Here is a 54,097-nt window from a genome sequence, read left to right on the forward strand (position 1 = left end):
TGAGGGAGGGCGGCTACCCTCTCTCAGCGTTCCTTTCTGACCCATTCGGCAGCGAAAGTCATAAGACAAGCAATTCCAGGAAAAGTGTGAAACGGTTTTCCGTACGGAATTGCGCAAAAACAAAGAGATAGAGCGGTTCGGCGTTTCCGTGAAACGACAAACCACTCTAGCCATTGTTGTAGGGGAAGAGCTTGAAATACGGCTGCGCTTCCTCGATCACACGGGCAACCGAGGGGCGTTGCAGCAACCGGTCGTGATAGCGCCTGACCGCAGGATATTCGTCTCCGAACGGCTCGACCTTGTTGGCGTAGAACAGCGCGGGGGCGGCAGCGCAGTCGGCCATGGTGAAGCTCGCACCCACCGTCCATGTCCTCGACCGCATGTCCTGTTCAATGATGGCGTAGGAGCTGCGCAGCTGGGCGCGGGCCTGCTCGACGCCGAACGGATCGGTCTTGCCCTCCGGCCGCAGCCGGTCGCCAACGATCTTCTGCATCGGTTCCTGGACGTAGAAGTCATAGAAGCGGTCGGCGAGCCGGGTCTGGCGAGCGAGATCGAGATCGGCGGGGATCAGTTCGACCGGCCCAGGATAATACGCGTTGAGATATTCGATGACGATCGTCGATTCCGGCACGGTCCGGTCAAGCGCTTCATCGCGCAGCACCGGCATCTTGCCGAGCGGCCACAATTTCAGAAACGCCGCGCGCGATTGTTCATTGCCGAGATCGACAACGACGGATGTGAATGGCGTGCCGTTCTCATAGAGCGCGATCAGCGGCTTCCAGCAGAAGGAGGCCAGTGGATGAAGGTGCATAATCAGGGACATTTTTGCTCCTATCTTTGGTGCTTCGTCTCGCGGGCATCCGGTGTCAAGGTTCGGCCCGCTGCTACGTGGCCCGGCTGTGGGCGACGATGGCATCGATGATCGCGGCCCAGTCGTCGGGATGCAGCTCGTGGCCGCCGCCCTCGATCCGGAGCAGCCTTGCACCGGCGACCGCGTCGGCAAGAGCGGCGCCATGCTCGACTGGAAAGATGGGATCGTCGGTGCCGTGGATAACGAGGAGCGGGATTTTCATGTTGCGCAGCCGACCCGTCCAGTGCTCGCCGCTCCCATCTTCGCCACTCTTGAGCATGAAATGATTGGTCGCACTTAGAAAACCGCCGGACCGGTCATAATCCTGTTCGACGAAAGCCCGTGTTCGCTGCTCGTCGAAAGAGTTCGCCGCACCGGTGAGCGCATGCGCGTCCTTGACGATGAAATCGACCACTTGGCCCCGGTCCGCCCAATCGACCTTGGCGCCTTCGGCCGAGTGGTTCCTATAGGCCTGGGTGGTTCCGGGCAGATGCGAAGTATCGATGCCCAGGGGCGAGCTGCTGATCACCGTCAGCGAAGTGACACGCGCCGGGTATTTCAACGCAACAAGCTGCGCGATCATGCCGCCCATCGACATGCCGACCACGTGCGCCTTTCGGATTCCATGGTCGTCAAGGACGCGGATAGCATCGTCCGCCATGTCGTCAAATGTATAAGGCGGCTCGCCCGGCGCGTACTTGGTCGAACGGCCGGTATCGCGATTGTCATAGCGGATCACGAAGCGACCCTCGCCGGCCAGCTTCCGGCAAAACGCTTCGGGCCACCAAAGCATGGAAGCCATCGCGCCCATGATCAACAACACCGCAGGATGGGCCGGATCGCCGAACGTCTGGGATGCGATTTCGGGGTGTTCGGCGTTTTTCATGGCTTTCCTCCCTGGGCTTCCAATCTGATTGCATTTTGCAATCAGTTGCACGATATTAAAACCGATACGATAATGCAACCGGTTTTGGAGATTCGCATGAACATCGATCGTCGGTCCGGATGCCCCATCAACCTGTCGCTCGAAGTGTTCGGTGACCGGTGGAGCCTGATCATCCTTCGCGACATCATCTTCGGCGGCAGACGCCACTTTCGCGAACTGCTCAACGGCTCGGTGGAGGGCATCGCCTCCAACATCCTCGCCGACCGGCTGAAGAGGCTGAAGGAGCTCGGCATGCTGACCAAGGCGGACGATCCCTCCCATAAGCAAAAAGCGATCTACAGCCTGACCGAAATGGCGATTACGCTGGTGCCGATCCTGGCGCATCTCGGCGCCTGGGGTCGCGTCTGGCTGCCGGTCAGCGAAGAGCTCTCTATCCGTGCCGAGCTTCTGGAAAAAGGCGGCCCGCCGATGTGGGACAAGTTCATGAACGAGTTGCGCCACGAGCATCTGGGTGCGTCTCCCGCCCCATCTGGACCCACCGTCCGCGCGACTTTGCAGGCCGGATACGATGCGGTCGTCGCCCGCAAGGCGGAGCGAGTCGGCTGCGACCCGGCGCCATGACCAACTTATTTTCCCAATTGCGGGCTGGCTCTGCTATCAAGGGACTGAAGATAATTTACGGATTGGATAACGCTCTTGGTCGAGAACTCTAAGGACACTGCCCGTGCGCGGGCCGATTTGCGTTTCAAGAAACAGGAAGAGGCAGCCACGGTTCGCCAGAAGGCGATGGCGGAATATGTCGCCGAGAGCGACGCTCGCCAAGCCAAGACCAACAAGCTGCGGGCGCTGCGCCTCGCCAAGGAAGCGGAAGACCTGGCCAATGCGCCTCCGGCCCCGGTGAAGAAGCCTCGGGCCAAGAAGAAATAGGCCGGCGCTCCCAGAATCCATGCTTCCTTCCGCACGCGAAACAGTTCACTCGGAGTCTGTTCTGACGGCTGATAACTGGCGCGTTCAGGAGACGGCCATGACCGCACTGACGCTCGACAAAGCCCTTGAAATCATCGCCGCCGCCTTTGCCAAGGGTGCCGAGCTCAAGCTCAGGCCGCTTGGCGTCTCGGTGCTCGACGCCGGCGCCCATCTGGTCGCGTTCCAGCGTCAGGACGGCGCCTCGTTCCTGCGTCCGCAAATGTCGGCCGGCAAGGCCTATGGCGCGCTCGCTATCGGAATGGGCTCGCGCCGGGTGGAAGCTTTCGCCAAGGAGCGCCCGCATCTGATCGCCGGCGTCTCCGACGTGTCGGGCGGGCGCGTCCTGCCGGTCGTCGGCGGCGTGCTGATCCGTGACAACGCCGGCACGATCATCGGCGCCATCGGTATTTCCGGCGACACGTCCGACAATGATGAAACGGCGGCCATCGCCGGTGTCGAGGCGGCTGGCTTCTCCGCTGACCCGGGCTGAGTCGGGATCCTTAACTCATATTGATGTCGCGGGTGGCCGACCGCATCGACACCGAAAAGCCGGCCAGCACGTCGATCAGCGCTATGACCATCAGTGTGAAGAAAACGGAATGGGCGGCGCCCTTCACCAGCAGGAACTCGACCAGATAGGCCACAAAGACGAAGGTCGACAAAAGATGGTCCATGATCGAGGCATTTGTCGTGCGCGTCGACTTCACCACTTCGACGAACAAGAAGATCAGTGCGATCAGCACGATGAGGTCGCCGAGGGTCATCGAGAACACGCCACCCGACATCATCCGGACCGAAAACATTTCGGTGGCCCACGGATCGTCGCCGCTGCCGAATATTCCCAGAAGCCCGAGATTGTAGAGGATGAAAGGCACGATCAGCAGCGGGATGGCACCGAACATGTGGCGGCTCCGGTTGGACTGATCTTTGTAGAGTGCGCCCGGCGTTCGCCGTCAAGAATTTTCGTGCGGCCGATAAACACGGACAAAGACGGCGTGAAACAACAATGTCAGGCCCGGCTGATACGATCAGTTGTCGCAAACGCAAAAAGACCGGCCAATGGCCGGTCGCTTCGCAACCCAATAAACCGTCGAAAGCTCTATCAGCTTTCCTTCGGCTCCAGAACCTGGCGACCGCGATACATGCCGGTCTTCAGGTCGATATGGTGCGGACGGCGCATCTCGCCGGAGTTCTTGTCCTCGACATAGGTCGGGGCCTTCAGTGCGTCGGCAGAACGGCGCATGCCGCGCTTCGACGGAGAGGTTTTTCGTTTCGGAACGGCCATGGATATGCTCCACTACATGGTCAAAACGCCCCGGCGGCCCTCGTGAAAGGGCCACATCAGGGGCCGGAATCTGAGAAAGTCGGGTGCCTATACACGCCCGACGGCGTTTTGGCCAGCGTCGCCGTGTTTTTTTTTGACACTATCGCAGGCAACCGACATAGGCGCCGGCGCGGCCGGCGCGCCGTTCGATCAACGCGGCAAGCCGCCTCAGTCCCGGCCCGGGCTTCGCCGGATTGCGCACGATCGGATTCGGCAAGGTGACGGCAAGCAGCGCTGCCTGCCGGCGCGACAGCTGTTTAGCCGAGACGCCGAAATGATGCTGGGCGGCGGCCTCGATGCCGTAGATGCCCGGTCCCCATTCGGCGATGTTGAGGTAGATCTCCATGATCCGCCGTTTCGACAGCACCGCATCGAAATAGACGGCCAGCGGCAGTTCGACGACCTTACGGACCGAGCCCAACGGCCGCGACCATAGATAAAGATTCTTTACCGTCTGCATGGTGATGGTCGAGGCGCCACGTGTCATCTCGCCGGCGAGCGCATCGTCGACGACGCCGCGCAACTCGCCCAGATCGACGCCGCGATGGAAACAGAACTGCCCGTCCTCCGACATGATTATCGAATATGCCAGCACCGGCGCGACATCGTCGATGGAAACCCAGCGCCGATCGTAGCCGGAAAACGTCGCCAGGTCCTTCAGCATCAATGTCGACACCGGATGCACGAATGACGGCAGATACAGGAAGGTCAGCACCACCGGCACCAACGCCAGCACGACGGCGACGGCAATGCCGCGCCGGACCCAGCGTTGAAGACCGATGCGGCTGCCGCGTCTCGGTCTCGCCATGTCCAACCCTTCGGTTTCGTGATCGACGATCGGTTCCGCCAAGCCACCCAGTCCGCGCTACTCCCTGCCCCCGGCATAATGGCGCTTGGCTTCTTGCGCAATGTCTGAGTGTCGGCTACCGCTCCCGACCATGACGAAAGACGACCAAATGGCGTTCGAAGCTGCACTTATTGCCCGGGCAGTTCCGCTCGAGGCGCTGCTGAGGCGGTTGCTCGACGGACGGACGCTTTCGGGCGAGGTCGCGCGGCCCGAACGCCTGATGGCGGCAATGCGACATGGCGTGCTGAACGGCGGCAAACGACTGCGTCCCTTCCTGGTCATGGAAAGTGCTGCACTGTTTTCAGCCGACGGCGAGGCGGCGCTGCGCGTCGCGGCGGCGCTCGAATGCGTGCACTGCTATTCGCTCATCCATGACGATCTGCCGGCCATGGACGACGACGATTTGCGCCGCGGCCAGCCGACCGTGCACAGGGCTTTCGATGAGGCGACCGCCATTCTTGCGGGCGACGCCTTGCTGACACTTGCCTTCGACATCCTTGCCGACGAGGCGACAATGCTGCCGGCCGAGCGCAGGGCAACGCTGGTGCTGGCACTGGCCCGCGCCGCCGGGGCGGGAAGCATGGTCGGCGGCCAGATGCTCGATCTCGAAGCCGAACAAAGCCGGCCGGACGAGGCCGGCATCATCCGGCTTCAGGCGATGAAAACCGGTGCGCTGATCCGCTTTGCCTGCGAAGCGGGCGCTATCCTTGCCGGCGCGCCGTCGGGCGACCGCGAAAGGCTGGCCGAGTTCGGCTCGGCGATCGGGCTTGCCTTTCAGCTTGCCGACGATCTGCTCGACCTGACCGCCGACGCGCATCAGATGGGCAAGGCGACCGGCAAGGATGCCGCGGCCGGCAAGGCGACGCTGGTCGCGCTGCACGGACCGGACTGGGCGCGGGGCCAGCTCCATGGCCTCGTTGACCAGGCTCATGCGTTGCTCGAACCTTTTGGCGAGCAAGCTGCGCTTCTGAAACAAGCGGCGCAGTTCGTAGCGGCCCGCAACAATTAAGCGCGCCCCTATGGCGCGCCGGAGAATTGGCGACTGATCGGCCGAACGTCCTCGCAACCGGCCGATCGGGATCATTTCCGGCGATGTCGGACCACATGGACCCGCCACACCAGTTGCCGAGCCATTCTTCAGCCTCGCGGCAGGGTTCCGCGGCTCGGGTGGACAGCGGTCAGCCTTCGCCAGTTGTCTTTTCCACCACGGGCTGCGGAACCGGTTCCATCTCGGCCGCCGCCTCGACCGCCCGCGCCTCGGCCGGCTTGCGCCGGTTGCGGATGAAGGCGGCGATGCGGTCGCGGATTTCGCCGGCGCTGAGAAACACCGGAACGCGCGCCACCGGCGCGGTCGGCTCAAAGGACAGGCCAAGGCCGGTGATCCTGCCCTTGTCGTCGACGTCGCGGACGATCAGCTCGATCGGACCGAGCAGCACGCGGTCGGCGTATTCGGCGTGGCCGCCGAGCCGGGTAGTGACCAGGTCGCCAATGCTGAGCTTGCGTTCCGCTTCGGTCAGGCCCGGCGCGTAGGCGGTCTCCAGTTCCTCGGCGGGGCGTGACGGATCGACGGCGAAGGCGCCGAAGAAATCCGCGTCCTCGGGATCGACCACGGCACGGCTGGCGAACAGCTTGTCGAGCAGGCGCGGATAGCGGTCCGGCACGAAGATGTAGACATGGTCGCCGGTCGCGAGCCGGCCCATATCCTGGAAGCGCATCGAGCGTCCGTCGCGCAGCACCAGCGACGGCCGCGCCCAGCGCGGAATGCGTTCGCCGCGCGCCACCGGGCTGCCAGGTGCCACGCGGTAGGCGAGAAGCTCATGATGGGCGGAGCCCGGCAGTTCCAATTCGACCTTGTCGAGCGGTCCCAGGCGGGCCGGCACGATAAGGCCGAGACGGCGCGCCAGCGGCCCGACGGTCCATCCCTGGATGATCAGCGAGACCAGCACGATGATGAAGGCAGTGTTGAAGATGAGGCGGCCGTTCTCAAGACCGCCGAGCAGCGGCGTGATGGCAAGCAGGATCGACACGGCACCGCGCAGGCCAACCCACGAGACGAAGGCGACTTCCGGGCGTGGCAGACGGAACGGCACCAGGCAGAGCCAGACGGCGATTGGCCGTGCCACAAATACCAGGAACAGGCCGAGCAGCACTGCCGGCACCAGGATCGCCGGAAATTGTGAAGGCGTCGCGAACAGGCCGAGGATCAGGAACATGATGATCTGCGCCAGCCACGACATGCCGTCCTGGAAGCGCTTGAGGATGGTCACGGCCCGGATATCGGAATTGCCGGCAATCAGGCCTGCGAGATAGACCGCCAGGAAGCCGGAGCCGCCGACGGCACCGGCGGCAGCGAACACCATAAGCGACAGCGTCAGCACGAAGATCGGCAGCAGGCCGTGATCGAGATTGAGGCGATCGACAAGGCGCACGATGGCCATGCCGCCGAGAATGCCGATGACCGCGCCGAGCCCCATGTTGACAAGGAAGCCGACGGCAAGATCGGTGACCAGCACCTTGGCCTCGGGGTGGGTATTGGCGGCGATGACCTCGACCAGCGTGATGGTCAGGAAGATGGCGATCGGGTCATTTGTGCCGGATTCCACCTCGAGCGTGGACCGCACGCGCTCGCGCAAATTGATCTCGCCGGCGCGCAGCAGGAAGAACACCGCCGCGGCGTCGGTCGAGGCGACGGCGGCACCGAGCAGGAAGGATTCCAGCCAGGTCAGGTCGAGCAGATAATAGGCGGCGGCGCCGAAGAGCCCGGTGGTCAAAAGGACGCCGAATGTGGCCAGCGACAGCGCCGGCCCGGCCGCCTGCCGCAAGGCGTTGAGCGGTGTGCCGAAGCCGGAATCGAAAAGGATGACCGCCAGCGCCAATGAGCCGGCAAAATAAGCAACTCGGGCATTGTCGAAATGGATGCCGAGACCGTCGGTTCCGGTGGCGAGGCCGATGCAGAGAAACAGCAGCAGGAGAGGGGCGCCGAAACGGAAGGCGATCAGGCTTGAAAACGCGGCGGCAACGACAAGTGCTGCGCCAACGAGCGTCACAAGATAGATACCATGCTCCATTCGTTGGTCGCCCCTAGTCGATATGCTCCGGCATCACGGGAGAGTGGGGCGAAGACATGGCCGCTGCAAGGCAGCAGCGTGGCTTTTTGCCCCACGCTGCCGATCGTCGAAAGTTTTGGCACCCCCGAGCAGCGGAGCGTGCCTTGGCGGTTCGTGCTGCAATGAAAAACGCCCGGACTGAGCCGGGCGTCTCCAGGTCGAGAAGCTGGCTCTGCGATCAGGCGATGGTCTTGCCGAAGGCGACGGCGGTATCGCCCATGCGGTTGGAAAAGCCCCACTCATTGTCGTACCACGACAGCACCGAAACGAAGTTGCCGTCCATGACCTTGGTCTGGTCGAGCGCCACGATCGAGGAATGCGGATCATGGTTGAAGTCGATCGAAACATTGGGGTGACGGGTAACGGCGAGGATGCCCTTCAGCTTGCCGTTCGAGGCGGCGATCACCGCGTCATTGATCTCCTGGACGGTGGTCGGCCGTTTGGCGATAAACTTGAAATCGACGAGCGAGACGTTCGGGGTCGGCACGCGGATGGAGATGCCGTCGAGCTTGCCCTTGAGTTCGGGCAGTACCAGGCCAATGGCCTTGGCAGCACCGGTCGAGGTCGGAATCTGCGACAGCGCGGCGGCGCGGGCGCGGTAGAGGTCCTTGTGCATGGTGTCCAGCGTCGGCTGGTCGCCGGTGTAGGAATGGATCGTCGTCATCATGCCCTTCTCGATGCCGACCGCCTCATCCAGCACGGCCGCCAGCGGCGCCAGGCAGTTGGTGGTGCAGGAGGCGTTCGAGATGACGATGTGGTCCTTGGTCAGCTTGTCGTGATTGATGCCATAGACGACGGTGAGATCGGCGCCCTCTGCCGGAGCGGAGACGAGAACGCGCTTGGCACCGGCGGTCAGATGGGCGACGGCCTTGTCGCGGGCGGTGAAGATGCCGGTGCATTCGAGCGCGATGTCGATGCCAAGCTCCTTCCAGGGCAGTTGCGTCGGATCCTTGATCGCGGTGACCTTGAATTTTTCCTTGCCGACGATGATCTGGTCGCCGTCAACCGTCACCTCATGCGGAAAGCGGCCATGCACGCTGTCGAAGCGCAGCAGATGCGCGTTGGTCTCGACCGGGCCGAGATCGTTGACCGCGACGACGTCGATATCCTTGCGGCCGGATTCATGGATGGCGCGCAGGATGTTGCGGCCGATGCGGCCGAATCCGTTGATGGCAACTCTGACGGTCATTGTTCTCTCCCTGGGAGTTGGAGGCCGAAGATCAAGTCCGCAGCTTCATAACGGCGGACGGGCAAAGAATCCAGCCGCCGAGGCGTGGATTTAAATCGATTAGTGCTCCACCGCCCGGCAAAACCGCTATGCCAGCCTTTGCCGGGCGAGGCTCACTTTCATTTGCCATGCAGACGGGCTTCCGCCGCCTTCACCGTTGCCTCGGCTGTGATGCCGAAATGCGGGTAGAGCTGTTCGATGGTGCCGGAGGCGCCGAAGCCGGTCATGCCGACAAAGATGCCGTCGGTGCCGATGAAGTGATCCCAGCCCTGACGGATGCCGGCTTCGATGGCAATCTTGAGCGGCGCATTGCCGATCGTCCTGCTGCGATAGTCGGCGCTCTGCTTGTCGAACAATTCGAAACACGGCACCGAGACGACGCGGGTCGCGTGGCCGTGCTTTTCCAAGGCCTCGCGGGCGGCCAGCGCGATCTCGACCTCGGAGCCCGACGCGAAGATCGTCACCGCCGCCTCGCCACTGGCGGCGGCAAGTTCATAGGCGCCGCGGCTGGAGAGGTTTTCCGCAACGAAGTCGTTGCGTACCGTCGGCAGGTTCTGCCGGGTCAGCGCCAATGTCGAAGGCGTCTTTTCCGACTCAATGGCCAACTGCCAGCATTCCGCGGTTTCCACCGCATCGGCGGGGCGGAAGACATTGTGGTTCGGAATGGCGCGAAGTGCTGCCAGATGCTCGACCGGCTGATGGGTCGGGCCGTCTTCGCCAAGGCCGATGGAATCATGGGTCATGACGAAGATCGAGCGGATGCCCATCAGCGAAGCAAGCCGCATCGCCGGACGGGCATAGTCGGAAAAGCACATGAAAGTGCCGCCATAGGCGATAATGCCGCCATGCAATGTCAGCCCGTTGAGCGCGGCCGCCATGCCGTGCTCGCGAACGCCGTAATGAACGTAGCGCTGGCCGTAATCGTCGGCGGTGATGTTCTTGGTCTGGCTGGTCTTGGTGTTGTTGGAGCCGGTCAAATCGGCCGAGCCGCCGATGGTTTCGGGCACGGCGCCGTTGATGACCTCCAGCGCCATTTCCGATGACTTACGGGTGGCGACCTTCGGCTTGTCGGCGGCGAGCTTCTTCTTGTAATCGCCAATGACGGCGTCGAAGTTGGCCGGCAGCGTGCCACTGATGCGGCGTTCGAACTCGCTGCGCAATTTGGCATCAGCCTTGGCAAGGCGGCTTTCCCAGTCGGTGCGCGCCTTGACGCCTGTCCGCCCGGCGGTACGCCATGCGTCGAGGATATCGGCCGGAACCTCGAAGGGCGGATAATCCCAGTCGAAGAATTTTCTGGCGCCAGCGATTTCCTCGGCGCCGAGCGGCGAGCCATGCGCCTTGTTGGTGCCGGCCTTGGTCGGCGCGCCGAAGCCGATGGTCGTCTTGCAGGCGATCATCGTCGGCTTGTCGGAGTGGCGGGCCGCTTCGATGGCATAGGCGATCGCTTCCGGGTCCTGGCCGTCGATATGGCTGGCATTCCAGCCGGACGCCTGGAAGCGGGCGACCTGATCGGTGTTATCGGCGAGCGACACCGGGCCATCGATCGAGATGTTGTTGTTGTCCCAGAAGACGATCAGCTTGTTCAGTTTCAGATGCCCGGCAAGCGCGATGGCTTCCTGGGATACGCCTTCCATCAGGCAGCCGTCGCCGGCCAGCACATAGGTGTAGTGGTCGACGAGATCTTTGCCGAAAGCGGCATTCATGATGCGCTCGCCGAGCGCGAAGCCGACCGAATTGGCAAGGCCCTGGCCGAGTGGGCCGGTCGTCGTCTCAATGCCCGCGGCATGGCCGTATTCCGGGTGGCCCGCCGTCCTCGACCCCAATTGGCGGAACTGCTTGATCTGGTCGATGGTGATGTCTTCGTAGCCGGTCAGATAGAGCAGCGAGTAAAGCAGCATCGATCCGTGGCCGGCCGACAGGATAAAGCGGTCGCGGTCCGGCCAATGCGGGTTTTTCGGATCGTATTTGAGAAAGCGGGTGAACAGCACCGTGGCGATGTCGGCGCAGCCCATGGGCAGTCCGGGGTGGCCGGAATTTGCCTTCTCGACGGCGTCCATGGCGAGAAAACGGATCGCATTGGCCATCCGGTCATGTTGTTCGCGCGAGGTCATGCTTCCTCCAAAATGGGGGTTTGGGCCTTGGGAAAGCCCTTGAAAAGGGTGCGCGACACATAGCAGGCGCGGCCTTTTAGTCAACAAATCGGTGTGCTTTTGCCGGTCTTGTGATGGCCGTGCGCGACTTACATTAGCGTTAGCAGGGGACAGTCGCGACAGCTTTATTGACGTGCGGTTCACACGACGCGTAATGTTTCAGGGATAACGCGTTCTGAACGTGGATGATTCGGTGATGGGCAGGGCGCAGGACGAAAGCCATGACCGGGGAAACGACCCTCAAGGAAGTCATTGCCAGGCTGGGTAAGGCCATCGAAGGGCTGGAAAACGCCGTCGCGGCCAAGCTTGAGCATGAGCGGGACTATTCGGAAGCCGAGGCCGAAGTGCAGCGGATGAACGCCGACCGCTCGCGGCTGGCGCAGGAGCTCGACAATTCCGAGGCCCGCGCCGAACGGCTGGAAGATGCCAACAAGGAAGTGTCGCGAAGGCTGGTGACAGCTATGGAAACCATCCGCGCGGTACTGGACAGGTAGGCCAATGGCACAAGTCACGGTTTCCATCGACGGCAAGCAGTATCGGATGGCCTGCGACGAGGGCCAGGAAGAGCATCTGATCGATCTTGCCGAGCGCTTCGACCGCTATGTCTCGCATCTGAAGGATTCTTTTGGCGAGATCGGCGACCAGCGGCTGACCGTGATGGCCGGCATCATGGTCATGGACGAGCTTTCGGAACTGCAGAAGCGGGTCAAGGGCATGGAAAGCGAAGTGCTGACGCTGCGCAAGACGCGCGACGACGCACTGACCAAGGCCGACAAGAACGATTCCGTGCTGACCGGGGCGCTCGGCGCACTGGCCCAGCGCATGGAAGACCTGGCGACGACGCTGGCAGTGAACAAGGCCTGAACCAGCGCAGCGAAAATTCCTGCTGCATTTGCCGAGAAGCAATGAAAATATTTCGCCGCCGGCCTTGATGCCGGCGCAACAGGCGTTTGAAGGATGACGCCGGAGTGATAGAAAGGCAAAAGCAGCGCCGGGCAACGCCGGCTGCGATCTGCACGCACAGGGTAAGGGACACGTCATGAGCCTTCGCATCAACGATATCGCACCGGACTTCACCGCTGAGACCACGCAAGGACCGATCAGCTTCCATGAATGGATCGGCGACGGCTGGGCGGTATTGTTCAGCCATCCGAAGAACTTTACGCCGGTTTGCACGACCGAACTCGGCACAATGGCCGGGCTCGAAGGCGAGTTCAGGAAGCGCAACGTCAAGATCATCGGCATCTCGGTCGATCCCGTCCAAAGCCATGAAAAGTGGCAGAACGACATCAAGACCGCGACCGGTCATTCGGTGAACTACCCGCTGATCGGCGACAAGGATCTCAAGGTCGCCAAGCTTTACGAGATGCTGCCGGCGGGTGCCGGCGAGAGCTCGGAAGGCCGCACGCCCGCCGACAATGCCACGGTGCGTTCGGTTTACGTCATCGGGCCCGACAAGAAGATCAAGCTGGTTCTCACCTACCCGATGACGACGGGCCGCAACTTCGACGAAATCCTGCGCGCCATCGATTCCATGCAGCTGACCGCCAAGCACCAGGTGGCGACGCCGGCGAACTGGAAGCAGGGCGAGGACGTCATCATCACCGCTGCCGTCTCGAATGAGGATGCCATCAAGCGCTTCGGCGCCTATGAGACGATCCTGCCATATCTCAGGAAAACCAAGCAGCCTTCCGCCTGAGCAGGCAGAGGCGGCACAGAGAGTTTTCGGTTTTCCTGGCCGTGTGAGCATGGGGTGCTTGACGATGCCTGGTTGACGGACAACCATGCCTTTAATTTGCCGTGGCAGAGAAAATCCTTCCTGCCGTGGTGAGGGGCGAAGGAGGCTGGATTGGACGCATTATCGGCCAGGTCGCAGGTCACCGGCTTCTATGACAAGCCGAGCGGGTCCGTCCAGTATGTGGTCGCCGACATGGCGACCCGCAAATGCGCCATCATCGATCCGGTGCTCGACTTCGACGAAAGGTCCGGTGCAACGGCAACGAAAAACGCCGACGCCCTGCTCGACTTCGTCAGGGAAAGCGGGCTGGAGGTCGAGTGGATCCTCGACACGCATCCGCATGCGGATCATTTCTCCGCCGCCCATTATCTGAGGGGGAGAACCGGAGCGCCGACGGCAATCGGCGAGAAGGTCATCGACGTCCAGAAATTGTGGAAGGTGATCTACAACTGGCCGGAATTCCCCGCCGACGGTTCGCAATGGGACAGGCTGTTCGCCAACGGCGCAACTTTTTCGGTCGGCGGCATTGCGGCAAGAGTGCTGTTCTCGCCGGGCCACACACTGGCCTCGATCACTTACGTCATTGGCGACGCCGCCTTCATCCACGACACGCTGTTCATGCCGGACAGCGGCACCGCAAGGACAGACTTTCCGGGCGGCAGTGCCGAGCGGCTCTGGCGTTCGATCGAGGACATCCTGGCGCTGCCGGACGAGACACGTCTGTTCGTCGGTCACGACTACCAGCCGGGCGGTCGCGAAGCGCGGTGGGAAAGCACGGTCGCGGAGCAGAAAGCCGGCAACATCCATGTTGCCGGCTGCAAGACGGAAGCCGACTTCGTCGCGCTCCGCCAAGCCCGCGACAGGACGTTGCCGATGCCGCGGCTGATCCTGCACGCGCTGCAGGTCAATATGAATGGCGGACGCCTGCCGGAACCGGAATCCAACGGGCAGCGCTATCTGAAGTTTCCGCTCGATTGCCTGTGAGAGGATGGGTCGCTGGCACTACAATGCCATTCAGACTCGGCGCCGCCCTCATCGTTCTGCGATGGTCATCCAAGCTATTGATCCTGATTCGATTTTTGCGATGTTTGAATCCGATAGGTCTATGCGGGACGACGGTGGCGGCAGCCGGATGAGGAGCAGCGCAGACGCCAGCCAGTCGAGCGTCAGGGTTTTGTTCGGCGGGCTAAATGTTCATACGTGATTTGCCAAGGATCGCTCTCGGAAGATCTTTCCTCGCCGATCCAATGGAAGCTGGTGGCAGTGATCTCGGTGAAACGCCATCGAGTTTGCAGACCGCGCGAGTCATTGCCGAGCTGGACAATGTCCTTACCCTCGGCCCGCCCGATCTGGCGCGAGTGATCCCGGTTGAGCGGGTCGTTCCATATGATATGCCAGCCATCGATCCCAGGGTCGAAGATGCGCAAGGTTGTGCCATACATCGCGGACGGAGCAGGGCGCTTGGGCCTGATCCAAACGTCCTGAATCGCGCGGCCTTCGAGCACCCAGCCAAAATGGCATTCGCCATCCCATTTCTGGATTGTGCCGTCGTCGAGGTAGTGGACCGAGTCCATCTCCCAGCTTCCAATTAGCCATCCATACAGGGCCATGTCTTTCGCTCGATCGGCTGGCGGACCGTCGGATCCGAGGGCGGCCAGAAACGGAGAAATCGTCATCACGACACTGCCTTTCGTTTCCAATAGACGAACTCAACTGCCCGGCGCAGCCCGGCGGACCGTTGTCGCGCCCGCCTGCCGCAAGCGCCGGGTTGTGGAATGCCGCGGTCGGCGCCGCAACATTGCCGCCACAGCTTGCAGCCTTGCGGTTTTCAGGGCTTGGGGAAAATTGCGACAATGCCGCTATCAATGAGATCGTCTGGGGACGCCTGGCAAGGCTACTGAGCAGTTAGGGCGACGGATCGGACATCCGCGAAGGCGCCGCGGAACCGGCAACCCGCTAATGCATGTCGCGCAAAAGTGTGCAGCGGTTTGGCGATAACGACATGCATAAAAACAAGAATCTAAAGCGCGTCGCACAAGGCCGGCCCGAACGCGACGCGCTTTAGAAAAAAAACGGCGGCGCCAGTTACCTGACGCCGCCGTTATTTGTTTCTACCGGAGGGCCTTACGCCGCCGGCTGCGCCTCGATGGTGCGCAGCGCCTGCGTCTGGCGCTTGGCTGCGGCCTTGACCGCGTCCTGCACCTTCTCGAAGGCGCGCACCTCGATCTGGCGCACGCGCTCGCGGCTGATATCGAACTCGGCCGACAACTCTTCAAGCGTCAACGGCTCATCGGCGAGGCGGCGCGCCTCGAAGATGCGGCGTTCGCGGTCGTTGAGCACGGCAAGAGCGCCCGACAGCATGCCGCGCCGGTTTTCCAGCTCGTCCTGCTCGATCAGCATCTCTTCCTGGCTTTCGTGGTCGTCGACCAGCCAGTCCTGCCATTCGCCGGACTCGCCTTCACTGGCCCGGATGGGCGCATTGAGCGAGGCGTCGCCCGACAGGCGGCGGTTCATCGACACGACTTCCGCTTCCGAGACGTTCAGCCGGGTGGCAATCTCGGTGATCTGATCGGGCTTCAAATCGCCTTCGTCGAGCGCCTGGATCTTGCCCTTCACCTTGCGCAGGTTGAAGAACAGGCGCTTCTGGTTGGCGGTGGTGCCCATCTTGACCAGGCTCCACGAGCGCAGGATGTATTCCTGGATCGAGGCCTTGATCCACCACATCGCATAGGTGGCGAGACGGAAGCCGCGCTCCGGTTCGAATTTCTTGACGGCCTGCATCAGGCCGACATTGCCTTCCGAGATCACCTCGCCGATCGGCAGGCCATAGCCGCGATAGCCCATGGCGATCTTGGCGACGAGCCGAAGGTGGCTGGTGACGAGCTTGTGCGCAGCTGTGGTGTCCTCATGCTCGGCATAGCGCTTGGCGAGCATGTACTCTTCCTGCGGCTGAAGCATCGGAAAGCGGCGGATTTCTTCCAGGTAGCGGCTGAGACCGCCTTCGCCGGAAACGATACTGGGTAATGACTGGGCCATGATAGCGCCCCCTCTCTATTGGAGTGATGCCCCCGAAACGCGGCGGGCATGTGGCGCGAATGCCAAAGGCACATTCGCGCCAACCGACATATATAGGAACAAAACCAGAAAGACAGGCATTTGTTCAACACGAAACAGTGTGTCACGTTGAAGTGAACAACGCCGGTCAGGTTTTCAGGTGGTTGGTTCAGAGCTTGCGGAAGCCGTCGACGAGTTCCTCCATGTCCCACGGTATCGGTGCTTCGAACCTCATCGTTAGATGGGTATCGGGATGGCGAAATGCAAGGAGGCGGGCGTGCAAAGCTTGTCGCGGAAACGCCTTTACCTCGCTTCTTAGCGGCTCGGGCAACCGATTGGCCTTGGTGCGGAAAGCCTGGCCGTATTCGGGGTCGCCAATCACCGGATGGCCGATATGGGCCATGTGGACGCGTATCTGGTGAGTGCGACCGGTTTCCAGTCGGCATTCGACCAGGCTCGCCGTGGCGAATTCCTGCTGCTGCTCGCCAAAGCGCTCAACGACGGTGAAATGCGTGACGGCGTGGCGGGCATCGTCGCGGCCTTGCGGCACCACAGCGCGGCGTACCCGGTCGGCGGCGCGGCCGAGCGGCGCGTCGACCGTCCCGGTCGGCCTTGCCGGTATGCCCCAGACCAACGCCAGATAGGCGCGCTCGAGATCGCCGGTCAGGCCGTGGTCGGCAAAGGCCTCCGACAACGCCTTGTGGGCGCGATCGGTCTTGGCGACGACCATGACGCCGCTGGTCTCCTTATCGAGGCGATGGACGATGCCCGGCCGTCTCACCCCGCCGATGCCAGACAGGCTGTCGCCGCAATGATGGATCAGCGCGTTGACCAGCGTGCCGGTCCAGTTGCCGGCGCCGGGATGCACGACCAGCCCGGCCGGCTTGTTGATGACGATCAGCTCGCTGTCCTCGTAGAGGACGTCCAGCGCAATATCTTCGCCTTGCGGCGCCGCTGGTTCCGGCTCCGGCATATCAACCGACACGCTGTCACCTTGCGCCATCTTGCGCTTCGTTTCGCTGGCTGGCTTGCCGCCGATCCTGACGGCGCCCTGCTTTATCAGCATCTGTACCCGGCTGCGCGACATGTCGGGGCCGAGCCTGGCCGCCAGCCATTGGTCGAGCCGCTGGCCGGCCGCATCAGCGCCCGCCTCCAGGACGATCGGTCCGGCCCCTATTAATTGTCTGACCACTTCGTTATGAGCGCTCATCGAAAACAGTTCCGGAATCTGCTGCCATGGCCCGGCCGCTTGCCGACGAAGACGAGGAAAAGCCGCTCGACCCCGAGGTCGAAAAGGTGCGGAGGAAGCTCGTCCGCTTCGTCGCCATCAATCTCGGCCTGCTGTTCCTCGCCCTTATGGTGGTGATCGCGGCACTTGTCTACAAAGCGCGCAACGCGCCGCCTGCCGCCCCTCCGCTAAGCAGCGACATCCAGGTGCCGATCGGCGAGACGGTCAACGGCGACATCGTGCTGCCGGTCGGCGCCAGGGTGATCAGCCAATCGCTGTCCGGCAATCACCTGTCGATCGACGCAGAGCTGCCCGACGGCAGCCGCGCCATCTTCGTCTATGACATCACCGAGCGCCGCATCGTTGGCCATTTTTCGATCAGGAACAAATGACCGGTTTTGCCGAACACCGCAGCATTGCCACGGTCGCGCTTGTCGTCGCAAATTATGACGAGGCGATCTCGTGGTATGTCGACCAGCTGGGTTTTGTCCTCACCGAAGATGTCGATCTCGGCGGCGGCAAACGCTGGGTCACGATCACGCCGCGCAACGGGCAGGGTGCGCGCCTGCTTCTCGCCGAGGCATCCGGCGATGCGCAAAGGCACGCCATCGGCGGCCAGACCGGCGGCCGGGTCTTTTTGTTCCTCGAAACCGACGATTTTGCCCGCGACTATGCGCTGATGCTCGAAAAGGGCGTTGAGTTCCGTGAGGCGCCCCGGCACGAGACCTATGGCACTGTGGCGGTTTTCGCAGATCTCTATGGAAATCTCTGGGACCTGATCGAGCCAAAAAGCTAGGCTTGCAGCGGATACTTCACCGGCGCGATCGGCAGCCTTAAGCCTAGTTGCTTTTTGCCAGCCGTCAGCCTATATCGCCGGTTCTTGAACGCGCCCATCGTCTAGCGGTCAGGACACCGCCCTCTCACGGCGGGAACAGGGGTTCGATTCCCCTTGGGCGTACCAAGTCTCTCCCAGCTCTCGGCAAACCATCAATCCGATCCATCGCCTTGGGTCGCGGCGGGTTTGGCTCATTGCCGCTTCTGGCGCAGCGGAGCCGATTGCATTAGCATTGCATCGTGGGTCTTGAGGCACAGCGTTAGCGGCGCGCAGAACGTCGCGCTGAACAGGGCAGTCGATGCCACGCGGGGAGGAGCCAGATACAGAAACTACAATCGCAAGGCGTCCATCACGCTGGTCGGCACTGCCTGGAGCCGACCTGAGCTACAGCTGCCGGCGGCGGGTCGTTTTGGCGAGCTCGGCGAAGGCGCCTCTCCCTCGAAGGGTGGATGCCGGGAAGGCCCTTAGCACCGGCCAGCGAAAGCTGCGCGCGACGCGCATGGCTGGGCTCTAAACGCGCCATACTCCAGTTGCAGTATCGTAGCTTCTTTGCCGTTCGAATTTCTCTCAGTCATGGCTTCGCACGATACCAAGATATGCTGCGAACGACACATCCACGGCGGGCTCAACCATTCGATCTATTCCGGCAAGCCGAAAAGTGTTTGCGCGCCTGCTATTCCTCCGAGCGGATGACTGCCCATGGCGATCATCCGCTCGGTAGTTTCTGCCTCGAACACTGTCGACGCGAGCACCGTCCGTCCCAACGGCTTGCACAGCCCCTCGATGCGGCTGACAAGATTTACAGCCTTGCCGATCGCGGTGAAGTCCAACCTGCCGGCAGTGCCGATATTCCCCCAGAGTATCTCGCCGACATGCAGGCCAATGCCATATCCGAGCTCAGGGCCGCCATTGCGGCGCCGAGTTTGGTTGAGATGATCTATCCCGGCGCGCGTGGCCTTCACGGCGCGTACCGCCGCGTCACATGCGGCATTTGCATCGCGCTCGCCAATCGGGAAAATCGCGAGGACGCCATCACCTATAAACTTGAGAACCTCACCACCAAATGCGTGCACCGCGCCGGCGACGCAATCGAACCAGGCATCAAGTACCAATACGATCTCGTCTGCATCATGAACCTCGGATAGATCGGTGAAACCTCGAAGGTCCGCGCACAGAAGCGCAGCCCGTATCGTCTCTCCCTTTACTCGACGAGAATGACCGTTGAGCACATGTGCTGCACTGCGCTTTCCCAAATATGCCTCGAGCAATGCGCGTTTCGCGGACCGTTCTGCGAGTGCGGTCATCGGAGCCGCAGCAAACCGGGAGATTTGCCGCAGCAGCTCTGACTGCGCCTCATCCGGAGTATGATCGAACGCCCACACCAAAGTCGGTGCGACACCGCCCGCTCGCTCGTCGAACACGATCGCCCGCGTCGTGCCAAGCCACTCCCGCAGCACGAGCCGGGGATCGGCATTCTGGCGGTCGGCGCCTATCCCCAAAGCCTCGACCACTTCACCCCCAGGCGCTCGCCAGAGCCAGATGCGGCGTGAGATAATCGGGTCGGGAGCATCCTGCGCCAGCGCGCCGGCGATGATCGGCAAGCCGTCTTCAATCAAATGCGTTGAGAGCTGCAATAGAAGTCGCCCACCGTCGCCAATATGCGCGGCGTCGTCCAGAAGGAATGAAAGCGACTTTGCGAGAAGCATGGGTAGAAGGTCACTCGGCACCGGCTTATGCTTACGCCTCGAACATCTTCTTGCAACTCCCCACATTCGCTTCAATCATGCAGGTATTCGATGCGGATGTGACCTGGAGTGAGCGATGGCGCAATCGGTTTACACAGAGATTGAGGTCGCCGCGCCACAAGCGACCGTGTTCGCGCTTTTGACGGATCCGGACCAGATCGTGCGATGGATCGGGACCGAAGCGAATTTGGATGCAACGCCGGGCGGTCTGTTCCTCGTCAATGTCGGTGGTCGCCATATGGCGCGCGGTGAGTTCACCGAAGTGATCCCGGTCCACCGTCTTGCCTACAGTTTTGGCTGGGAAGACAACGAGACCGTGCCGCCCGGCTCCAGTCATGTCGAGATCGACCTGATCGCGAGGGATGCGGGGACACTGATCCGCTTCACGCACAGCGGACTGCCGAACGCAAAGGAGCGTGACAGCCACCGAAGGGGATGGGAGCACTACCTCTCAAGGCTGAAGATCACTGCCGATGGGGGACATGTCGATCCCGACGTGCCGATGAAGAATATGTGATTTTCATCTAAGGGCCGCGGATGCCCGTAATCCGAACCAGGCGCGGCATGCGTCAACGAGGGCCCCTTTGACCTGCCGTCGCCAAACCGGCGCTCGGGAAACCCAGCGACCTGCGGGCCGCCGCACCACTACAGCTGCCGGCGACGGGTCGTTTCAGCGAGCTCGGCGAAGGCGTCCGCGATCCCGGTGCCGCTCTTGGCGCCTGCGTGGAGTTCTTGAAACTCAGCGCTTCTGGCGCAACGCCTCGGATTGAATTAGCATCCGTTCATCAAAGCTCCGGCCGCACTCCTGCAGGATGCGGAATGCGGAGCGCAGGCGAGCGAGGCCGGGCGCGGTCACATGCCGGGCGCCGATCCAAGCGCGGCTGGGCATCCGAACTTCCGTTCGGCGGCAAGACGGCGTGGCCGGGAGGAGTCAGATGCAAAAGCTGCAATCGCAAGGCGTCCATCACATCACGCTGGTCGGGGCCGGTCGCCAGACTTCCATCGATTTCTGGGAGGGCGTGCTTGGCATGCCTTTCATCTTCGAGCAGCCCAATCTCGATAAGGCAAGCGAAAGCCATCTCTATTTCGATCCGGGCGACGGCCGGCTGATCACCGTCTTCACCGACGAAAGCCGCACGCCGGTCAAGCGGCGCACGCCGACCGACACCGGCTGCGTCCATCATATCGCTTTTGCGGTGTCGCGCGTCACCTTTCTGCAGGCGGTTGCCCGGCTCGACGAGCGCGCCATCAAGCACAGCGGCGTCAAGGATCGCGGCTTCATGGACTCGATCTATTTCGAGGATCCGCTCGGCCTGCTGATCGAACTCGCCTCCTACCGTTTCGAACCACCGGCGGGCTTCACCCATGCCGACGTGCTGATGCAGGCGCACAAGATCCGCGTCGCGCGCGGCGACTACAACATCGCCGAAGTGCACCTTGCCGATGCGATCCAGGCGCTTGTCGAGCGCTCGCGCACGACCTTGTCGGAGGATCGCGCACCGAAAAATCCATACTGACGACACGCCAAACAAAGGGAGGACATAATGGCAAAGACAGCAACGAAGAGTGCGAAAAAGCCCGCCGCCAAGGCAGCCAGGCCAGGAGCGAAGCCGGCGGCCAAAGCCGCCGCCAAGTCAGCGGCGAAAGTGGCAAAGCCGGCGGCCAAGGTCTCCGCCAAGAAGCTGGCGCCGATGGCCAAGGCGAAACCGGCGAAAAAGCCCGCGCTCTCGCTCAGCATGCTGAAGCCCAGCGTCAACAATATGAGCGTTCGGGTGTTTGCACGCGCCGCCGGGCTCGATCATTCCGAGACCGACGTATGGGGTCTCACGCGCTCGCCCGAATACATGGCGCGAAACCCGGCCCATCTGACGCCGATGATCGAGGACAAGGGCCTGCCGAGAGGTGTCTTGTGGGAAAGCTGCGCCATTATGCAGTACCTCGCCAACAAGCACGGGCTGGAGAAACTATATCCCAAGGCGCCGGCCAAGCGGGCAATGATCGACAGTGCCATGTTCTACCTGATCGGGACGCTCTACCCCTATGTGGCGCGCGCCACATATCCTGTGCTGAATTTCCCGCAATATGCCGGCGAGGTCGGCCACAGCGACGCCCACCCCGACAAGAAGTCGGAAGCCCAGAAGGCCGCTATAGAAGCGATAGCCGAGCCGCTGGAGGTGTTTCACAGCTTCTTCAGGAACGGCAAGCCGTTCATCGGCGGCAAGAACCCGTCGATCGCCGACATCCGCCTGGCGGCGACGCTCGAATTCCTCGCCGTCATCGACTATGCGCTGCCCCAATGGGCAAAAGACTATATGGCGGCGATCGAGAAGAAGCTCGGCAAGGCCTATGCTGAGCCGGCCGGCGACGTGCGCGGCTATATCGCCTATGTGCGGTCGCAGGCCAACGCCTGAGGCACGTGCAGGCCGGCGATCGTCCGCACGTTCTGCGGGAGCCGGTAATGATCTGAGGTAATTCTTTCTTACTCTCCCCTGTTTGCACGATGTGGGGAGCTTAAGGTTTCGTTAACCGAAACCCTTTCTACTGGTATCCACCTCCAGCTTGCGACCACGGATGTACTGGCGCGGATGGAAAGCAAAGGTCGGCTGCTCGCCGGCCTTTGCTTATTGCAGCCCTGCCGAAGTTTGCGGCTGACGGCGCTTCACGACGCCTGAATGGCTGATGAAGCGCGTTGCCGGCATCTTGCCATCGCCGATGTGGGCCCTACCATCGAAGTAGTCCCGTCCTCGATGGCGGTTCAAGGACAGAGGCCCTGTCATGAAAAGCATTGCTGGAATGATGGTGATTGCAGGCGCCATGCTGGCGGGTGCAGCCGGTCAATCGAATGCAGCGACGCTCAACACCATGCCCGAGGTCGGGGCTGCCATCCAGGCGTGCTGGACCCCTCCGGCGAATGCCGGGAATTCCACCGTCACCCTGAGCTTCAGCTTCAGGCGCGATGGCACGCTGATCGGCCGGCCCAAGCCGACCGCCATCCGCGTCGCCGGCGAGGAGAAGACGCGCCAAGCTTTTGTCGACGCGGCGGTCGCGGCCGTGGACCATTGCCTGCCGTTGAGCTTTTCACCGGCGCTGGCTGAAGGCATCCCGGGCAAGGTGTTCACTCTGCAATTCAACTCGCCCAAACAAGAACAGGCTGCACCGCGAGTGAAGGCTTCGCCTTGATCTTTTCCGACAACCGGATTCCACTTTTCGGGACCTAATGCATGTCGCGCAAAAGCGTGCAGCGGTTTTGCGACAACGACATGCATTAGACAAGAACCTAAGCGCGTCGCATGACGCCCGGTCGACCGCGATGCGCTTTAGTGGCGCCTTCGTCTCGCCTCGACATGTCGCGCCAGTTCCGGCACCTCGAAGACATAGTCGCTCCAAGCCGATTCCGGTATCTGGCCGGCGAGATAGCACTCCAGCAAAAGCCTCTGCTCGTGGTCGAGTGGCCTCGGTGCGCGTTCATGGTCCAACCAAAGTGAATGGAACAGATTCCTGGTCAGGTCCGCGACAGTGAAGTGGATCGACATTTGCGGTCTCCTCCTTTGGCCGCTCAACGCCGATCCCAGGGCTAAGGTTTCAGCGACGGCCGGCCGGTAACGCCGGATTGATCGCGATGCCGAACCCGCCGCGCGCATCAAACTTCGCCGTGGCGGGCGTCCGCCGGCGTTGCTGCCGGTTCGTCTCAATCTTGAAATAAAAATGTAATATTGAATTTACACGAGTAGATCTAATACACTAGAGCTAAAGTCTCTGGTGGCGGTTTGATCTACTTCAATTAGGAAAAACTGATTTAGCTAGTACTTATCCATAGTCGACAAAGAAATCATGTTCTCGGTGCAACAAGGATAATGGTCGTTCCAATGACACGCTTCTGGCCCCTCACGATTCTGATGCTGGTGTCGGCAATAGCCGTTGCGCTCGGCACATCCTTCTCCTACGCGGATAGCTGCGGTGCCATCAGGAGCCAATTGCTTTCGGCGGGGCGCAGCGGCGGGACCAGCCCCGAGCTTGCCCAACTGCGCCGGCAACTCGCCGCGATTCAAAAGCTTGAGAGACAACGCAGATGCGCAGCGAAAACCGCCGGCTTCTTCTTCAATCCCTGCGCCGACCTGGTCAGCAGCAAGGCGGAGGTGCAACGGCAGATCGCCAGACTGTCGAATTCGAGCAGGGACACGTCCGGACTGAAGGCCAGGTTTGTCGCGCTGGGCTGCGCCGCCCCCGCTGCCAAGAAACAGCCGGCGCAGCAACGCCCGGCACCCAAGGCCCAGTCCGCAGGCACAACAATTGGCGGCAATCGGATGCTGTTTTGCGTTCGCTTGTCGGACGGATATTTCTTCCCCGCGCCAAAATCGCAGTTCGCCAAGAGCGACGATCTGAAGGAAACGGTCGATCAGTGTCGCTACATCTGCGACGATGCCGGCGTCGACCTCTATACGCTGAGCGACGCCACTCGCGAGACCGAGGAGATGGTCGCGCTCGAGTCGGGAAAACCCTATGTGGAGCTACCTGCCGCGTTCCGGTACCGCGACGACGCGAACTTCAAGGCCTGTGACGTCAAGCGCTATTACCAGCGCGTTGCCGAACTCAGGGCACGAACCGTGACACCGGCCAACATGAGCAACGCCATCATTCCGTTGCCGACCGCAAAGCCGGATCTTGGCGTCGTCGCGGAAATTCCTGAATCCGGGATCGAAACTGCCGGTGCGGCTCTCGCAGGGGCAAAAACGTCGGTTTTCGAGGTGCCAGGGACTGCCCAGCATCAGTCGATCGAGAAAGCGATCGGCGCGCGGCCGGTGAGAGTGGTCGGGCCGGCCTTTTTCCCGGCGGACTGACCAGGGCGGGCGATGTTCCGAGACGGCTGGCCGGATAGCCGCTTCAAGGCCTGGAGCCGTGCGCATCGACCGACGTCGGCTGGTTATTCGCAGACCATGCGGGCCCGTTTACCGGGCTCGCTGACATTCTTGCAAGTTAGCGGCTTCGTCGACTCCGGCGACAGCATGGGCGGGTTGTTGGTGACCCTCCTCCGAGGCGTTGCAACGGAAGCCGCGCTCCTGCGCACCGCCGGCCTTTTCGGCGTTTGCGGCGCCACTGGAAAGACGTCGGTCTCCAGTTGCGACTGTTCGGCTTGCGCCTGCGGCGAAGGCCTGTCCCAGAAACGGCGAACATCGAGCGGCTTGGGAATGATGACGGTGCCGTCATAGCTGCGCGCGCAGCCGCTTCCCAGAGGCAGCGCCAGGCACAGGAAGACAGGCAGAATCCGTCGAGACATCAGCAATACCCCTGCAAGCTTATAACGCTGCTTCGGCCTAACCGACAACCGGCGGAATAGGGCGAAGGGAGTAGATACCGTGAAGTAGAAGTCGTCGCACTTCCAGTGGAAGGCGTTGCTCGAAGATCGAGCGCCGGGTCGGGCGCGGATGGAGGTCCAGCGCGAGTTAGAACCTTGCGATTCGTCAACGCTTCCAGCGTAAGGCCATGGTGCGATCGCACCATACCAAAGCCGCGCTCAGTGGCGACAATGGGATATTCGAAGTTCCGCTCCTCCAGTTACGGGCGGGAGCAGCGACCGCCGGCAAGAAACAGGGTCAGATTTACCCCAACGGACCTGTTTCGGCGATGGCGCGGCCATGACACGTTCTGGCTGCATGCAACGCGCTCCCGTCCGGCTTTTTTCTTTTAAAGCCGGTGGCTGCGATCGCCGAGCAGACGATGCCGGCCGGAATTCACGCAAGCTGCTGATTCCAGCGGCAAACCGCGGCCCATGCCGACAAAAGCCCGCGGCCGCTCCTTCTTAACCCGGCTGGACGTCGTTACCGGAGCGACATGAAACTGTCATGCGACTGTAATAATCGGGGGCTATTGGCCTCAGCGGGCGCCGGAGGAATGGCGCCGAGAGACCATATTCCGAACAGGAGCAGGCCACATGAGACATTTCATCCGCTCGGCGGCCGTTGCGATTGCAATGGCTGCGGCGACGACCACCCTCACCCTGTCCGCCGCGCTCGCCGCGGACATCTCCGGCGCCGGCGCCACCTTCCCCTACCCGATCTATGCGAAGTGGGCCGACACCTACAAGAAAGACACCGGCGTTGGCCTTAACTACCAGTCGATCGGTTCCGGCGGCGGCATCAAGCAGATCAAGGCCAAGACCGTTACCTTCGGCGCTTCGGATGCGCCGCTCAAGGGCGACGAGCTTGAAGCGACCGGACTGGCTCAGTTCCCGATGGTGATGGGCGGCATCGTTCCCGTCGTCAATCTCGAAGGCATCAAGCCGGGCGAGTTGGTTCTCGACGGCCCGACGCTGGCCGACATCTTCCTCGGCAAGATCACGAGCTGGGATGACGAAGCGATCAAGAAGCTCAATCCCGACGTCAAGCTGCCTTCGCAGGCGATCGCGGTCGTTCACCGTTCCGATGGTTCGGGCACGACGTTCAACTTCACCTATTACCTCGGCGACGTCAGCGCGGTCTGGAAAGAAAAGGTCGGCGTCGACAAGGCCGTGGAATGGCCGGTCGGCATCGGCGCCAAGGGCAATGAGGGCGTTGCCAACAACGTCTCCCAGACCGGCGGCGCGATCGGTTATGTCGAATATGCCTACGCCAAGCAGAACAAGCTCACCCACACCGATATGATCAACAAGGACGGCAAGAAGGTCGAGCCCACCGCGGCGGGGTTCTCGGCGGCAGCGGCCAATGCCGACTGGAGCTCGCAGCCGGGCTATGGCGTCATCCTCGCCAACGAGCCGGGCGCCGAGTCCTGGCCGATGACGGCGGCAACGTGGATCCTGCTCTACAAGAAGCCGGATGATGCCGCGACCACCGGCGAAGCGCTCAAATTCTTCGCCTGGGCATACGACAAGGGCGACGAGATGGCCGGCGAGCTGGACTACGTTCCGATGCCCGACAAGGTGGTTGAGAGCGTCAAGGCCATGTGGGCCAAGGAAGTCGTCGGCGACGACGGCAAGCCGCTCTACTCGGCTATGTAATCTCCTCCAGGGAGGGCGTCGATGGCGCCCTCCCTGTTGCCTTTAATCGCGAGGACCCAATGACCATCGCTTCCGATGCCATGCCATCATCTGCAGCAGCCCGGGCCAGGGAAGCTACTGTGCGGCGCTTCGCGCTCACAGATGCCATATTCCGCGGACTCACCCGCGCTTCCGCAATCCTTGTGCTGGTCATCCTCGGCGGTGTCGCCATCTCGCTGTTTGCCGGCTCATGGCAGGCGCTGTCGTCGTTCGGTTTTTCTTTCCTGACGACTGAGAGCTGGAATCCCGTTACGGAAAAATTTGGCGCACTGGCGCCGATCTACGGCACGCTGGTGACGGCGGCCATTGCCATCCTGATCGCGGTTCCGATCGGCATCGGCATTGCAATCTTTCTCACCGAGCTCTGCCCGCGCCCGCTCAGGCGTCCTATCGGCATAGCGGTCGAGCTGTTGGCCGGCATTCCTTCGATCATCTACGGCATCTGGGGCCTGTTCGTGTTCGCGCCGTTCCTGCAGACGACGATACAGCCCTTCATCATCAACATCTTCCACGGCGTGCCGGGACTATCCAGCCTTTTCGCCGGCCCTCCTTACGGCATCGGCCTTCTGACCTCGGCGCTGATCCTCGCCATCATGGTGCTGCCCTTCATCACCTCGATCACCAAGGACGTCTTCGATACGGTGCCGGCGGTGCTGAAGGAATCGGCCTATGGCATCGGTTGCACGACCTGGGAAGTGACCCGGCGCGTGGTCATTCCCTATACCCGCATCGGTATCATGGGCGGCGTCATGCTTGGCCTCGGCCGGGCACTCGGCGAAACCATGGCGGTGACTTTCGTCATCGGCAACGCACATCGCATCAGTGCCTCCCTGTTCGCGCCGGGCACGACGATCTCGGCGACCATCGCCAATGAATTCACCGAGGCCGACGGCGACCTCTACACCTCCTCGCTGGTTTCGCTCGGCCTGATCCTCTTCGTCATCACCTTCCTGATCCTCGCCGCCGCCCGCTATATGCTGATGCGGATCGACGCCCGTACGGGAGCCTGACCGATGTCGACATCCTCATCGCTCCACAGCCGCCGCAAAGCCAGGAATTCGGTGATGATGGCGCTTTGCGTCGTCGCCGCCGGCATCGGGCTTGCCTGGCTGGCGCTCATTCTCGGCGCGTTGGTCTATAAGGGCATAGCCGGGCTTTCGCTCGCGGTCTTCACCGAGATGACGCCACCACCGGGCGAGGCCGGCGGCTTGCTCAATGCCATCACGGGCAGCCTGCTGATGACGATCATCGCCGTTGTCGTCGGCACGCCGATCGGCGTGCTGGCGGGAACCTACATGGCCGAGTATGGACGCTTTTCGCGCATCACCACCGTCGTCCGCTTCATCAACGACATCCTGTTGTCGGCGCCGTCGATCATCATAGGCTTGTTTGTCTATGAGCTGATGGTGCGGCCAATGGGACATTTCTCGGCCATTGCCGGCGCCGTTGCGCTTGCCATCCTGGTCATTCCGGTGGTCGTGCGCACCACTGAAGACATGCTCAACCTGGTGCCGAACGCGTTGCGTGAAGCCGGTGCCGCGATCGGCGCGCCACGCTGGGTGGTGATCCGTTCGGTCGCCTACCGCGCCGCATTGTCCGGCATCGTCACCGGCATATTGCTGGCGATAGCACGCATTTCCGGCGAGACGGCGCCGCTGCTCTTCACCGCGCTCAACAACCAGTTCTGGAGCAGCAATATCAACGCGCCGATGGCCAGCCTGCCGGTGACCATCTTCCAGTTCGCTCTCAGCCCTTACGAGGAATGGCAGCAACTGGCGTGGACCGGCGCACTCATAATCACCCTGACGGTTCTGGGCTTGAGCATCCTCGCCCGCAGCCTTACCGGACGCAGAGAGGACAGATGACACAGATGTTGTCCCCAGACATGACGATGACCGAAACGGTCACCGAGAAGACGAAGATCGAGGTCAAGAATCTCAACTTCTACTACGGCCAGAGCAAGGCGCTGAAGGACATCAGCCTGTCGCTGCCCGAGCGCAGCGTCACGGCCTTCATCGGCCCTTCGGGCTGCGGGAAATCGACGCTGCTGCGTGTGTTCAACCGCATCTATGAGCTCTACCCAAAACAGACGGCCGAGGGCCAGGTGCTGCTCGACGGCAAGAACATTCTCGACCGGTCGCAGGATCTCAACCTCCTCAGGACCAAGATCGGCATGGTGTTCCAGAAGCCGACGCCGTTCCCGATGTCGATCTACGAGAACATCGCCTTCGGCGTCAGGCTCTACGAGAACCTCGGCAAGTCCGAGATGGACGGCCGCGTCGAACAGGCGTTGAAGCGCGCCGCGCTGTGGAGCGAGGTCAAGGACAAGCTCAACGCCAGCGGCTTGAGCCTATCCGGCGGCCAGCAGCAGCGGCTCTGTATCGCCCGCACCGTGGCCGTGAAGCCGGAAGTCATTCTGCTCGACGAACCGGCTTCGGCCCTCGACCCGCTGTCGACTGCCAAGATCGAGGAACTGATCGACGAATTGCAAGCCGACTACACGATCGTCATCGTCACCCACAACATGCAGCAGGCGGCGCGCGTGTCGCGCCAGACGGCCTTCATGTATCTGGGTGAACTGGTCGAGTTCGACCGGACCGAGAAGATCTTCACGTCGCCCCGCGAGAAGCGCACGCAGGACTACATCACTGGCCGCTTCGGCTGAGCCGTTCCGATCATGCATATGAGGACAGGACCATGGGCGAACACACAGTCGCTTCTTTCGACGAGGATCTCGAGCAGATCAGCAAGCTGATCCGCGACATGGCCGACCTCGCCGGTTCGATGGTCGGCGGGGCGACCAAGGCGCTGTTGAATTCCGACAACGTGCTGGCGCAACGCGTCGTTTCCGACGACGCCATCATGGATGCGCGTCAACGCGAACTGGACGACCGCGCTATCACCCTGATCGCCAAACGCCAGCCGATGGCCCACGATCTTCGCCATGTGGTCGGAGCGATCCGCATGGCGGGCGACCTCGAACGCATCGGCGACCTTGCCAAGAATATCGCCAAGCGCGTGAGTGCGGTCGGCCTCAGCGCCACGCCGCGGGACCTGTCGCATTCCATCGACGCGATGGCGCAGCTGGTTCTCATCCAGGTGCAGGGTGTCATCGAGGAATATGCTGCAGGCGATGCGGCCGCGTTGGCCAAGCTTCGTGCCGCCGACGAGCGCATCGACGTTAAATACACGTCCGTGTTCCGCGAGCTGTTGACCTACATGATGGAAGATCCGCGCAACATCACCGCTTGCACGCACCTGCTGTTCTGCGCCAAGAATCTGGAGCGGATCGGCGACCATGTCACCAACATCGCCGAAAATGCGTATTATGTGCTGACCGGCGAGCAATTGCCGGTCAATCGTCCGAAGCAGGACGAAACGACAATGTCCGCACCGGTGACATGATGGGGGTGCCCAGCCGATGATCGCACCACGCATAATGGTGGTGGAGGACGAGGAGCCGTTGGGTGTGCTGCTCCGCTACAATCTCGAATCCGAAGGCTACCAGGTCGAGGTGGTGACACGCGGCGACGAAGCCGAGATCCGTTTGCAGGAGAATGTGCCCGACCTTTTGGTGCTCGACTGGATGATACCAGCGGTTTCCGGCATCGAGCTCTGTCGTCGGTTGCGGGTGCGCCCCGAAACCGAGCGGCTGCCGATCATCATGCTGACCGCGCGCGGCGAGGAGAGCGACCGGGTGCGCGGTCTTTCGACCGGCGCCGACGACTATCTGGTCAAGCCGTTTTCGACACCGGAATTCATGGCCAGGGTCAAGGCGCTGCTGCGGCGCGCCAAGCCGGAAGTGCTGTCCAGCGTGCTGAAGGTCGGCGACATCGTGCTCGATCGCGAATCGCACAGGGTCTATCGCAAGAAGAGCGAAATCAGGCTCGGGCCGACCGAATTCCGGCTGCTCGAGTTCATGATGCGGCATCCGGGCCGTGTCTTCTCGCGCAGCCAGTTACTCGATAATGTCTGGGGGGAGACAATCTACATCGACGAACGCACCGTCGACGTGCATGTCGGGCGGCTGCGCAAAGCCGTCAACAACGGCCGGATGCCGGATGTCATCCGCACCATCCGCGGCGCCGGCTATGCGATCAGGGAAGATTGACCCGCCTGGTCAGGCTACGTTCTTTCTGACGCTGGGCCTCATTTGCGCGCCCGGCGCGAAAATCTCCTGGTCGACGAAGCTTAACGCCCGCATCGCGCAGCCTTCGCGGATCAGAGGCAATTCGTTCGGCTCTGTATCGAAGGAGATCGAGCCTGAATGCTGGCCGCCGGCGGTCTGGGCGATTGCCTTCCGCAAGGCCGGCTCGATCAGATCGAAGGCGGCGGCACTGGCGCCGACCATCGCGACCGGTGCCGGATCGATCAGCGCGAACAGCGAGCCGAGACCGAAACCCAGCGCTTCGCCGGCCTTGCGGTAGGCCTCGCGTTCCGGCCCATCTTTCTCGCGCGCCCGGGCCGCCAGTGCGCGCATGTCGGCGTCGCTGACGTCGGCGACCGGTTCGCTGTCTTCGCTCATCTGCCTGGCGTTGCGCCAGATGGCGTAGTTCCCGGCATACGCCTCGATGCAGCCGCGCCGCCCGCAACGGCAGAGCGCGCCGCCCGGACGATGGATCATGTGGCCAAATTCGCCGCCCGAGGAATGCGTCCCGGTGAACAGTTCGCCCTTCAGCACCAGCCCCATGCCGATGCCATGCGAAAGCAGGATGGCGATGAAGTCGTCGCGATAGCGATCCGGATTGCGCCAGCGCAAAGCCACCGCCATCATGTTGCAGTCGTTCTCCACCGTTGCCGGGATGCCGAATTCGTCCTCCAGCATGTCGGCAAAGGCGATGTCGGTCTGCGGCGTGATCGGCGACCACAGCATGGCGCGTGCAGGGGAGTCGGTAATGCCCTGAATCGCCAGGGCGATGCGGGCGACACTGCGGACGTCAAGATCTGGATCCTGCAGCCGGCGCCGGACGATGGCCATGCATTCACGGATCAGCTCGTCGCGCGGCATAGTCAGCGTGTCCAGCCGGCGCTGTTCCTCGGCGACCACCTGTCCCGTATAGTCGATAATGGCGGCCGAAAGGAAATTCAGCGACAACACCACGGTCAGCACCGCCGCCGCTTCCGGGTTGAGGGCGAGGCCGACTTGCGGACGACCGCGTTTCAACGAAACGGGCTCACTTGGCTTGCTCTCGGCGAGGATGCCTTCCCGTATCAGGTCGGAAGAAATCGCCGATATGGTCGAATGACTGAGGCCGGTGGTAGCTGCGATCTCAGTACGCGATGGCTGGCCGGCCCGGCGCACCGCCGAGATCACCATCGCCCGGTTGCGCCGGCGCAAATCGTCATGGCGGATTCCGACCGACATTGTTTTGCTTTCCTCCCGGTTGCCGCGGCCGCTCATGAACCGGAAGCCGTCGGTAATGTCCGACAAATAGTGTCGGATGAGGCAAATAGTGTCAGATGCAGGTGGCGCTGTCATCGTTTATTCCGACGCTCGAAAAAACTCGCAGAGTCATCAAAATCCATCAGAATCGATGTTGACAGCAGCCGGAGATCGGGCCAGTATTTTTTCGAGGCTCGAAAAAATTAGAGCTTCTAAGCTGGTCTTTGAGCCAATTGGTCACGCCGTACGCGGCGCAGGGAGGATATGATGAAGAAATTCACGACCGCCATTCTGGCGGGTGTCGCCATGACGCTGGCGCTGGCGTCGGTGGCGCAGGCTAAAGACAAGGTCATCGGCGTTTCCTGGTCGAACTTCCAGGAAGAGCGCTGGAAGACCGACGAGGCCGCAATGAAGGCGGCCATCGAGGCCGCAGGCGACAAGTATATTTCCGCCGACGCACAGTCCAACCCCGGCAAGCAGCTCACCGACGTCGAGAGCCTGATCTCGCAGGGCGCCAACGCACTGATCATCCTGGCGCAGGACGCCTCGGCCATCGGGCCGGCCGTGCAAAAGGCGCTGGACGAAGGTATTCCGGTTGTCGGCTACGACCGGCTGATCGAGAACAAGGACGTCTTTTACCTGACCTTCGACAACAAGGAAGTCGGCCGCATGCAGGCCCGGGAAGTCTTCAAGGTGAAGCCGGAAGGCAACTATGTCTTCATCAAGGGTTCGGGTTCCGATCCGAATGCCGATTTCCTGTTTGCCGGTTCGATGGAGGTGCTGAAGGCGGCAATAGACAGCGGCAAGATCAAGAATGTCGGCGAGGCCTATACCGACGGCTGGCTGCCGGCCAACGCTCAGAAGAACATGGAACAGTTCCTGACCGCCAACGACAACAAGGTCGATGCCGTGGTCGCGGCCAATGACGGCACTGCCGGCGGCGTCGTCGCCGCGCTGACAGCGCAAGGGCTGGCCGGATCGGTTCCGGTTTCGGGCCAGGACGGCGACCACGCCGCGCTGAACCGCATCGCGCTCGGCACACAGACCGTGTCGGTGTGGAAGGATGCGCGCGAGCTCGGCAAGAATGCCGCCGAGATCGCCTCGCAGCTGGCCGACGGCAAGCAGATGACCGACATTGCCGGCGTGAAGGATTTCACCACGCCCGGCGGCAATACCGTCAAGTCGCTGTTCCTGACCCCGGTCGCCATCACCAAGGACAACCTCAACGTCGTCATCGACGCCGGCTGGATCAAGAAAGAAGAGGTCTGCGCCGGCGTGACGGCTGGCACTGTTGCAGTCTGCAACTGAGCCGACGTTTCCGAGAAGTCCGAACGCCGCGGCCGCTCGCCGCGGCGTTTTTCAACAAGAGTTGTTTTTCCGCTTCCGGCGGATAACTTCTAGGCTGCTTCCGGCATCCGCGGCAGACGGCAACCCGGCGGGAGAAACATCATGACCGACACGACGTCCAACACGCCGGTCGACAGCACGGCAGACCGGGCACGGGAATCCGAGCTCGGCATCGTTGCCCGATTTCTCAAGGCAACCGAACTCGACACGCGCATGCTCGGCATGGTCGGCGCGCTGCTGGTCATCTGGGTCGGCCTGCATGTCATTTCCAGCGTACGGCTCGGCGTCAATCCGTTCGACTTCGACAGCCGGACCTTCCTGACGCCACGCAATCTCTGGAACCTGTCGGTGCAGACTTCCGCCGTGGCCATAATGGCCGCCGGAATGGTGCTGGTTATCGTCATGCGCAATATCGACCTGTCGGTCGGTTCCGCCGAAGGTCTGATCGGCGTGGTCATGGGCTTTGCGCAGGTGCATTTCCTGGTGCGAATGATCGGTCTGCAATTAGGCAATCCCTGGATCTGGATCCTGGCACTGGCCATCGGCCTGGCGCTTGGCCTTCTGATCGGAGCGTTCCAGGGATACATCATCGCTTATCTCGAGGTGCCGGCCTTCATCGTGACGCTGGGCGGCCTTCTGGTCTGGCGGGGTGCCGCATGGTGGGTCGCCAGCGGTCAGACGATTGCGCCGCTTGATGCCACTTTCCAGCTGATGGGGGGCGGGCCGGCGGGTTCGATCGGCGCGCGATGGAGCTGGATCGTCGGAATTGTCGCGTGCCTAGCGGTTGTGTTCATGCTGCTCAACGGGCGGGTGCAGCGCAAGCGGTTCCGCTTTCCGTTGCGCCCGATCTGGGCCGAGACGTTCCTCGGTGTCCTCACCTGCGCTGCCATCATGGGCGCCATATGGCTTGCCAATTCCTATCCTTGGCCGGTCGGCATCGTGAACAGATATGCGGCGGCCAACAATATAACGGTTCCCGAAGGCGGGCTGTTCATCGCCCATGGCATCGCCATACCCGTGCTGATGGCTGTAGCCGTAGGGCTGATCATGACCTTCATCGCCAAGCGTACCCGTTTCGGCCGCTATGTCTTCGCCATCGGCGGCAATCCGGAAGCAGCCAACCTTGCCGGTATCAACACGCGCTGGGTGACCATGAAGGTGTTCATGATCATGGGCGTGCTGGCGACGATCGCCGCGGCGATCTCGTCAGCCAGGCAGAACTCGTCGACCAATGCGCTGGGCACGTTGGACGAGCTGCTGGTCATCGCGGCGGCGGTGATCGGCGGCACGTCGCTCGCCGGCGGCTCCGGCACAGTGCTCGGCGCCATGCTCGGCGCGCTTTTGATGCAGTCGCTGCAGTCCGGCATGGTGCTGCTCGGCATCGATTCACCGCTGCAGAGCATCGTTGTCGGCGCCGTGCTGGTGCTCGCGGTGTGGCTCGATACCGTCTATCGCAAACGTGTGTAGGGAGGAGGAACGATCATGGCAGACAAAACCGCTCCCACGGGCACGCCGCTGATCGACATGCGCAACATCTCCATCGCTTTCGGCGGCATTCGCGCCGTCGACGATGCCTCTGTCGACCTTTTCCCGGGCGAGGTGATGGCTTTGCTCGGTCACAACGGTGCCGGCAAATCGACGTTGATAAAAATCCTGTCCGGCGCCTACAAGCGCGATGCGGGCCAGATTTTGGTCAACGGCGAGGAGGCTTCGATCTCCAATCCCCGCGACGCCAAGAAGTACGGCATCGAGACGATCTACCAGACGCTGGCGCTGGCCGACAATGTCGATGCGGCCGCCAACCTGTTTCTCGGCCGCGAGCTGATGACCGGCTGGGGAACGCTCGACGACGTCGCCATGGAGGCCGAGGCGCGCAAAGTGATGGGCAGGCTCAATCCGCGTTTCCAACGCTTCAAGGAGCCGGTGGTAAAGCTTTCGGGCGGCCAGCGGCAGTCGGTGGCGATCGCCCGCGCCATCCTGTTCAATGCTCGCATCCTGATCATGGACGAGCCGACGGCTGCACTCGGGCCGCAAGAGACGGCGCAGGTCGGCGAACTGGTCAGGCAGCTCAAGGCCGACGGCATCGGCATCTTCCTGATCAGCCATGATATTCACGACGTGTTCGAGCTTGCCGACCGTGTCTGCGTCATGAAGAACGGTCGGGTTGTCGGAACGGCGCGCACAACCGACGTCACCCAGGACGAGGTGCTCGGCATGATCATCCTCGGCAAGTGCCCACCCGGCGCCATTCCGGGGCCGGGCGCGCTGAAGATCGCCGCATGAACGAGAATTAGCCGGCTAATCACACGCCGCCAAAATGTGCCAGCCGTCACCATGCTTTGGCCTCGCCATTGTGTTGGCGTCAGGACTTGCCCATAAAGATGCCGAACCGTCCACGGGACGTATCAGCAATTGAAGAAGCTTTTTCCGACCGTCGCTTTTATCGCCGTCGCGCTGATCAGCCTGACGATGGCGGGTTTTGCCTATTTTGCCACCCAGGAGGCGGCCCGCATTAAATTCGAGGCGACGGCAGACGACGCGCTTAACCGGATCGAAAGCCGCATCGACCTGGACCTGTCGCTGCTGCGTTCGACCCGGGCGCTGTTCGACGCACGCAATGGCGGTATCTCGCAGGGCGAGTTCAAGGCTTTCTTCAACGCGCTCGACGTCGACAATAATTTCGCCGGCCTGCGCGGCATCGGTTTCCTCCGCCTGGCGAAAACTGGCAACGAGGCGGCGGTCGAGCGCGACATCCTGCACGATCACGGCGCAAGCCATCCGATCTATCCCGACACGAACTTACCGTGGCGTACGCCCATCGTGCTGTTCGAACCGCTGGATCCGTCCAACAAATCCAGCATCGGCTACGACATGTTCACCGGGCCGGCGCGGCGCGAGGCGATCGAAAAGGCGATGGCCGACGACCAGCAGCACGCCAGCGGGCTCGTGCAGTTCGGCAAGGATACGGGTGCCGCGCAGACCTTTACCGGGTTCCTCGTCTTCGTCCGGCTCAATGTCGAAACCGCGCCGGACGCCGTGAACGCGACGAGATCCTCGACTGCCGGCTTCCTTTATGCGGCCTTCCGCGCCCGTGATCTGTTCCAGGCTGCGCTCAGCCGGGCACCATTGCTGCCGGTCAACACCGAGATCTATGACGGCACGGTGGACAGCGACAACCTGCTGTTCCAATCGGAAACGCCGCCTGTTTCGAGCCTCGGCGACAGGCTGCTGGTCACCCGCAAGGTCACCGTCGCCGGCCGGCCGTGGGTCGTCCTGTTCAGGCCGACAAGTGCTTTCTCGCAACCTTCCTCGCGCGCCATCCCGGTGATGCTCGGATTGTTCGGACTGCTGCTTGCGGGCGCCATCGCGCTGGTGGCCCGCTATCAGGAGCGGGCCTATGAGGCGGTCTCGCTGCTTCACGAAACGACCGAAAAGAGCCTGCTGGAAAAAGACCTGATGCTGCAGGAGATGAAGCATCGCATCAAGAACTCGATCACGCGGGTGCTGGCAATCGCGCGCCAGACAGCATCGCACACCACCGACGTCCAGGAATTCTCGGCTTCTTTCTCGGCCCGGCTGCAGGCGATGGCGGCTTCCCAGGACATGCTGACGCGCTCACGCTGGCAGAAAGCCGATCTCGGCGACCTGCTGCGCATCGAGCTAGGCCAGGTGTTCGGCAGCGAGCTTCCTGAAGGGCTGCTGTCGGGACCGCAGATTCTTCTCGATGAAAAGACGACGCAGGCACTCGGCCTCGTCTTTCACGAACTGGCGACGAATGCGCTGAAGCATGGCGAAGCCGGCAATTCAGTCGGTGCGCTGAAGGTCGACTGGTCGCTCGAAGCCCGTAGCGGCACCCGGACATTGGCTCTCAACTGGCGCGAGGCCGGTCAGAAGAAGCTTGAGAGACCGGCAAAGAGTGGTTTTGGCACCAGACTGATCGATCTCAACGTCACGCGCGAATTGCGTGGCACAATCAGGCGCGATTTTCGCGAAGATGGCTTGAACGTGGAAATCAAGGTTCCGCTGCCGGCCTGAAACGCCGTCTCGTGGGCCGCATCGCAACAGCGCTTTAAAGAGCAAACGCGGAGACAGGTGGCCTGCCTCCGCGTTTGCTGTTCGCCTGGAGCTCGAAACTAGTTGCAGCGAGCTGTGTAAATCCGGCCGTGACGATCTCTGTATTGGCAGTAGCCATTTTGCAGCCGGCGAACGAGCAGACCGCCAATCGCACCAGCGCCGGCGCCGATCAAAGCGCCCTTGCCGCCGCCGACAGCGCCACCAATGAGCGCGCCGCCCACAGTGCCGATACCCACGTTCTCTTCCGTGGTGGTGCAGCCGCTGACCGCAACCACGGCAACCATGGCAATAATCATCTTCCGCATGGAGTCATCCTCACTTTTGTCCTCACTTTAATAAGCTCCAGCCGCCATTTAGCATGAAAGTACGGCCTTTGCCCGCACGATTTCATTGTTGATTAAGATAGTCTTTTTCGGGGCGTGCGCCGTTCGATGCTACCACGAACCCGGAAATCTCCAAGGACGCATCGAGCGTGCCGTTGGGGCGCACGTTCCAGACGATCCTGTCATGGTCGTTCTCGAGCGCCGGATCGACGGCAAGGCATCTGGCGCCGACATGTTGGGCCTGGCCCTGCAGGTCAGCGACCGCGAACGGGCACGGCCGAGCACTCGGGCAGTGGTTTCAAAGCGATCAAGCAGAGGCGAGTTCGATTCAGATCAGTTGGGACGCGGCGGTCAGGACGATCGCGGCCATAAGCGCGACGGCGGCGAAGCGCAGGGGCGAAGCACGAGGCGCGGGCGTTGCGGGCGCGTCGGGATCCTGAAAACCGCCCATCGAGACGCGAGCGGCCTGTTCCAGTCTGTTCACGTCTGCAGCCGTCAACGCCCATCCCTTCACTTTGTGCCAAACTCAATCCGGCGGATCGGCACGTTCGCACAGGATCGGACTTTATGGTGAACAGTCGGTTAAAGATGGCGATGCGCAGCAAGCCTTCGCGCGGCGACCGCCGCTCGTTAATCCGTCTCGAAATTACCGTGAGGAACGACAAGGCGGTATTCGAGGCGGTTCCCGGTGATCTCAAGGGTCGCCGTTCCATTCAATGAAGTGGGCACGACGCGTTCGAGCGCGACGCTGCCAAAACGCTTCTCACTGCGCTGATTGTCGTTGGCTCCGATCACTTCGGCCCATGTCAGCGACAGCGCAGGCTCGCCAGCGGAAGCTGCCGTCAGATCGGCCGTCACCTCGACGAAACCGTCGCTGCGCGACAGTGCGCCATAGCTGACCGAATTGACGGCGAGCTCATGCATGGCCAAGCCGATGTGCAAGGCGGCATTGGGGTTGAGATATGGATTTGCGCCGCGGAAACGTAGGCTGTGCAAGGGATCCGCGCCGTACCTGCCGACCTGACCGGAAACCAGCTCGCGCAGCGCCGCTCCCCGCCAGTTGGATGACGTAACCAAATCCTGCGAGGAGGCCAGCGACTGCAATCGGCCCCGGAAGCGCGTCAGGAAATCGTCAATGCTGCCGGAATAACGGCCCGTCTGGGTGGCGATGCTCTGGATGATGGCCAAAAGGTTCTTGGAGCGATGACTGACTTCGCGCAGCAGCGCCTTCAACGTCTGCTCCCGGCGTTTCTGCTCGGTTGTTTCGACCATGGTGGTCACGACGCCCTGCACCGCGCCGGTCTCGCTGCGGTCGGCGTCTATCCACACCTGAAACCAGCGGGCGCCGTCATCGGCCGGCACACTGAGCTCAAGATGTTGAGGATTGCCGGAGACGATGACGTCGTGCTTGGCGGCGCCGATACGCTCTGCCTGCGCCGGCGGCAAGATGCCGTTGTTGTCGGAGGCATCGGAAGTCCAGGGCGCGCGCATGTTGCGCGCCCACACCGTCTTCATCTCGCGATCCTGGTACAGGACGGAAATCCCGGCATTGTGCAGTGCATGGAGAAGGGCCCGACCAAGCTGCATCCCGCTTTCGGCGGGATGCAAAGCGATGATCTCATCACTCTGGCCGCGGTCTTTCATTTTTCCGACTCTGGAACGCATCGGTCAATTTGCTCAACCCATGTCGGGCTGAACGGTTCGCGGAAAAATGGGTTCCAAAAGGAGGAGGTTCGTATCAAACCTTAAAAAGCGGTCCGCCGAGCGGCATCCCGTTGGAGGACACTGCCCGGCGGTGGCTGGAAACCGTTTGAGGGGTGCGGCTTCCAGTGTTCGCTTGAATGGCCGCTTGGCATTCACGCTCGTCTGATCAGGCCGGCAATAAGCGATATGATCAGGAAGGCGAGAAAGATGAAGAACAATATCTGCGCTATGCCGGCCGAGGTGCCAGCGATGCCGCCGAAACCAAGCGCACCGGCGATGATCGCCACGACGAGAAATACGAGCGCCCAGTAAAGCATGATCGATCTCCTTCCAATGCTGCGGTGAAAACGTGATTCGCCTCCGTTTGTTCCACCATTTTCCGAAAAAGACGATGCTGAAAATCTTCAGGGCCCGAATTGCCGCGGTGTGTGGAAAGGTCCAGTTGGTTGCCCCAGTTGGTTGCCAGTGAATTGAGCCGGCGTCACTCCCCTCTGATCCTGGGGAGCGGCTGTCTCGGCGGCCGCAGTTCGGCCGCCCGCTGTTTCATGCCGCGGCTTTCGCGTGCCGGTCAAAGAACAGGGCCTGGCTGATAAGAGCCTTGACCATGTCCGGATTGAACGGCTTGGTAACCAGGAATGCCGGTTCCGGCCGCTCGCCGGTGAGCAGGCGCTCGGGAAAGGCGGTGATGAAGATCACCGGTACCGAGGTCGACGACAGGATCTCATTCACGGCCGCTATGCCCGAACTTCCGTCGGCAAGCTGGATATCGGCAAGCACCATCTTTGGCCGCGCCTTGCCGAACATCGCCACCGCCTCGGCGTGGGTGCGCGCCGTTCCGACGACGCGGTGGCCGAGGCTTTCGACCATTTCCTCGATGTCCATGGCGATCAGCGGCTCATCCTCGATGATCAGCACGTCGGTTGCCACCTGACGGGAGATCTCGTTGCTCGCCTGCGCGAGGAGTTCGGAGAATTCCTGTTCGTCGACGTCGAGAATCTCCGCCGCCTCGTCTTCGCTGAAGCCTTCGACCGCCACCAGCAGAAAGGCTTGGCGGGGGCGAGGCGCAATTGCATTCAGATTGGCCGCGGCACGCTGTTCCCATGCCGACTGGGCATGCTCCTGCGGAACGCGAATGGCCACTGAGGTGAAGAGCTTGGCAAAGACCTTGTAGAGCGCGATGCGGTCGTTCGATGCGTTCGGAAAGATGTCGACATCGGCAATGATGGCCTCGAGCATTGCGGCGACCAGCGCGTCGCCGCTCTCCTGCGATCCGGATACTGCGCGCGAGAAGCGACGCAGGAACGGCAGGTGCGGAGCGATGGTTGCTGATAGGCTCATATTGGACGTCTCCCTCATATGACGTGATTGCATGTTACAGCTAAAAAACGGTTCGCAAGCCCAGAGTTGAAAACGCGGGTTCTGCGAAAAAGTTCCGATCATGCGGAACTAAATATATGGGCTGGCGTTTAGGGGCGGGTTGGGCAACCAGACGAGGCTGCCGCTTGCCTTGCGTTATGTGTTGAAGGGCGGCTTAAGGCTGGGACAAAAGGGCGAAATGAAGAACATGACGAAAGCTACCATGGGTGGCGTTGGCAACGGGCGCCGGGCTGCTTCCCGCGACCCGCTTGGGCCGAACTCGGAAATCGGCCGCAAACTCAAACAATACTACGACGAGCTGGTCTCCGACAATGTGCCGGATCGCTTCGCCCAACTGCTCAGCCAGTTGGAAAAAGCCGAACCTGTACAAAAGAAGGACTGAGGCATGGCGGCCGTCTCCCAGGGCTTCAAGACCGACTTGCTCGGCTCGATCCCGAGCCTGCGGGCTTTTGCCGTGTCGCTGACGCAAAACGCCGACAAGGCCGACGACCTGGTGCAGGAAACATTGGTCAAGGCATGGGACAAGCATGAAAGCTTCCAGCCCGGCACCAATCTGAAGGCATGGCTGTTCACGATCTTGCGCAACGAATTCTATTCGCAGATGCGCAAGCGCGGCCGCGAGGTGCAGGACAGCGATGGCGTCATGACGGCCAGGCTTGCCGTTCACCCGGCCCAGCACGGCCAACTTGACCTCGAGGACTTTCGCGGCGCGCTCGAATTGCTGCCAGAAGACCAGCGCGAAGCCATTATCCTCATCGGCGCGTCGGGCTTCTCCTACGAGGAAGCGGCCGAGATCTGCGGCTGCGCCGTCGGAACGATCAAGAGCCGCGTCAGCCGCGCCCGCACACGGCTGCAGGAAATTCTGAAGATCTCCGGTGAAGACGAGTATGGCCCGGACGCAATTTCGGCTCAGGTAACCGGGTCGACGGCTGCGTGAAGCGCGGCGTGTTCGAACCGCTCCGCGCCTCAGCGGAGAGGCGTTCGCCTGCAGGCCGCCGCCACTGCCTCGACGAGATCGTCTCCCGAATAGGGCTTGGTGACCAGTCTGACGCCGGGAAAGGATTTCTTGATCTCGTCCGTATCCGAATAGCCCGAGGCAAAGACGAACGGGATGCCCGCTTCACGCAGCCGCGAAGCAAATTGGAGCGTCGAAACGCCGCTCAGCATGAGGTCGACGATGGCCACATCGAACTGCGCGGCAACGTCTTGCTGTTCGATCTCAGTCAGATCACGGGCGATGACCACATTGAGCGCGCCGTAGTCGCGGCAAAGCTGCTCGATATCCATGGCAATCAGGAACTCATCTTCCAGGATAAGAATCCGCAAACCGTCGAGTGATGCGCGCACGCAGCAATATCTCCTTAAATTCGTCTCGATCGTGAAACGGGGGAAGTCATGATCGTTATTTGGCATGCTGTCATTTAAAAAAGACGCGCTGGCGCGGATGCGTCGGCCTCGGCCCATGCAAGGCATTTGCAACGCGCGCTGCCGGAGATAGGGTTAGAAGAGGTTCGTGCCGGAACCTTGGGGTCTGTCGGGCGTTTCGACCGAGCAAAAGCATGGAGAGTGAAGCAATGGCGACTGCCGCAGGAAAGGCCGCGAACGAAGCCCGCACGAATTCCGATATTGAGGCCGACATCGCACAACTGAAGGCCGACATCGACCAACTTACCAAGCTGTTGGCCAAAACTGGCGAACATGGCTACGGGGCAGCGCGGCGAGCCGCCGCCGAAAGCGTCGAGCAGTTGCGAACCCAGGGCGAGGCAGCCTTCGACAGCCTGCGCAGCAACGCCAGGGACATCGAGGCGCAGATGATAGCGCATATGCGCGAGAAGCCGGTGACGTCGCTGGCGATCGCCGCCGGCGTCGGGTTCCTCTTCGCGCTTCTCGCGCGCCGCTAGTTCTGCACGCATGGGAATGCTTGCATCGCTGATCTCGGGCCTCGCCTCGGGCGAAACCATTGCGGCGGTGCAACGCGCGCGTGTGGCTGCAATTGTCTATTCGGTCGCAGCGGTCGTAGCGCTGTGCGGCCTCGGCTTCCTGGTCGGGGCGGCCTATATCTGGACGGCGGCCCGCTATGGGCCGATGGCAGCTTCCCTGAGCTTCGGGATCGGCTTTCTCGCAATCGCCGGTCTCATCCTGCTCGTCTACCGGATGTCGGCCGGCTCGCGCGCCAGGCGCCGGGCGAAGCGACGCAACGCCGACATGAAGGCTATCGGGATCACTGCGGCACTCGCCGTGCTGCCGGCGCTGCTCAAGGGCAAAGATGGCCCGGGAAAGGCCGGACTGAGCGCGATTCTCGGTCCGGCGATAGCACTCGCTGCCTACGCCATCTACCGCGAGAACGTGAAGCGCGGCTCCGATGATCCGGATACCGGCAAACGCGAATAGTTCGGATGGGATAGTTCGGGGCAAACGATTCTGGCGCCGGTCGCAAAATCACAAATCTTCGAGCGGAATCGATATTTCCGCGACCACGCCGTCCGGCCGGAATTCATGGATCACCTCGCTGGAAATGACCTTGGCCAGGCTGCGGCGGATCAGGATCGAGCCGAAGCCATGGCGTTCGGGCGGCGCAACCCGCGGGCCGCCGCTTTCGCGCCAGGCCAGCAACAGACGGCGTGCGCCCTTCCTGCCTTGTACCCTCCAATCGAGATCGACCTTTCCGGAGGAAACCGAGAGCGACCCGTATTGCAGTGCATTGCTTGCCAGTTCATGCAGGATCAGCCCGAGCCCGACTGCCTGGTCGGGTGAGAGCAGGACATCGGCGCCGGAGATCGCCATGCGCGATTGTCCGGCGGCTTGGAACGGCTTTAGCTCGATCTCCACCAGCTCGCGGATGCCGATGCCGCGCCACTCGCGGTCCGACAGCAGGCTGTGCGCAACGCCCAGTGCCTGCAGCCTGGCGCTGAAGGCTTCGAGGAATTCGCTTGGCTGGCGGGCATGGCGAACGGTCTGCGTCGCCAGCGCCTGTACGGTTGCCAAAGTGTTCTTGACGCGGTGATTGAGCTCGCGCAGCAACAGTCGTTGACGTTCGTCGCCAAGCTTGCGTTCGGTAATGTCGTAGTTGACGCCGAAGATCAGCGTCGGCTTGCCATCGCCGTCGCGTTCTATGACGCGGCCGCGTGTTGCGATCCATCGCGGCGGATCGAGGCCTTTGACACGGTATTCGCCAAAATAATCGTCGCTGCCGGTCAGCGCGTCGCGAAAGCGTGTTTCGGTCTGGTGAACGTCGCGCGGGTCGATGGCGGTCAGGATGTCGCGCGCCCTCAGCCTGTTCGACTTCGGCAGGTTGAACAATTCGGACAGCAGGACATCGCAGTCGATCATATCGCTGCGGATATCCCATGCCCAGCTGGCAAGCGAAGCCGCGTCGAGCGCGATAGCGCGCCGCTTTTCCTCTCGAACCAGTGCTGCCTTGGCAATCGCCGCACTGCGGGTTGCATCCTTCAGCGTGAACAGGCTCGCGGCGAGGCCGGCCAGCGCCGACAGCTGGTCGAGCTGGACAGAGGAAGGACGTGCGTGCGGCTTCCGGTCGAGCACGCACAGCGTGCCGATCAGCGCGCCGTCGACTACGATGGGCACGCCTGCGTAAAAGCGGATATGATGCTCGCCGGTGACCAGCGGATTGGCTTTGAACCGCGGATCCGCCGCCGCGTCGGCCACCACCATCGGCACGTCGCCGGCTGCGATGGTATAGGCGCAGAACGATGTCTCGGTTGCGATTTCGGTCTCGTCGAGGCCGATACAGGACTTGAACCACTGCCGCTCGGCATCGACCAGCGTGATCAGTGCGACAGACGTTTGCATAGCCGAAGCGGCAAGACCGCCGATACGATCGAAATCAGGGTCGGCAGCCCCGTCCAGCGTGTCGAGGCCGTGCAGCACGGCAAGACGGTCCGCGGCGCCCACCACACGGCGAATATCGGCCGGCAGGCCCGGCGTGTTCTGGCTATTGTCGTCCACTATGCCCCCGGAGGCCGGCTCCGCTGATTGGTCAGGCCAACCGGCCCGTCTGCCGCCTTGCAGTGCCGGAACTTTCGCGGCGGGGGACCGTTACCAGCCAACGCCCCGCGAGTTACGCCTGCCGGCGCCAAATATGGAGCCAGACGATGCCAAAAACCATTCCTGAAAACAAAGCCCGTCAAGGGCGGCGGGGTCGGCATGTCCTTCGTATCCTGATCGCCGCGCTGTTGCTGGCTTTTATCGCCTGGGGCGTCGCCGAAATCTACGGCTGGATGATCGAGACGCCGAAGACCGAACAGGGCAACACGCCCAGCGGCTAGGTTCTCTCCATCGCTCGCGCCAGTTTGCATCACGCAACCCCACATCACGCATCCCACGTCAGGCAACCTTTGCCTCGACAGCGCGCGCCGGGACGAGAACATTCAACGCGCGCGGATGGATTTCGACGGTCGTCTCGCGATCGAGCTTTACCAGTTCGCCGTCCATGACGGCCTGAACTTTCCTGTTAGTCGAATGGATTTTCAAAACGGCGCGGTTTGCCTGATGGATTTCGACATGCTCGTTGCCGCGCCATTTCCCACGGGCGACGTCAAAGAGGAACCTGATCAATTCGCCGCGCCGCCGCGCCACGGTGACATAGATGCCCAGCACGCCGCCTGCCGGATTATCGGCATAGGGCAGGTGGCCCTCGCCAAACAGATTGTTGGTGATGCCGATACCGGTGATCCGGGTTCTGATCTCGGCCTCGCCGATCATCAGCGTTACGTTCATCGCCGGTGGATTGTTGATCGTCGCCCAAGCGGCTCGCACCGAGGCGCGCATCTTCCCCAACCGCGAGCCGAATTCCATCTTCTGGCGCAGTTGCACCATCCTGGCGTGCATGCCGATCGAGAATTGATGCACGAAGGGCCGGCCGTTGGCTGTTGCAATGTCAATCGCCATCACCTCGCCGTCGGCAAACGATTTCAGTGCCGCATCGAGGGTCTGCGGGATACCGAGGCCGCGCGCAAAAAGGTTCATTGTGCCAGCCGGCAGAATTGCCAGCGCCTTCTCCCCATTCATCAAACGGGCTGCCGCGGCCGAAATGGTGCCGTCGCCGCCGCCAGCCAGCACGACGTCGATGCCGCGCCTGGAAGCTACGCCGTCCAGCGTGGCGACGATATCCTTGCCGGCGACGATTTCGATATCAATCGAGTGGCCGGCAGTCTCAAGTGTGCTGCGCATCCGACTGGCGAAGGCCTCAAGATCGATGGTGCGCAGGGTGCCCCCGTCCTTGTTCAGCACCGCTGCAAACCGCATGGCCGTTCCATTTTCCAGCACCTATCGGGCCGGGACGTAGCCCCAGCCGGGAGTGGAACGGGGCGGCCGAGAAAATGTTCCTTTCGACCAACGCGGCGAATCCGAGAACCATTGACATCGCACCGGGTGCACCACGGCTTTTTTCGGAACAACAGTGTGGTCACAACGTTGTGAACATGCAGAAGACGCTGCGCCCGCAGTGACGCCAGGCGGGCACGGCGTGCACGAAATCACCGACGAGGAGACACTAAGATGATCCGCACCCTTTTAACCACGACAGCAGTCGCAACATTGATTGCGACGGGTGCATTTGCGCAGTCGGCGACGACCCCGGCGCCGGCGCAACCACCCGCCGTAGAGAATTCCGCTCCAGCCGCTCCGGTGCAACGCGCCGAGGGCAGCCTTGTCACCAATATCATCGGCGAGTCGGTCTATAACGGCACCGGCGACAATGCAGAGAATATCGGCAAGATCACCGATGTCGTCTTCGACGAGCGCGGCGAGGTAAAATCCGTCGTCATCGGCGTTGGCGGTTTTCTTGGCATAGGAACCAAGAACGTCGTTTTCGACTACAAGAAGATGCAATGGGCCGAAAGAAATGGCGACCGTTGGCTGATAGCGCAAACGACGAAGGATGAGTTGACGGCTCAGCCGGATTTCGACCGGAGGCCTTACGATCCGACTCCGCCACCAGCTTCGGCGGATAATGCGGCGCCTGCCGCCCCTTCCACCAGCGCGCAAAATACAACCCCGGCGCCTGCCGCGCCGGCTGAGCCAGTGAAGCGCGCCGAAGGCAATCTCGCCACCAATATCATCGGCGAGACCGTCTATAACGGCACCGGCGACGACGCCCAAAACATCGGTGACGTGAACGACATCGTCATCAACAAGGAAGCCAAGGCGCAATCGCTGATCATCGGTGTCGGCGGCTTCCTCGGCATCGGCGAAAAGAACGTCGCCTATGACTTCGATAAGGCGCAGTGGGCCGAGAGGAACGGCGATCGCTGGCTGGTCGCGCAAACGACCAAGGAAGAGCTGCAGGCGCAGCCAGACTTCAACCGCAAGGCCTATGATCCGGCCCCGGCAACCACTGCGTCGAACGATGCCAATGCGCCTGCTACCGTCACGCCTACCGTGATGGCCAGCAACACTGCGCCGAACGACAACACCGCAACGACCAACAACGCTGACCAAGCCGGCAAGACGGCTCAAAACGCTCCGGCAGCGGCGCCTCCGGCTAATTCCACGGCCGACCAGACCAAGACCGGGTCGATCGACAAGTCGACGCTAACCGAAATGCCGATGGGCGAAATCCGGGCCGAGGATCTGGTTGGAACAACCGTCTACGGCGCCAACGATGTCAACGTCGGCGAGATCGGCGATATCGTGCTGGGCAGCGACAAGAAGGTCGACGCAGTCATCATCGACGTTGGCGGCTTCCTTGGCGTCGGCGAGAAGGAGGTGGCGGTCGGCATGGACAACCTGAAATTCATGACCGACAAGAACGGCAAGCGCTATCTCTACACGAACTTCACCAAGGAGCAGCTTGAGGCGCAGGCCCCCTACGACAAGGCCAGCTATGCGCAAAATCGCGACAAACAGCGCATGATCATGCGCTAAGCTGCTCACAGGCCGACAGAGAAGCCCGCGCCGGCAACGGCGCGGGCTTTGCTTATCTCGAGGGGAAGCCCGCGACATGGCCGGCAACGCCATTGTCCGTCAATTCGGCGAGCGCCAGAGATTGGTCGAGATGCTCGGCCCGCCAGGCGAGCAACTTCTCGGCAAATTCCAACCGCACCGGCAGATAGGCTGGGTCGTCAGCGACGTTGGTCAGCTCGCCGGCATCTTTTTCCAGGTCGAAGAGCAAGGGCGGCAGGCCGCCGCCGAAATTCACATATTTGAACTTTTGCGTGCGGATGACGGCGAGATTGCACTGACGCGGACCGATGCCGAAATAGCGTTCTGCATCACCATCCGCAATCGAGCGGAAATCGAACTCCCAATGCGCCGCATCGCGCCAATTGTCCGGCTCCGTTGCGTCCAGGAAAGGCGCCAGCGAGCGGCCGTCGAGATGCGGCAGGACTTCGCCGCCAGTGAGCTCGAGCCCAGTGAGCTCGACCAAGGTCGGTGCCAAATCGACCGCCTCGGTGAAGCGGTCGACACTGCTGCCGGCCGCCTTGCGGCGGCGCGGATCGCGAATGACCAGCGGAATATGGAAGCTGCCGTCGAAGAAGCCGCCCTTGCCCAGCATGAAATGATCGCCCATCATCTCGGCGTGATCGGAGGTCAGCACGATGACGGTGTCGTCCCATGCATCGGCCGCCTTGACCGCTTGCCAGACGCGGCCAAGCTGCGCGTCGACCTCCGAGATCATGCCGTAATAGAGCGCCCGGATGCGGCGAAAATTATCGTCGCCCCAGTCGCGCACCTTGCCCTCCGAGCCGGGACGGAATTTCGACCGTTCCTGCCGGTTAAGTTCATAGGCGAGATAAGGGTGGCTTGCTGCTTCGGCCTGCCAGCTTTCCGCGCGGTCAAAAGCTGGACCGATGGCCGGATCGTACATGGCGTTGTAAGGCGCCGGCACGATGAAGGGCGGGTGGGGGCTGATGAAGGAAAGATGCGCGAACCACGGGGCATCGCGCTCCTGCTCGCCGAGCCAGCGGATGAATTCGCCGGCCAGGAAGGCCGACGGCGTCTCGTCCTTCGAATAGATTGGCGGACCGTTGCTGATCGCGCCGTCGTTTTCCAGGATTTCGCCCGCCGGGCGGTGAATGGCGGGGGAGCCGGCGCCGGCATCGACGCCGCGCGCCTTGAGCCATGACAGCCAGGGCTTCTGGTGCTCGGGCAGAAGCTGGCGCACGGTGAAGCCGGGCAGCACGCCTTCATAGCTTTTCAGCTGCGGGTCGCCAGGCGCCAGCGTGCGCGGGTCGCGCGCCATGTCGGTATAACCGAACAGCGTCGGATCATAGCCGAGGGCGCGTGCCCAGAGGGCTATGTTGCCGTGGCGGGCGTCGAGCGGCGTGCCGTTGCGGCAGACACGATTGTTCATCTGGTAGAGGCCGGTGTAGAGGCAGGCGCGTGCCGGCGAGCAAGGTGCGGCGCCGCCATAGTGCTTCTGGAACAGAACGCCCTCGGCGGCCAGCGCGTCGGCATTGGGCGTTCTTACCACCTTGTGGCCAGCAGCTGACAGGCAGTCGCCGCGCCACTGGTCGCAGGTGATCAGGAGAATGTTGGGGCGTTTTCCCGTCAACCGCGGTATCCTCACGCTGCTACATGCGTCGCTCATGGAGCGCAATTTCGGCGAGTATGCAAGCCGGTCCAGTTTGCCGAATGGTGAACAAAACCTGCTTCGTCGTTCACTTTAACAGCACAGTCCATTCTGTGTTTGCCGCCTTTGCGGCCAGGAGGCGGATGCTCATATTTGCGTGGACAGCGGCAAGGGCCGCACCAGCACAAGGGAAGGAGCAACAGACATGCTCGACCAGGTCAAGGGCCTGCATCACGTCACGTCGATGGCCAGCGATGCGCGCCAGAACAATGAATTCTTCACCGGGACGCTCGGTCTGCGGCGGGTCAAGAAAACCGTCAATTTCGACGCACCCGATGTCTACCACCTCTATTACGGCGACGAGGTCGGCACACCCGGCTCGGTGATGACCTATTTCCCGTTTCCCAACATCGGCAAGGGCCGCCATGGCGTTGGCGAGGTCGGCACCACCGCTTACTCGGTGCCTGAGGGCACGCTCGGCTATTGGGAGAAACGGTTTGCCGAGCAAGGCGTCACCGGGCTGTCCCGCGAGGAGACGTTCGGCGAGAAGCGTCTTGCCTTCGCCGGCCCCGATGGCGACGGGTTTGCGCTGGTCGAGGACAGAGCGGACAACCGTGCGCCATGGGCCAAGGGTGGCATTCCCACCGACGAGGCGATCCGCGGCTTTCACTCGGTGTCGCTCAGGCTGAAAGACGGTGGCGCCACCGAAGAGCTGCTGAAATTCATGGGTTATGAGGAGATCGACAAGTCCGGCAATGTCAGGCGGCTGGCGGTGAAGAACGGCAACGGCGCCGATGTCGTCGATATCGAATCGCTGCCAGGGGCCGGCTTCGCCAATCTCGGCGCCGGCTCGGTCCACCATGTCGCCTTTGCCGTCGAGAACCGCGCCAAGCAGCTCGAAGTGCGCAAGGCACTCCTCGATACAGGTTATCGGGTGACGCCGGTGATCGACCGCGATTATTTCTGGGCGATCTACTTCCGCACACCGGGGGGCGTGCTGTTCGAGGTCGCCACCAACGAGCCGGGCTTCGACCGCGACGAGGATACCGCCCATCTCGGCGAGGCGCTGAAGCTGCCGTCGCAACACCAGCATTTGCGGCCCTATCTCGAGCAGCATCTGCAGAAACTGGAAGACTGAGGGCAGGGTTATGAGCAAGGATTCGTATATTCACAAGGTGCTGCCCGGTTCGCTGGACGGACCGTTGCTCTTCGTCTTCCATGGCACTGGCGGCGACGAGGATCAGCTTCTGTCGCTTGGGCGCGATCTTGCGCCGCAAGCGACGATCGTCGCCCCGCGCGGCGATGTCTCGGAACAAGGCGCCGCACGCTTCTTTCGCCGTACCGGCGAGGGCGTTTACGACATGGGCGATCTCACGCGAGCGACGGACAAGATGGCCGGCTTCGTCAAGGCACATGTCGAGGCGGCAAAGCCATCTTCGGTGCTAGGCCTCGGTTATTCCAACGGCGCCAACATCCTGGCCTCGGTGCTGTTTGCCGAACCGTCGCTGTTCGACGCAACGGTGCTGATGCATCCGCTGATCCCGTTCGAGCCGGAGGTCAAGGGCAGCCTTGACGGCAGCCGCATCCTGGTCACCGCCGGCAGGCGAGACCCGATCTGTCCGCCTGATTTGACGGCGCGGCTCGAAGCCTATTTGCGCGCCGATGGTGCCGATGTCACAGTCGAGTGGCATGACGGCGGCCATGAGGTGCGGCCGAGCGAGATCGAGGCGGCGCGGCAGTTGTTCGCCGTAGCGCCGGATGAAAGGACCGCAAGCCATGTCTGACCTATTGCCAGAGATCGAGCTGGAGGACCGCGGCTCGAAGGGCCGCTACTTCCTGCGTGGGCCGAGCGGCGCCGAGGCGGAGATGACCTTCACCAAGGTCGGCGAGCACCAGATCATCATCGACCATACCGAAGTGCCGGATGCATTTCGCGGCCAGGGCGCGGGACTTCGCCTCGTCACCCGTGCCGTCGAGGATGCACGTGCGGCGGGCAAGACGATCATCCCGCTTTGCCCGTTCGCCAATGCTCAGTTCCGCCGCCATCCGGAATGGGCGGACGTGCTGAAGCGGTAAGAGAGACAGCCCCTCGATGAATGACAGGAGAAAGGGTGCGCGGCTTTACCGCGTGCCGCTTCGACCATTGGCGGCGTACAAACATAAGGCAAACATGCGGGAATTGCGCAGAGCGCTCGCCTTGCCTAAGTATTGGCAACAACCGGCTCGCCCTCCGCGGCCCGACCACTTCAACCGAATGGCCCTCCATGACCGAATCCGATCTCGTTCCCGTCTTCGACGGCCACAACGACACGCTGCTCAGGCTCTACCAGTCGAAGGATGCGGACCTCGAAAAGCTGTTCGTCGAGGGGACGCCGAGTGGCCATATCGACCTGCCGCGCGCGAAGAAAGGCGGATTTGCCGGCGGCATGTTCGCGATCTTCCCGCCGCCTGTCGAGAAATCCAAGCGCGGCGCGGTGCCGCTGGCGCCGAGCGACAGTGAGCCCTTGCCGCCCGAGGTTCCGCGCGCCGATGCGCTCAACTCCACCATAGCGATGGCCTCGATCCTGTTCAGGCTGGAGCGGGCTTCGGCGCTCACTGTCTGCCGCACCGCCGGCGATGTGAGGAAGGCGATGGCGCAAGGCTCGATCGCGGCGGTCTTCCACATCGAAGGGGTCGAGGCGATCGACCCTGAGCTCACCCTGCTCGATGTCCTCCACGCAGCCGGCCTGCGCTCGCTCGGTATCGTCTGGAGCCGTCCCAATGCCTTCGGCCACGGCGTGCCGTTCCGTTTCCCGTCGTCGCCCGATACAGGGCCGGGGCTGACCGATGCCGGCAAGGCGCTGGTGAAAGCCTGCAACCAGCTGAAGATCATGATCGATCTTTCGCATCTCAACGAAAAAGGTTTCCGCGACGTCGTCGAGATCAGCGACGCACCGCTGGTCGCGACCCATTCCAACGTGCACGCAATCTGCGGCCATTCGCGCAACCTCACCGAATGGCAGCTCGGCGCGATCCGCGACTCCGGCGGCATGGTCGGGCTGAACTTCGCCACCGGGTTCCTGCGTGAGGACGGCAGGATGAACGCCGACACCAGCCTCGACATCATGGTGCGCCATGTCGATTCGTTGCTGCAGGCGCTGGGCGAAGACGGCGTCGGCCTGGGCTCGGATTTCGACGGCGCCATGATCCCGGCCGTGATAGGCGACGTTGCCGGCCTGCCAAGATTGCTCGACGCTTTCGCGGCACGCGGCTTCGGGCGCGCGCTGATCGAGAAGATCGCCTATCGCAACTGGCTCGGCATGCTGGAAAAGACCATCGGCTAAGCGGGTGATGCCGGCTTGACCGGAATGCGATTTGGAGGCGGACTATTCGAAACCCAGCGTTTAAGCCAGTCCTGGCCAATGCCGCGGTCGCGGATGATCGGCAGCGGATCGGTCGAATCCAGCCTCGCACAAATACGGTAGACCTCCAGCGTTTCAGCGCTCATCTCGCCGTGTTTGTAGAAGAACATGGCCGCAGCATAGCGGGTGCGGCCCGACCATTTTTCGCCGAGCGGTGTGTTGATCAGCTGCCACTGTTCGGCGGCTTCGGCGTCGAGTTTGGGACTGTCGGTGTCGGCCATGTTTAGAAATCCGCAGGCGGACTGGCAGTGCGGCGGCCGAGCCTGACGACCAGCCGCGGCACCAGTTTGGCACGCTTCAGCAGCTTTTGATATTGCAGCTCGCGCCTGGCGTGGATCTCGACCCAAGATCCGCTGCAGGCGGGCTCGGCGGCGCTGATCTGGTCTGCATCGCCGGGACTGCTGCCTTTCGCCGACGGTGCCTTCGACGACGTTTTCTCCAAGGATGCAATCTCGACGAGAACATCCGAATATGGGCAGCCATGCAGAAGGTGCTTGACAGTGGCAAACACCGTCCCACTGATCTTCGCGGCCGATGCCGGTCGGCTAGCCGGCGATGCTGGAGACCATCACCCCGATGAAGACAACAGAGGCGCGCGAAGCCCTCCTCGAACCGGCGCGAAAAAGCGATTCCGAAAAGCGCGGCCGCAAAGCGTCGAAAGAGACAAGGCAGGTTCAACTGATCGAAGCGACTATCGATTCATTGGCCAAGCGCGGCTATTCGGAAACGACTATGGCCGACGTCGCCGACGGCGCCGGCCTGTCGCGCGGCATCGTCAATTTCCATTTCGAGAGCAAGGAGAAGCTGCTCGTCGCCACTTTGCAATACATGCATGACGAGTATTCGGCGCATTGGCGCGGCGCCTTGCAAAGGGCCGGCGATGATCCCGCCCGCCAGCTGCAGGCATTGGTGGCAGCCGATTTCAACCGCTCGATCTGCAACAAGCGCAAGCTGGCTGCTTGGTGTG

At 62.1% G+C, this 54,097-nt stretch carries 62 protein-coding genes and 1 tRNA gene (1 of these 63 cut by a window edge); 37 read left to right on the forward strand and 26 right to left on the reverse strand.

The window, feature by feature from the left end; genetic code table 11:
* Window positions 1-166: 166 nt before the first annotated feature.
* Window positions 167-823: a glutathione S-transferase family protein gene (locus NKH93_RS12730; RefSeq protein ID WP_352771901.1), complete on the reverse strand. Its 657-nt coding sequence runs from the start codon at window positions 821-823 to the stop codon at window positions 167-169.
* 61 nt (window positions 824-884) lie between these two features.
* Window positions 885-1,736, reverse strand: coding sequence for an alpha/beta fold hydrolase (locus NKH93_RS12735; protein WP_352817749.1), 852 nt, complete (start codon window positions 1,734-1,736; stop codon window positions 885-887).
* Window positions 1,737-1,832: 96 nt separating this feature from the next.
* Here NKH93_RS12735 and NKH93_RS12740 point away from each other — a divergent pair, with 96 nt between their 5' ends.
* From NKH93_RS12740 to NKH93_RS12750, 3 genes are all read left to right on the forward strand, one after another.
* Complete coding sequence (locus NKH93_RS12740; protein WP_352540251.1) at window positions 1,833-2,357, forward strand: winged helix-turn-helix transcriptional regulator; 525 nt, start codon at window positions 1,833-1,835, stop codon at window positions 2,355-2,357.
* Between the two features lie 75 nt (window positions 2,358-2,432).
* Window positions 2,433-2,663, forward strand: a complete 231-nt coding sequence (locus NKH93_RS12745; protein WP_023678501.1) for a hypothetical protein — start codon at window positions 2,433-2,435, stop codon at window positions 2,661-2,663.
* A 97-nt stretch (window positions 2,664-2,760) separates the two neighbouring features.
* The gene (locus NKH93_RS12750) at window positions 2,761-3,192 is read left to right on the forward strand and encodes a GlcG/HbpS family heme-binding protein (protein WP_352451128.1); all 432 of its coding nucleotides are present in this window, start codon (window positions 2,761-2,763) and stop codon (window positions 3,190-3,192) included.
* A gap of 10 nt (window positions 3,193-3,202) precedes the next feature.
* Here NKH93_RS12750 and NKH93_RS12755 read toward each other — a convergent pair whose 3' ends face one another.
* The 3 genes from NKH93_RS12755 to NKH93_RS12765 all read right to left on the reverse strand — a co-directional run bounded on the left by NKH93_RS12755 (window position 3,203) and on the right by NKH93_RS12765 (window position 4,885).
* Window positions 3,203-3,604 (reverse strand): hypothetical protein, encoded by a 402-nt coding sequence (locus NKH93_RS12755; RefSeq protein WP_023678503.1) that lies wholly within the window; start codon window positions 3,602-3,604, stop codon window positions 3,203-3,205.
* Window positions 3,605-3,804: 200 nt separating this feature from the next.
* On the reverse strand, window positions 3,805-3,987 hold the full coding sequence (gene rpmF / locus NKH93_RS12760; protein WP_006203806.1) for a 50S ribosomal protein L32: 183 nt from the start codon (window positions 3,985-3,987) through the stop codon (window positions 3,805-3,807).
* 139 nt (window positions 3,988-4,126) lie between these two features.
* Window positions 4,127-4,885: a biosynthetic peptidoglycan transglycosylase gene (locus NKH93_RS12765; RefSeq protein WP_352817821.1), complete on the reverse strand. Its 759-nt coding sequence runs from the start codon at window positions 4,883-4,885 to the stop codon at window positions 4,127-4,129.
* Between the two features lie 79 nt (window positions 4,886-4,964).
* Here NKH93_RS12765 and NKH93_RS12770 point away from each other — a divergent pair, with 79 nt between their 5' ends.
* Window positions 4,965-5,882 (forward strand): polyprenyl synthetase family protein, encoded by a 918-nt coding sequence (locus NKH93_RS12770; protein WP_352457948.1) that lies wholly within the window; start codon window positions 4,965-4,967, stop codon window positions 5,880-5,882.
* Between the two features lie 169 nt (window positions 5,883-6,051).
* On the opposite strand, the gene NKH93_RS12775 is transcribed toward NKH93_RS12770, so the two are convergent.
* From NKH93_RS12775 to tkt, 3 genes are all read right to left on the reverse strand, one after another.
* Complete coding sequence (locus NKH93_RS12775; RefSeq protein WP_352970570.1) at window positions 6,052-7,941, reverse strand: potassium/proton antiporter; 1,890 nt, start codon at window positions 7,939-7,941, stop codon at window positions 6,052-6,054.
* Between the two features lie 217 nt (window positions 7,942-8,158).
* The gene (gene gap / locus NKH93_RS12780; RefSeq protein WP_352970573.1) at window positions 8,159-9,169 is read right to left on the reverse strand and encodes a type I glyceraldehyde-3-phosphate dehydrogenase; all 1,011 of its coding nucleotides are present in this window, start codon (window positions 9,167-9,169) and stop codon (window positions 8,159-8,161) included.
* Window positions 9,170-9,327: 158 nt separating this feature from the next.
* On the reverse strand, window positions 9,328-11,319 hold the full coding sequence (gene tkt, locus NKH93_RS12785; RefSeq protein ID WP_352918446.1) for a transketolase: 1,992 nt from the start codon (window positions 11,317-11,319) through the stop codon (window positions 9,328-9,330).
* Window positions 11,320-11,579: 260 nt separating this feature from the next.
* Between tkt and NKH93_RS12790 the strand changes: the two genes are divergently transcribed.
* The 4 genes from NKH93_RS12790 to NKH93_RS12805 all read left to right on the forward strand — a co-directional run bounded on the left by NKH93_RS12790 (window position 11,580) and on the right by NKH93_RS12805 (window position 14,080).
* On the forward strand, window positions 11,580-11,852 hold the full coding sequence (locus tag NKH93_RS12790) for a DUF4164 domain-containing protein (RefSeq protein ID WP_006200774.1): 273 nt from the start codon (window positions 11,580-11,582) through the stop codon (window positions 11,850-11,852).
* Window positions 11,853-11,856: 4 nt separating this feature from the next.
* Complete coding sequence (locus tag NKH93_RS12795; RefSeq protein WP_254816554.1) at window positions 11,857-12,222, forward strand: cell division protein ZapA; 366 nt, start codon at window positions 11,857-11,859, stop codon at window positions 12,220-12,222.
* 175 nt (window positions 12,223-12,397) lie between these two features.
* The gene (locus tag NKH93_RS12800; RefSeq protein WP_023678511.1) at window positions 12,398-13,057 is read left to right on the forward strand and encodes a peroxiredoxin; all 660 of its coding nucleotides are present in this window, start codon (window positions 12,398-12,400) and stop codon (window positions 13,055-13,057) included.
* A 150-nt stretch (window positions 13,058-13,207) separates the two neighbouring features.
* Window positions 13,208-14,080, forward strand: coding sequence for an MBL fold metallo-hydrolase (locus tag NKH93_RS12805; RefSeq protein ID WP_352471144.1), 873 nt, complete (start codon window positions 13,208-13,210; stop codon window positions 14,078-14,080).
* Between the two features lie 182 nt (window positions 14,081-14,262).
* On the opposite strand, the gene NKH93_RS12810 is transcribed toward NKH93_RS12805, so the two are convergent.
* The 3 genes from NKH93_RS12810 to NKH93_RS12820 all read right to left on the reverse strand — a co-directional run bounded on the left by NKH93_RS12810 (window position 14,263) and on the right by NKH93_RS12820 (window position 17,360).
* Window positions 14,263-14,772 carry a hypothetical protein gene (locus NKH93_RS12810; RefSeq protein WP_352918444.1) on the reverse strand — a complete coding sequence of 170 codons (510 nt, stop codon included), beginning with the start codon at window positions 14,770-14,772 and terminating at the stop codon, window positions 14,263-14,265.
* Window positions 14,773-15,220: 448 nt separating this feature from the next.
* The gene (rpoH, locus tag NKH93_RS12815; protein WP_023678514.1) at window positions 15,221-16,132 is read right to left on the reverse strand and encodes an RNA polymerase sigma factor RpoH; all 912 of its coding nucleotides are present in this window, start codon (window positions 16,130-16,132) and stop codon (window positions 15,221-15,223) included.
* A 187-nt stretch (window positions 16,133-16,319) separates the two neighbouring features.
* Window positions 16,320-17,360, reverse strand: a complete 1,041-nt coding sequence (locus tag NKH93_RS12820; RefSeq protein ID WP_352471142.1) for an RluA family pseudouridine synthase — start codon at window positions 17,358-17,360, stop codon at window positions 16,320-16,322.
* A 26-nt stretch (window positions 17,361-17,386) separates the two neighbouring features.
* On the opposite strand from NKH93_RS12820, the gene NKH93_RS12825 reads away from it, so the two are divergent.
* The 3 genes from NKH93_RS12825 to NKH93_RS12835 all read left to right on the forward strand — a co-directional run bounded on the left by NKH93_RS12825 (window position 17,387) and on the right by NKH93_RS12835 (window position 18,339).
* Window positions 17,387-17,770: a fimbrial protein gene (locus NKH93_RS12825; protein WP_352540246.1), complete on the forward strand. Its 384-nt coding sequence runs from the start codon at window positions 17,387-17,389 to the stop codon at window positions 17,768-17,770.
* A complete protein-coding gene (locus NKH93_RS12830; RefSeq protein WP_352918442.1) occupies window positions 17,767-18,174 on the forward strand; it encodes a VOC family protein in 408 nt (135 codons plus the stop codon). Before NKH93_RS12825 ends, NKH93_RS12830 begins: the two co-directional genes overlap by 4 nt.
* Before the next feature lie 90 nt (window positions 18,175-18,264).
* Window positions 18,265-18,339 (forward strand) — tRNA-Glu (locus tag NKH93_RS12835).
* Window positions 18,340-18,851: 512 nt separating this feature from the next.
* Here NKH93_RS12835 and NKH93_RS12840 read toward each other — a convergent pair.
* Complete coding sequence (locus NKH93_RS12840) at window positions 18,852-19,919, reverse strand: adenylate/guanylate cyclase domain-containing protein (protein WP_352703759.1); 1,068 nt, start codon at window positions 19,917-19,919, stop codon at window positions 18,852-18,854.
* A gap of 115 nt (window positions 19,920-20,034) precedes the next feature.
* Here NKH93_RS12840 and NKH93_RS12845 point away from each other — a divergent pair, with 115 nt between their 5' ends.
* The 4 genes from NKH93_RS12845 (at window position 20,035) to tolA (ending at window position 23,138) form a co-directional block, all read left to right on the forward strand.
* A complete protein-coding gene (locus NKH93_RS12845) occupies window positions 20,035-20,475 on the forward strand; it encodes an SRPBCC family protein (RefSeq protein ID WP_352918440.1) in 441 nt (146 codons plus the stop codon).
* A 418-nt stretch (window positions 20,476-20,893) separates the two neighbouring features.
* Entirely contained in the window at window positions 20,894-21,475 is a 582-nt protein-coding gene (locus NKH93_RS12850) for a VOC family protein (RefSeq protein ID WP_352540244.1), read from the forward strand.
* A 27-nt stretch (window positions 21,476-21,502) separates the two neighbouring features.
* A complete protein-coding gene (locus tag NKH93_RS12855) occupies window positions 21,503-22,369 on the forward strand; it encodes a glutathione S-transferase family protein (protein WP_352918438.1) in 867 nt (288 codons plus the stop codon).
* Between the two features lie 364 nt (window positions 22,370-22,733).
* Window positions 22,734-23,138, forward strand: coding sequence for a cell envelope integrity protein TolA (gene tolA, locus NKH93_RS12860; protein WP_352471136.1), 405 nt, complete (start codon window positions 22,734-22,736; stop codon window positions 23,136-23,138).
* Window positions 23,139-23,275: 137 nt separating this feature from the next.
* Here tolA and NKH93_RS12865 read toward each other — a convergent pair whose 3' ends face one another.
* On the reverse strand, window positions 23,276-23,491 hold the full coding sequence (locus NKH93_RS12865) for a hypothetical protein (protein ID WP_352768213.1): 216 nt from the start codon (window positions 23,489-23,491) through the stop codon (window positions 23,276-23,278).
* A 333-nt stretch (window positions 23,492-23,824) separates the two neighbouring features.
* Between NKH93_RS12865 and NKH93_RS12870 the strand changes: the two genes are divergently transcribed.
* Window positions 23,825-24,796 carry a DUF2865 domain-containing protein gene (locus tag NKH93_RS12870; protein ID WP_352540242.1) on the forward strand — a complete coding sequence of 324 codons (972 nt, stop codon included), beginning with the start codon at window positions 23,825-23,827 and terminating at the stop codon, window positions 24,794-24,796.
* Between the two features lie 83 nt (window positions 24,797-24,879).
* Here NKH93_RS12870 and NKH93_RS12875 read toward each other — a convergent pair whose 3' ends face one another.
* Window positions 24,880-25,233 (reverse strand): hypothetical protein, encoded by a 354-nt coding sequence (locus NKH93_RS12875; protein WP_352540241.1) that lies wholly within the window; start codon window positions 25,231-25,233, stop codon window positions 24,880-24,882.
* Between the two features lie 654 nt (window positions 25,234-25,887).
* Here NKH93_RS12875 and pstS point away from each other — a divergent pair.
* Genes pstS through phoB form a run of 6 tightly spaced genes read left to right on the forward strand, consistent with a single transcriptional unit; the run spans window position 25,888 to window position 31,099 of the window.
* Window positions 25,888-26,949 carry a phosphate ABC transporter substrate-binding protein PstS gene (gene pstS / locus NKH93_RS12880; protein WP_352685935.1) on the forward strand — a complete coding sequence of 354 codons (1,062 nt, stop codon included), beginning with the start codon at window positions 25,888-25,890 and terminating at the stop codon, window positions 26,947-26,949.
* Between the two features lie 59 nt (window positions 26,950-27,008).
* Window positions 27,009-27,998: a phosphate ABC transporter permease subunit PstC gene (gene pstC / locus NKH93_RS12885; RefSeq protein ID WP_352634128.1), complete on the forward strand. Its 990-nt coding sequence runs from the start codon at window positions 27,009-27,011 to the stop codon at window positions 27,996-27,998.
* Between the two features lie 3 nt (window positions 27,999-28,001).
* Window positions 28,002-28,853 (forward strand): phosphate ABC transporter permease PstA, encoded by an 852-nt coding sequence (pstA, locus tag NKH93_RS12890; RefSeq protein ID WP_352918436.1) that lies wholly within the window; start codon window positions 28,002-28,004, stop codon window positions 28,851-28,853.
* Complete coding sequence (gene pstB / locus NKH93_RS12895) at window positions 28,850-29,653, forward strand: phosphate ABC transporter ATP-binding protein PstB (protein WP_254816571.1); 804 nt, start codon at window positions 28,850-28,852, stop codon at window positions 29,651-29,653. The genes pstA and pstB overlap by 4 nt, the downstream gene beginning before the upstream one ends.
* Before the next feature lie 32 nt (window positions 29,654-29,685).
* A complete protein-coding gene (phoU, locus tag NKH93_RS12900) occupies window positions 29,686-30,393 on the forward strand; it encodes a phosphate signaling complex protein PhoU (protein WP_023678534.1) in 708 nt (235 codons plus the stop codon).
* Between the two features lie 16 nt (window positions 30,394-30,409).
* Window positions 30,410-31,099 carry a phosphate regulon transcriptional regulator PhoB gene (gene phoB / locus NKH93_RS12905; RefSeq protein WP_031212149.1) on the forward strand — a complete coding sequence of 230 codons (690 nt, stop codon included), beginning with the start codon at window positions 30,410-30,412 and terminating at the stop codon, window positions 31,097-31,099.
* A 9-nt stretch (window positions 31,100-31,108) separates the two neighbouring features.
* Here phoB and NKH93_RS12910 read toward each other — a convergent pair whose 3' ends face one another.
* Complete coding sequence (locus tag NKH93_RS12910; protein ID WP_352685931.1) at window positions 31,109-32,353, reverse strand: ROK family protein; 1,245 nt, start codon at window positions 32,351-32,353, stop codon at window positions 31,109-31,111.
* 285 nt (window positions 32,354-32,638) lie between these two features.
* On the opposite strand from NKH93_RS12910, the gene xylF reads away from it, so the two are divergent.
* The 4 genes from xylF (at window position 32,639) to NKH93_RS12930 (ending at window position 37,753) form a co-directional block, all read left to right on the forward strand.
* Window positions 32,639-33,679, forward strand: a complete 1,041-nt coding sequence (xylF, locus tag NKH93_RS12915) for a D-xylose ABC transporter substrate-binding protein (RefSeq protein WP_352685929.1) — start codon at window positions 32,639-32,641, stop codon at window positions 33,677-33,679.
* A gap of 141 nt (window positions 33,680-33,820) precedes the next feature.
* On the forward strand, window positions 33,821-35,185 hold the full coding sequence (locus NKH93_RS12920) for a sugar ABC transporter permease (RefSeq protein ID WP_352821295.1): 1,365 nt from the start codon (window positions 33,821-33,823) through the stop codon (window positions 35,183-35,185).
* Between the two features lie 15 nt (window positions 35,186-35,200).
* A complete protein-coding gene (locus NKH93_RS12925) occupies window positions 35,201-36,001 on the forward strand; it encodes an ATP-binding cassette domain-containing protein (protein WP_352613525.1) in 801 nt (266 codons plus the stop codon).
* 129 nt (window positions 36,002-36,130) lie between these two features.
* A complete protein-coding gene (locus tag NKH93_RS12930) occupies window positions 36,131-37,753 on the forward strand; it encodes a CHASE domain-containing protein (protein ID WP_352821298.1) in 1,623 nt (540 codons plus the stop codon).
* Window positions 37,754-37,851: 98 nt separating this feature from the next.
* On the opposite strand, the gene NKH93_RS12935 is transcribed toward NKH93_RS12930, so the two are convergent.
* From NKH93_RS12935 to NKH93_RS12955, 5 genes are all read right to left on the reverse strand, one after another.
* On the reverse strand, window positions 37,852-38,097 hold the full coding sequence (locus NKH93_RS12935; protein ID WP_006328050.1) for a YMGG-like glycine zipper-containing protein: 246 nt from the start codon (window positions 38,095-38,097) through the stop codon (window positions 37,852-37,854).
* Window positions 38,098-38,443: 346 nt separating this feature from the next.
* Entirely contained in the window at window positions 38,444-38,614 is a 171-nt protein-coding gene (locus NKH93_RS12940; RefSeq protein ID WP_352685923.1) for a hypothetical protein, read from the reverse strand.
* A gap of 131 nt (window positions 38,615-38,745) precedes the next feature.
* The gene (locus NKH93_RS12945; RefSeq protein ID WP_352451150.1) at window positions 38,746-39,780 is read right to left on the reverse strand and encodes a sensor histidine kinase; all 1,035 of its coding nucleotides are present in this window, start codon (window positions 39,778-39,780) and stop codon (window positions 38,746-38,748) included.
* Between the two features lie 191 nt (window positions 39,781-39,971).
* Window positions 39,972-40,136, reverse strand: a complete 165-nt coding sequence (locus tag NKH93_RS12950) for a DUF1328 domain-containing protein (RefSeq protein ID WP_023678541.1) — start codon at window positions 40,134-40,136, stop codon at window positions 39,972-39,974.
* A 226-nt stretch (window positions 40,137-40,362) separates the two neighbouring features.
* Window positions 40,363-41,157 (reverse strand): response regulator, encoded by a 795-nt coding sequence (locus NKH93_RS12955; RefSeq protein ID WP_352471123.1) that lies wholly within the window; start codon window positions 41,155-41,157, stop codon window positions 40,363-40,365.
* A gap of 217 nt (window positions 41,158-41,374) precedes the next feature.
* On the opposite strand from NKH93_RS12955, the gene NKH93_RS12960 reads away from it, so the two are divergent.
* Entirely contained in the window at window positions 41,375-41,578 is a 204-nt protein-coding gene (locus NKH93_RS12960) for a NepR family anti-sigma factor (protein WP_023678543.1), read from the forward strand.
* 3 nt (window positions 41,579-41,581) lie between these two features.
* Window positions 41,582-42,133 carry a sigma-70 family RNA polymerase sigma factor gene (locus NKH93_RS12965; RefSeq protein WP_023678544.1) on the forward strand — a complete coding sequence of 184 codons (552 nt, stop codon included), beginning with the start codon at window positions 41,582-41,584 and terminating at the stop codon, window positions 42,131-42,133.
* Window positions 42,134-42,162: 29 nt separating this feature from the next.
* Here the strand turns inward: NKH93_RS12965 and NKH93_RS12970 are convergent, their stop codons facing one another.
* Window positions 42,163-42,660 carry a response regulator gene (locus tag NKH93_RS12970; RefSeq protein WP_352821300.1) on the reverse strand — a complete coding sequence of 166 codons (498 nt, stop codon included), beginning with the start codon at window positions 42,658-42,660 and terminating at the stop codon, window positions 42,163-42,165.
* Between the two features lie 110 nt (window positions 42,661-42,770).
* Here NKH93_RS12970 and NKH93_RS12975 point away from each other — a divergent pair, with 110 nt between their 5' ends.
* Together NKH93_RS12975 and NKH93_RS12980 are read left to right on the forward strand one after the other, a co-directional pair.
* Window positions 42,771-43,097: an ElaB/YgaM/YqjD family protein gene (locus NKH93_RS12975; protein ID WP_023678546.1), complete on the forward strand. Its 327-nt coding sequence runs from the start codon at window positions 42,771-42,773 to the stop codon at window positions 43,095-43,097.
* 10 nt (window positions 43,098-43,107) lie between these two features.
* Window positions 43,108-43,587, forward strand: coding sequence for a hypothetical protein (locus NKH93_RS12980; protein WP_352918433.1), 480 nt, complete (start codon window positions 43,108-43,110; stop codon window positions 43,585-43,587).
* 48 nt (window positions 43,588-43,635) lie between these two features.
* On the opposite strand, the gene NKH93_RS12985 is transcribed toward NKH93_RS12980, so the two are convergent.
* Entirely contained in the window at window positions 43,636-45,162 is a 1,527-nt protein-coding gene (locus NKH93_RS12985) for a sensor histidine kinase (protein ID WP_352613535.1), read from the reverse strand.
* A gap of 146 nt (window positions 45,163-45,308) precedes the next feature.
* Here NKH93_RS12985 and NKH93_RS12990 point away from each other — a divergent pair, with 146 nt between their 5' ends.
* Complete coding sequence (locus NKH93_RS12990; RefSeq protein ID WP_292659198.1) at window positions 45,309-45,482, forward strand: hypothetical protein; 174 nt, start codon at window positions 45,309-45,311, stop codon at window positions 45,480-45,482.
* Window positions 45,483-45,540: 58 nt separating this feature from the next.
* On the opposite strand, the gene NKH93_RS12995 is transcribed toward NKH93_RS12990, so the two are convergent.
* Complete coding sequence (locus NKH93_RS12995) at window positions 45,541-46,461, reverse strand: diacylglycerol/lipid kinase family protein (protein WP_352471119.1); 921 nt, start codon at window positions 46,459-46,461, stop codon at window positions 45,541-45,543.
* 252 nt (window positions 46,462-46,713) lie between these two features.
* On the opposite strand from NKH93_RS12995, the gene NKH93_RS13000 reads away from it, so the two are divergent.
* On the forward strand, window positions 46,714-48,081 hold the full coding sequence (locus NKH93_RS13000) for a PRC-barrel domain-containing protein (RefSeq protein WP_352540232.1): 1,368 nt from the start codon (window positions 46,714-46,716) through the stop codon (window positions 48,079-48,081).
* A gap of 52 nt (window positions 48,082-48,133) precedes the next feature.
* Here the strand turns inward: NKH93_RS13000 and NKH93_RS13005 are convergent, their stop codons facing one another.
* Complete coding sequence (locus tag NKH93_RS13005; protein ID WP_502896448.1) at window positions 48,134-49,747, reverse strand: alkaline phosphatase family protein; 1,614 nt, start codon at window positions 49,745-49,747, stop codon at window positions 48,134-48,136.
* Between the two features lie 187 nt (window positions 49,748-49,934).
* Here NKH93_RS13005 and NKH93_RS13010 point away from each other — a divergent pair, with 187 nt between their 5' ends.
* From NKH93_RS13010 to NKH93_RS13025, 4 genes are all read left to right on the forward strand, one after another.
* The gene (locus NKH93_RS13010) at window positions 49,935-50,867 is read left to right on the forward strand and encodes a VOC family protein (protein ID WP_352918430.1); all 933 of its coding nucleotides are present in this window, start codon (window positions 49,935-49,937) and stop codon (window positions 50,865-50,867) included.
* Between the two features lie 10 nt (window positions 50,868-50,877).
* Window positions 50,878-51,513 (forward strand): alpha/beta hydrolase, encoded by a 636-nt coding sequence (locus NKH93_RS13015; protein WP_352686686.1) that lies wholly within the window; start codon window positions 50,878-50,880, stop codon window positions 51,511-51,513.
* A complete protein-coding gene (locus NKH93_RS13020) occupies window positions 51,506-51,805 on the forward strand; it encodes a GNAT family N-acetyltransferase (RefSeq protein WP_352451160.1) in 300 nt (99 codons plus the stop codon). Before NKH93_RS13015 ends, NKH93_RS13020 begins: the two co-directional genes overlap by 8 nt.
* Window positions 51,806-51,993: 188 nt before the next feature.
* Entirely contained in the window at window positions 51,994-53,052 is a 1,059-nt protein-coding gene (locus tag NKH93_RS13025) for a dipeptidase (RefSeq protein WP_352686689.1), read from the forward strand.
* On the opposite strand, the gene NKH93_RS13030 is transcribed toward NKH93_RS13025, so the two are convergent.
* Both NKH93_RS13030 and NKH93_RS13035 read right to left on the reverse strand, forming a co-directional pair.
* Window positions 53,049-53,351, reverse strand: coding sequence for a hypothetical protein (locus NKH93_RS13030; protein WP_352918427.1), 303 nt, complete (start codon window positions 53,349-53,351; stop codon window positions 53,049-53,051). The two genes, NKH93_RS13025 and NKH93_RS13030, sit on opposite strands and share 4 nt — an antisense overlap.
* A 2-nt stretch (window positions 53,352-53,353) precedes the next feature.
* Entirely contained in the window at window positions 53,354-53,572 is a 219-nt protein-coding gene (locus tag NKH93_RS13035) for a hypothetical protein (protein WP_352918616.1), read from the reverse strand.
* Window positions 53,573-53,685: 113 nt separating this feature from the next.
* Between NKH93_RS13035 and betI the strand changes: the two genes are divergently transcribed.
* Window positions 53,686-54,097 carry the 5' portion of a transcriptional regulator BetI gene (betI, locus tag NKH93_RS13040; protein ID WP_502893699.1) on the forward strand. Its footprint extends 305 nt past the window's final position, so the window shows 412 of its 717 coding nt (coding positions 1-412); it begins with the start codon at window positions 53,686-53,688; the stop codon falls past the right edge of the window.

Origin of the sequence: Mesorhizobium sp. M0954 (assembly GCF_040319155.1) — a bacterium.
Lineage (GTDB): Bacteria > Pseudomonadota > Alphaproteobacteria > Rhizobiales > Rhizobiaceae > Mesorhizobium.

Bases quoted from the DNA above. Each gene is read 5' to 3' on its own strand.
- NKH93_RS12820 (WP_352471142.1), bottom strand. From the start codon at position 17,360: ATGAGCGCTCATAACGAAGTGGTCAGACAATTAATAGGGGCCGGACCG.
- NKH93_RS12800 (WP_023678511.1), top strand. From the start codon at position 12,398: ATGAGCCTTCGCATCAACGATATCGCACCGGACTTCACCGCTGAGACC.
- NKH93_RS12845 (WP_352918440.1), top strand. From the start codon at position 20,035: ATGGCGCAATCGGTTTACACAGAGATTGAGGTCGCCGCGCCACAAGCG.
- NKH93_RS13015 (WP_352686686.1), top strand. From the start codon at position 50,878: ATGAGCAAGGATTCGTATATTCACAAGGTGCTGCCCGGTTCGCTGGAC.
- NKH93_RS13020 (WP_352451160.1), top strand. From the start codon at position 51,506: ATGTCTGACCTATTGCCAGAGATCGAGCTGGAGGACCGCGGCTCGAAG.
- NKH93_RS12975 (WP_023678546.1), top strand. From the start codon at position 42,771: ATGGCGACTGCCGCAGGAAAGGCCGCGAACGAAGCCCGCACGAATTCC.
- xylF (WP_352685929.1), top strand. From the start codon at position 32,639: ATGAAGAAATTCACGACCGCCATTCTGGCGGGTGTCGCCATGACGCTG.
- tkt (WP_352918446.1), bottom strand. From the start codon at position 11,319: ATGACCTCGCGCGAACAACATGACCGGATGGCCAATGCGATCCGTTTT.
- pstS (WP_352685935.1), top strand. From the start codon at position 25,888: ATGAGACATTTCATCCGCTCGGCGGCCGTTGCGATTGCAATGGCTGCG.
- NKH93_RS13000 (WP_352540232.1), top strand. From the start codon at position 46,714: ATGATCCGCACCCTTTTAACCACGACAGCAGTCGCAACATTGATTGCG.
- NKH93_RS12960 (WP_023678543.1), top strand. From the start codon at position 41,375: ATGAAGAACATGACGAAAGCTACCATGGGTGGCGTTGGCAACGGGCGC.
- NKH93_RS12910 (WP_352685931.1), bottom strand. From the start codon at position 32,353: ATGTCGGTCGGAATCCGCCATGACGATTTGCGCCGGCGCAACCGGGCG.
- NKH93_RS12810 (WP_352918444.1), bottom strand. From the start codon at position 14,772: ATGACGATTTCTCCGTTTCTGGCCGCCCTCGGATCCGACGGTCCGCCA.
- NKH93_RS12750 (WP_352451128.1), top strand. From the start codon at position 2,761: ATGACCGCACTGACGCTCGACAAAGCCCTTGAAATCATCGCCGCCGCC.
- pstB (WP_254816571.1), top strand. From the start codon at position 28,850: ATGACACAGATGTTGTCCCCAGACATGACGATGACCGAAACGGTCACC.
- NKH93_RS12770 (WP_352457948.1), top strand. From the start codon at position 4,965: ATGACGAAAGACGACCAAATGGCGTTCGAAGCTGCACTTATTGCCCGG.
- NKH93_RS12840 (WP_352703759.1), bottom strand. From the start codon at position 19,919: ATGCTTCTCGCAAAGTCGCTTTCATTCCTTCTGGACGACGCCGCGCAT.
- phoU (WP_023678534.1), top strand. From the start codon at position 29,686: ATGGGCGAACACACAGTCGCTTCTTTCGACGAGGATCTCGAGCAGATC.
- NKH93_RS12870 (WP_352540242.1), top strand. From the start codon at position 23,825: ATGACACGCTTCTGGCCCCTCACGATTCTGATGCTGGTGTCGGCAATA.
- NKH93_RS12850 (WP_352540244.1), top strand. From the start codon at position 20,894: ATGCAAAAGCTGCAATCGCAAGGCGTCCATCACATCACGCTGGTCGGG.
- NKH93_RS12920 (WP_352821295.1), top strand. From the start codon at position 33,821: ATGACCGACACGACGTCCAACACGCCGGTCGACAGCACGGCAGACCGG.
- NKH93_RS13010 (WP_352918430.1), top strand. From the start codon at position 49,935: ATGCTCGACCAGGTCAAGGGCCTGCATCACGTCACGTCGATGGCCAGC.
- NKH93_RS12790 (WP_006200774.1), top strand. From the start codon at position 11,580: ATGACCGGGGAAACGACCCTCAAGGAAGTCATTGCCAGGCTGGGTAAG.
- phoB (WP_031212149.1), top strand. From the start codon at position 30,410: ATGATCGCACCACGCATAATGGTGGTGGAGGACGAGGAGCCGTTGGGT.
- NKH93_RS12980 (WP_352918433.1), top strand. From the start codon at position 43,108: ATGGGAATGCTTGCATCGCTGATCTCGGGCCTCGCCTCGGGCGAAACC.
- NKH93_RS12740 (WP_352540251.1), top strand. From the start codon at position 1,833: ATGAACATCGATCGTCGGTCCGGATGCCCCATCAACCTGTCGCTCGAA.
- NKH93_RS12935 (WP_006328050.1), bottom strand. From the start codon at position 38,097: ATGCGGAAGATGATTATTGCCATGGTTGCCGTGGTTGCGGTCAGCGGC.
- NKH93_RS12775 (WP_352970570.1), bottom strand. From the start codon at position 7,941: ATGGAGCATGGTATCTATCTTGTGACGCTCGTTGGCGCAGCACTTGTC.
- NKH93_RS12755 (WP_023678503.1), bottom strand. From the start codon at position 3,604: ATGTTCGGTGCCATCCCGCTGCTGATCGTGCCTTTCATCCTCTACAAT.
- tolA (WP_352471136.1), top strand. From the start codon at position 22,734: ATGAAAAGCATTGCTGGAATGATGGTGATTGCAGGCGCCATGCTGGCG.
- NKH93_RS12730 (WP_352771901.1), bottom strand. From the start codon at position 823: ATGTCCCTGATTATGCACCTTCATCCACTGGCCTCCTTCTGCTGGAAG.
- rpoH (WP_023678514.1), bottom strand. From the start codon at position 16,132: ATGGCCCAGTCATTACCCAGTATCGTTTCCGGCGAAGGCGGTCTCAGC.
- NKH93_RS12965 (WP_023678544.1), top strand. From the start codon at position 41,582: ATGGCGGCCGTCTCCCAGGGCTTCAAGACCGACTTGCTCGGCTCGATC.
- NKH93_RS12875 (WP_352540241.1), bottom strand. From the start codon at position 25,233: ATGTCTCGACGGATTCTGCCTGTCTTCCTGTGCCTGGCGCTGCCTCTG.
- NKH93_RS12855 (WP_352918438.1), top strand. From the start codon at position 21,503: ATGGCAAAGACAGCAACGAAGAGTGCGAAAAAGCCCGCCGCCAAGGCA.
- NKH93_RS12945 (WP_352451150.1), bottom strand. From the start codon at position 39,780: ATGCGTTCCAGAGTCGGAAAAATGAAAGACCGCGGCCAGAGTGATGAG.
- NKH93_RS12995 (WP_352471119.1), bottom strand. From the start codon at position 46,461: ATGCGGTTTGCAGCGGTGCTGAACAAGGACGGGGGCACCCTGCGCACC.
- NKH93_RS12825 (WP_352540246.1), top strand. From the start codon at position 17,387: ATGGCCCGGCCGCTTGCCGACGAAGACGAGGAAAAGCCGCTCGACCCC.
- NKH93_RS13030 (WP_352918427.1), bottom strand. From the start codon at position 53,351: ATGGCCGACACCGACAGTCCCAAACTCGACGCCGAAGCCGCCGAACAG.
- pstA (WP_352918436.1), top strand. From the start codon at position 28,002: ATGTCGACATCCTCATCGCTCCACAGCCGCCGCAAAGCCAGGAATTCG.
- NKH93_RS13025 (WP_352686689.1), top strand. From the start codon at position 51,994: ATGACCGAATCCGATCTCGTTCCCGTCTTCGACGGCCACAACGACACG.
- pstC (WP_352634128.1), top strand. From the start codon at position 27,009: ATGACCATCGCTTCCGATGCCATGCCATCATCTGCAGCAGCCCGGGCC.
- rpmF (WP_006203806.1), bottom strand. From the start codon at position 3,987: ATGGCCGTTCCGAAACGAAAAACCTCTCCGTCGAAGCGCGGCATGCGC.
- NKH93_RS13005 (WP_502896448.1), bottom strand. From the start codon at position 49,747: ATGAGCGACGCATGTAGCAGCGTGAGGATACCGCGGTTGACGGGAAAA.
- NKH93_RS12970 (WP_352821300.1), bottom strand. From the start codon at position 42,660: ATGGGCCGAGGCCGACGCATCCGCGCCAGCGCGTCTTTTTTAAATGAC.
- NKH93_RS12830 (WP_352918442.1), top strand. From the start codon at position 17,767: ATGACCGGTTTTGCCGAACACCGCAGCATTGCCACGGTCGCGCTTGTC.
- NKH93_RS12950 (WP_023678541.1), bottom strand. From the start codon at position 40,136: ATGCTTTACTGGGCGCTCGTATTTCTCGTCGTGGCGATCATCGCCGGT.
- gap (WP_352970573.1), bottom strand. From the start codon at position 9,169: ATGACCGTCAGAGTTGCCATCAACGGATTCGGCCGCATCGGCCGCAAC.
- NKH93_RS12955 (WP_352471123.1), bottom strand. From the start codon at position 41,157: ATGAGCCTATCAGCAACCATCGCTCCGCACCTGCCGTTCCTGCGTCGC.
- NKH93_RS12990 (WP_292659198.1), top strand. From the start codon at position 45,309: ATGCCAAAAACCATTCCTGAAAACAAAGCCCGTCAAGGGCGGCGGGGT.
- NKH93_RS12735 (WP_352817749.1), bottom strand. From the start codon at position 1,736: ATGAAAAACGCCGAACACCCCGAAATCGCATCCCAGACGTTCGGCGAT.
- NKH93_RS12795 (WP_254816554.1), top strand. From the start codon at position 11,857: ATGGCACAAGTCACGGTTTCCATCGACGGCAAGCAGTATCGGATGGCC.
- NKH93_RS12925 (WP_352613525.1), top strand. From the start codon at position 35,201: ATGGCAGACAAAACCGCTCCCACGGGCACGCCGCTGATCGACATGCGC.
- NKH93_RS12865 (WP_352768213.1), bottom strand. From the start codon at position 23,491: ATGTCGATCCACTTCACTGTCGCGGACCTGACCAGGAATCTGTTCCAT.